Annotated in this window: 55 protein-coding genes (2 of these 55 running past the window's edge); 26 read left to right on the top strand and 29 right to left on the bottom strand. The window is 63.4% G+C overall.

From position 1 onward, the window contains the following. Together CBW66_RS08490 and CBW66_RS08485 are read left to right on the top strand one after the other, a co-directional pair. Window positions 1–175 carry the end of a hypothetical protein gene (locus CBW66_RS08490; RefSeq protein WP_086137941.1) on the top strand. Its footprint begins 179 nt before the window's first position, so the window shows 175 of its 354 coding nt (coding positions 180–354); the start codon falls outside the window, past its left edge; its stop codon occupies window positions 173–175. A gap of 66 nt (window positions 176–241) precedes the next feature. Next, on the top strand, window positions 242–3,055 hold the full coding sequence (locus CBW66_RS08485) for a pitrilysin family protein (RefSeq protein ID WP_086137940.1): 2,814 nt from the start codon (window positions 242–244) through the stop codon (window positions 3,053–3,055). 77 nt (window positions 3,056–3,132) lie between these two features. Here the strand turns inward: CBW66_RS08485 and CBW66_RS08480 are convergent, their stop codons facing one another. Together CBW66_RS08480 and CBW66_RS08475 are read right to left on the bottom strand one after the other, a co-directional pair. After that, window positions 3,133–3,534 carry a DUF2809 domain-containing protein gene (locus CBW66_RS08480; protein ID WP_086137939.1) on the bottom strand — a complete coding sequence of 134 codons (402 nt, stop codon included), beginning with the start codon at window positions 3,532–3,534 and terminating at the stop codon, window positions 3,133–3,135. A gap of 89 nt (window positions 3,535–3,623) precedes the next feature. Next, window positions 3,624–4,529 carry a LysR family transcriptional regulator gene (locus CBW66_RS08475; RefSeq protein ID WP_086137938.1) on the bottom strand — a complete coding sequence of 302 codons (906 nt, stop codon included), beginning with the start codon at window positions 4,527–4,529 and terminating at the stop codon, window positions 3,624–3,626. Window positions 4,530–4,628: 99 nt separating this feature from the next. On the opposite strand from CBW66_RS08475, the gene CBW66_RS08470 reads away from it, so the two are divergent. Continuing rightward, on the top strand, window positions 4,629–5,942 hold the full coding sequence (locus tag CBW66_RS08470) for an SGNH/GDSL hydrolase family protein (protein WP_086137937.1): 1,314 nt from the start codon (window positions 4,629–4,631) through the stop codon (window positions 5,940–5,942). On the opposite strand, the gene cysK is transcribed toward CBW66_RS08470, so the two are convergent. Together cysK and CBW66_RS08460 are read right to left on the bottom strand one after the other, a co-directional pair. Then, window positions 5,903–6,835: a cysteine synthase A gene (gene cysK / locus CBW66_RS08465; protein WP_086137936.1), complete on the bottom strand. Its 933-nt coding sequence runs from the start codon at window positions 6,833–6,835 to the stop codon at window positions 5,903–5,905. The two genes, CBW66_RS08470 and cysK, sit on opposite strands and share 40 nt — an antisense overlap. An 84-nt stretch (window positions 6,836–6,919) precedes the next feature. Continuing rightward, window positions 6,920–7,384, bottom strand: a complete 465-nt coding sequence (locus CBW66_RS08460) for an FKBP-type peptidyl-prolyl cis-trans isomerase (RefSeq protein WP_086137935.1) — start codon at window positions 7,382–7,384, stop codon at window positions 6,920–6,922. A 255-nt stretch (window positions 7,385–7,639) separates the two neighbouring features. On the opposite strand from CBW66_RS08460, the gene thpR reads away from it, so the two are divergent. Beyond that, complete coding sequence (thpR, locus tag CBW66_RS08455) at window positions 7,640–8,167, top strand: RNA 2',3'-cyclic phosphodiesterase (RefSeq protein ID WP_170932982.1); 528 nt, start codon at window positions 7,640–7,642, stop codon at window positions 8,165–8,167. A 1-nt stretch (window position 8,168) separates the two neighbouring features. Here thpR and CBW66_RS08450 read toward each other — a convergent pair whose 3' ends face one another. Further along, a complete protein-coding gene (locus CBW66_RS08450) occupies window positions 8,169–9,026 on the bottom strand; it encodes a ThiF family adenylyltransferase (RefSeq protein WP_230492088.1) in 858 nt (285 codons plus the stop codon). A gap of 113 nt (window positions 9,027–9,139) precedes the next feature. Here CBW66_RS08450 and pdxH point away from each other — a divergent pair, with 113 nt between their 5' ends. After that, window positions 9,140–10,348 carry a pyridoxamine 5'-phosphate oxidase gene (gene pdxH / locus CBW66_RS08445; protein WP_086137932.1) on the top strand — a complete coding sequence of 403 codons (1,209 nt, stop codon included), beginning with the start codon at window positions 9,140–9,142 and terminating at the stop codon, window positions 10,346–10,348. A 127-nt stretch (window positions 10,349–10,475) separates the two neighbouring features. Further along, on the top strand, window positions 10,476–11,711 hold the full coding sequence (locus CBW66_RS08440; RefSeq protein ID WP_086137931.1) for a cyclopropane-fatty-acyl-phospholipid synthase family protein: 1,236 nt from the start codon (window positions 10,476–10,478) through the stop codon (window positions 11,709–11,711). A gap of 16 nt (window positions 11,712–11,727) precedes the next feature. On the opposite strand, the gene msrA is transcribed toward CBW66_RS08440, so the two are convergent. Next, window positions 11,728–12,261, bottom strand: coding sequence for a peptide-methionine (S)-S-oxide reductase MsrA (msrA, locus tag CBW66_RS08435; RefSeq protein WP_086137930.1), 534 nt, complete (start codon window positions 12,259–12,261; stop codon window positions 11,728–11,730). Window positions 12,262–12,438: 177 nt separating this feature from the next. Between msrA and CBW66_RS08430 the strand changes: the two genes are divergently transcribed. Next, window positions 12,439–12,945, top strand: coding sequence for a flavin reductase family protein (locus tag CBW66_RS08430; protein WP_086137929.1), 507 nt, complete (start codon window positions 12,439–12,441; stop codon window positions 12,943–12,945). A gap of 53 nt (window positions 12,946–12,998) precedes the next feature. Here CBW66_RS08430 and CBW66_RS08425 read toward each other — a convergent pair whose 3' ends face one another. The 11 genes from CBW66_RS08425 to CBW66_RS08375 all read right to left on the bottom strand — a co-directional run bounded on the left by CBW66_RS08425 (window position 12,999) and on the right by CBW66_RS08375 (window position 24,246). Beyond that, the gene (locus tag CBW66_RS08425; protein ID WP_086137928.1) at window positions 12,999–13,679 is read right to left on the bottom strand and encodes an OmpW family protein; all 681 of its coding nucleotides are present in this window, start codon (window positions 13,677–13,679) and stop codon (window positions 12,999–13,001) included. Window positions 13,680–13,777: 98 nt separating this feature from the next. Next, on the bottom strand, window positions 13,778–15,169 hold the full coding sequence (locus tag CBW66_RS08420; RefSeq protein ID WP_086137927.1) for an SGNH/GDSL hydrolase family protein: 1,392 nt from the start codon (window positions 15,167–15,169) through the stop codon (window positions 13,778–13,780). Window positions 15,170–15,410: 241 nt separating this feature from the next. Then, window positions 15,411–16,430, bottom strand: coding sequence for an L-threonylcarbamoyladenylate synthase (locus CBW66_RS08415; protein ID WP_086137926.1), 1,020 nt, complete (start codon window positions 16,428–16,430; stop codon window positions 15,411–15,413). After that, the gene (locus CBW66_RS08410) at window positions 16,427–17,647 is read right to left on the bottom strand and encodes a 5-(carboxyamino)imidazole ribonucleotide synthase (RefSeq protein WP_086137925.1); all 1,221 of its coding nucleotides are present in this window, start codon (window positions 17,645–17,647) and stop codon (window positions 16,427–16,429) included. Before CBW66_RS08410 ends, CBW66_RS08415 begins: the two co-directional genes overlap by 4 nt. A gap of 15 nt (window positions 17,648–17,662) precedes the next feature. After that, a complete protein-coding gene (gene purE, locus CBW66_RS08405) occupies window positions 17,663–18,160 on the bottom strand; it encodes a 5-(carboxyamino)imidazole ribonucleotide mutase (RefSeq protein ID WP_070220354.1) in 498 nt (165 codons plus the stop codon). 1 nt (window position 18,161) lies between these two features. Then, complete coding sequence (locus tag CBW66_RS08400) at window positions 18,162–19,055, bottom strand: phosphoribosylaminoimidazolesuccinocarboxamide synthase (protein WP_086137924.1); 894 nt, start codon at window positions 19,053–19,055, stop codon at window positions 18,162–18,164. 104 nt (window positions 19,056–19,159) lie between these two features. After that, a complete protein-coding gene (fba, locus tag CBW66_RS08395; RefSeq protein ID WP_076565953.1) occupies window positions 19,160–20,224 on the bottom strand; it encodes a class II fructose-bisphosphate aldolase in 1,065 nt (354 codons plus the stop codon). A 93-nt stretch (window positions 20,225–20,317) separates the two neighbouring features. After that, a complete protein-coding gene (gene pyk, locus CBW66_RS08390) occupies window positions 20,318–21,766 on the bottom strand; it encodes a pyruvate kinase (RefSeq protein ID WP_086137923.1) in 1,449 nt (482 codons plus the stop codon). A 113-nt stretch (window positions 21,767–21,879) separates the two neighbouring features. Next, window positions 21,880–23,091 carry a phosphoglycerate kinase gene (locus tag CBW66_RS08385; protein WP_086137922.1) on the bottom strand — a complete coding sequence of 404 codons (1,212 nt, stop codon included), beginning with the start codon at window positions 23,089–23,091 and terminating at the stop codon, window positions 21,880–21,882. Window positions 23,092–23,168: 77 nt separating this feature from the next. Then, entirely contained in the window at window positions 23,169–23,519 is a 351-nt protein-coding gene (locus CBW66_RS08380; protein WP_086137921.1) for an AzlD domain-containing protein, read from the bottom strand. Continuing rightward, window positions 23,512–24,246: an AzlC family ABC transporter permease gene (locus CBW66_RS08375; RefSeq protein WP_086137963.1), complete on the bottom strand. Its 735-nt coding sequence runs from the start codon at window positions 24,244–24,246 to the stop codon at window positions 23,512–23,514. Before CBW66_RS08375 ends, CBW66_RS08380 begins: the two co-directional genes overlap by 8 nt. Before the next feature lie 258 nt (window positions 24,247–24,504). On the opposite strand from CBW66_RS08375, the gene CBW66_RS08370 reads away from it, so the two are divergent. The 4 genes from CBW66_RS08370 to CBW66_RS08355 all read left to right on the top strand — a co-directional run bounded on the left by CBW66_RS08370 (window position 24,505) and on the right by CBW66_RS08355 (window position 26,819). Further along, the gene (locus tag CBW66_RS08370) at window positions 24,505–24,699 is read left to right on the top strand and encodes a zinc-finger domain-containing protein (protein WP_086137920.1); all 195 of its coding nucleotides are present in this window, start codon (window positions 24,505–24,507) and stop codon (window positions 24,697–24,699) included. Between the two features lie 74 nt (window positions 24,700–24,773). Beyond that, the gene (locus CBW66_RS08365; protein WP_070311672.1) at window positions 24,774–25,199 is read left to right on the top strand and encodes a nuclear transport factor 2 family protein; all 426 of its coding nucleotides are present in this window, start codon (window positions 24,774–24,776) and stop codon (window positions 25,197–25,199) included. Next, window positions 25,199–26,236: a YheT family hydrolase gene (locus tag CBW66_RS08360; RefSeq protein ID WP_086137919.1), complete on the top strand. Its 1,038-nt coding sequence runs from the start codon at window positions 25,199–25,201 to the stop codon at window positions 26,234–26,236. Before CBW66_RS08365 ends, CBW66_RS08360 begins: the two co-directional genes overlap by 1 nt. Then, window positions 26,229–26,819 carry a DUF2946 family protein gene (locus CBW66_RS08355; protein ID WP_086137918.1) on the top strand — a complete coding sequence of 197 codons (591 nt, stop codon included), beginning with the start codon at window positions 26,229–26,231 and terminating at the stop codon, window positions 26,817–26,819. The genes CBW66_RS08360 and CBW66_RS08355 overlap by 8 nt, the downstream gene beginning before the upstream one ends. A gap of 3 nt (window positions 26,820–26,822) precedes the next feature. Here the strand turns inward: CBW66_RS08355 and CBW66_RS08350 are convergent, their stop codons facing one another. Next, window positions 26,823–28,412 carry a M48 family metalloprotease gene (locus tag CBW66_RS08350; RefSeq protein WP_086137962.1) on the bottom strand — a complete coding sequence of 530 codons (1,590 nt, stop codon included), beginning with the start codon at window positions 28,410–28,412 and terminating at the stop codon, window positions 26,823–26,825. Window positions 28,413–28,597: 185 nt separating this feature from the next. On the opposite strand from CBW66_RS08350, the gene moaC reads away from it, so the two are divergent. After that, window positions 28,598–29,104 (top strand): cyclic pyranopterin monophosphate synthase MoaC, encoded by a 507-nt coding sequence (gene moaC, locus CBW66_RS08345; RefSeq protein ID WP_086137917.1) that lies wholly within the window; start codon window positions 28,598–28,600, stop codon window positions 29,102–29,104. Here moaC and CBW66_RS08340 read toward each other — a convergent pair whose 3' ends face one another. After that, a complete protein-coding gene (locus CBW66_RS08340) occupies window positions 29,105–29,473 on the bottom strand; it encodes a DUF6713 family protein (RefSeq protein WP_086137916.1) in 369 nt (122 codons plus the stop codon). Window positions 29,474–29,636: 163 nt separating this feature from the next. On the opposite strand from CBW66_RS08340, the gene CBW66_RS08335 reads away from it, so the two are divergent. Continuing rightward, a complete protein-coding gene (locus tag CBW66_RS08335) occupies window positions 29,637–30,356 on the top strand; it encodes a flagellar brake protein (RefSeq protein WP_086137915.1) in 720 nt (239 codons plus the stop codon). 21 nt (window positions 30,357–30,377) lie between these two features. Here the strand turns inward: CBW66_RS08335 and CBW66_RS08330 are convergent, their stop codons facing one another. The 7 genes from CBW66_RS08330 to recA all read right to left on the bottom strand — a co-directional run bounded on the left by CBW66_RS08330 (window position 30,378) and on the right by recA (window position 37,489). Beyond that, window positions 30,378–30,842: a prepilin-type N-terminal cleavage/methylation domain-containing protein gene (locus CBW66_RS08330; RefSeq protein WP_086137914.1), complete on the bottom strand. Its 465-nt coding sequence runs from the start codon at window positions 30,840–30,842 to the stop codon at window positions 30,378–30,380. Between the two features lie 214 nt (window positions 30,843–31,056). Then, window positions 31,057–31,938, bottom strand: coding sequence for a succinate--CoA ligase subunit alpha (gene sucD / locus CBW66_RS08325; protein ID WP_034746085.1), 882 nt, complete (start codon window positions 31,936–31,938; stop codon window positions 31,057–31,059). A gap of 13 nt (window positions 31,939–31,951) precedes the next feature. Next, window positions 31,952–33,121 carry an ADP-forming succinate--CoA ligase subunit beta gene (sucC, locus tag CBW66_RS08320; RefSeq protein WP_086137913.1) on the bottom strand — a complete coding sequence of 390 codons (1,170 nt, stop codon included), beginning with the start codon at window positions 33,119–33,121 and terminating at the stop codon, window positions 31,952–31,954. Between the two features lie 75 nt (window positions 33,122–33,196). Beyond that, window positions 33,197–33,757 (bottom strand): DUF2889 domain-containing protein, encoded by a 561-nt coding sequence (locus CBW66_RS08315; protein WP_086137912.1) that lies wholly within the window; start codon window positions 33,755–33,757, stop codon window positions 33,197–33,199. A gap of 278 nt (window positions 33,758–34,035) precedes the next feature. Next, window positions 34,036–35,574, bottom strand: a complete 1,539-nt coding sequence (locus CBW66_RS08310) for a class I SAM-dependent methyltransferase (RefSeq protein WP_086137911.1) — start codon at window positions 35,572–35,574, stop codon at window positions 34,036–34,038. Between the two features lie 155 nt (window positions 35,575–35,729). Beyond that, window positions 35,730–36,185, bottom strand: a complete 456-nt coding sequence (recX, locus tag CBW66_RS08305; RefSeq protein WP_034788658.1) for a recombination regulator RecX — start codon at window positions 36,183–36,185, stop codon at window positions 35,730–35,732. 203 nt (window positions 36,186–36,388) lie between these two features. Further along, window positions 36,389–37,489: a recombinase RecA gene (recA, locus tag CBW66_RS08300; RefSeq protein ID WP_086137910.1), complete on the bottom strand. Its 1,101-nt coding sequence runs from the start codon at window positions 37,487–37,489 to the stop codon at window positions 36,389–36,391. A 254-nt stretch (window positions 37,490–37,743) separates the two neighbouring features. Between recA and CBW66_RS08295 the strand changes: the two genes are divergently transcribed. The 5 genes from CBW66_RS08295 to CBW66_RS08275 all read left to right on the top strand — a co-directional run bounded on the left by CBW66_RS08295 (window position 37,744) and on the right by CBW66_RS08275 (window position 43,648). Further along, window positions 37,744–38,478: a response regulator transcription factor gene (locus CBW66_RS08295; RefSeq protein ID WP_070220391.1), complete on the top strand. Its 735-nt coding sequence runs from the start codon at window positions 37,744–37,746 to the stop codon at window positions 38,476–38,478. Further along, the gene (locus CBW66_RS08290) at window positions 38,475–40,010 is read left to right on the top strand and encodes a sensor histidine kinase (RefSeq protein WP_230492087.1); all 1,536 of its coding nucleotides are present in this window, start codon (window positions 38,475–38,477) and stop codon (window positions 40,008–40,010) included. The genes CBW66_RS08295 and CBW66_RS08290 overlap by 4 nt, the downstream gene beginning before the upstream one ends. Next, window positions 40,003–40,317 carry a DUF4212 domain-containing protein gene (locus CBW66_RS08285; protein WP_086137909.1) on the top strand — a complete coding sequence of 105 codons (315 nt, stop codon included), beginning with the start codon at window positions 40,003–40,005 and terminating at the stop codon, window positions 40,315–40,317. The genes CBW66_RS08290 and CBW66_RS08285 overlap by 8 nt, the downstream gene beginning before the upstream one ends. Further along, on the top strand, window positions 40,314–42,362 hold the full coding sequence (locus CBW66_RS08280; protein ID WP_086137908.1) for a sodium:solute symporter family protein: 2,049 nt from the start codon (window positions 40,314–40,316) through the stop codon (window positions 42,360–42,362). Before CBW66_RS08285 ends, CBW66_RS08280 begins: the two co-directional genes overlap by 4 nt. Before the next feature lie 71 nt (window positions 42,363–42,433). Beyond that, complete coding sequence (locus CBW66_RS08275) at window positions 42,434–43,648, top strand: 6-phosphofructokinase (RefSeq protein WP_086137907.1); 1,215 nt, start codon at window positions 42,434–42,436, stop codon at window positions 43,646–43,648. Here the strand turns inward: CBW66_RS08275 and CBW66_RS08270 are convergent. Further along, on the bottom strand, window positions 43,645–44,493 hold the full coding sequence (locus CBW66_RS08270) for an IclR family transcriptional regulator (RefSeq protein ID WP_086137906.1): 849 nt from the start codon (window positions 44,491–44,493) through the stop codon (window positions 43,645–43,647). The genes CBW66_RS08275 and CBW66_RS08270 overlap by 4 nt on opposite strands. A 164-nt stretch (window positions 44,494–44,657) precedes the next feature. Between CBW66_RS08270 and CBW66_RS08265 the strand changes: the two genes are divergently transcribed. After that, on the top strand, window positions 44,658–46,274 hold the full coding sequence (locus CBW66_RS08265) for a GMC family oxidoreductase (RefSeq protein WP_086137905.1): 1,617 nt from the start codon (window positions 44,658–44,660) through the stop codon (window positions 46,272–46,274). Between the two features lie 123 nt (window positions 46,275–46,397). Continuing rightward, a complete protein-coding gene (locus tag CBW66_RS08260) occupies window positions 46,398–47,729 on the top strand; it encodes an MFS transporter (RefSeq protein WP_086137904.1) in 1,332 nt (443 codons plus the stop codon). A 64-nt stretch (window positions 47,730–47,793) separates the two neighbouring features. On the opposite strand, the gene purM is transcribed toward CBW66_RS08260, so the two are convergent. Further along, window positions 47,794–48,837, bottom strand: coding sequence for a phosphoribosylformylglycinamidine cyclo-ligase (gene purM / locus CBW66_RS08255; RefSeq protein WP_086137903.1), 1,044 nt, complete (start codon window positions 48,835–48,837; stop codon window positions 47,794–47,796). 188 nt (window positions 48,838–49,025) lie between these two features. Here purM and CBW66_RS08250 point away from each other — a divergent pair, with 188 nt between their 5' ends. The 6 genes from CBW66_RS08250 to panB all read left to right on the top strand — a co-directional run bounded on the left by CBW66_RS08250 (window position 49,026) and on the right by panB (window position 54,347). After that, window positions 49,026–50,108, top strand: coding sequence for an AI-2E family transporter (locus CBW66_RS08250; RefSeq protein WP_086137902.1), 1,083 nt, complete (start codon window positions 49,026–49,028; stop codon window positions 50,106–50,108). 76 nt (window positions 50,109–50,184) lie between these two features. Then, entirely contained in the window at window positions 50,185–50,853 is a 669-nt protein-coding gene (hda, locus tag CBW66_RS08245; protein WP_058048421.1) for a DnaA regulatory inactivator Hda, read from the top strand. Further along, complete coding sequence (locus CBW66_RS08240) at window positions 50,853–51,524, top strand: HAD family phosphatase (protein WP_086137960.1); 672 nt, start codon at window positions 50,853–50,855, stop codon at window positions 51,522–51,524. The genes hda and CBW66_RS08240 overlap by 1 nt, the downstream gene beginning before the upstream one ends. Beyond that, the gene (pcnB, locus tag CBW66_RS08235; protein ID WP_086137901.1) at window positions 51,517–52,887 is read left to right on the top strand and encodes a polynucleotide adenylyltransferase PcnB; all 1,371 of its coding nucleotides are present in this window, start codon (window positions 51,517–51,519) and stop codon (window positions 52,885–52,887) included. Before CBW66_RS08240 ends, pcnB begins: the two co-directional genes overlap by 8 nt. After that, window positions 52,887–53,363, top strand: a complete 477-nt coding sequence (gene folK, locus CBW66_RS08230; protein ID WP_086137900.1) for a 2-amino-4-hydroxy-6-hydroxymethyldihydropteridine diphosphokinase — start codon at window positions 52,887–52,889, stop codon at window positions 53,361–53,363. Before pcnB ends, folK begins: the two co-directional genes overlap by 1 nt. Before the next feature lie 108 nt (window positions 53,364–53,471). Continuing rightward, complete coding sequence (gene panB / locus CBW66_RS08225; protein ID WP_170932981.1) at window positions 53,472–54,347, top strand: 3-methyl-2-oxobutanoate hydroxymethyltransferase; 876 nt, start codon at window positions 53,472–53,474, stop codon at window positions 54,345–54,347. Window positions 54,348–54,545: 198 nt separating this feature from the next. Here panB and CBW66_RS08220 read toward each other — a convergent pair whose 3' ends face one another. Then, window positions 54,546–55,729 carry the 3' portion of an aldehyde dehydrogenase gene (locus tag CBW66_RS08220; RefSeq protein ID WP_086137899.1) on the bottom strand. It continues 304 nt past the right edge of the window, so 1,184 of the gene's 1,488 nt are visible here — the last part of the coding sequence; the start codon falls outside the window, past its right edge; the stop codon is at window positions 54,546–54,548.

Raw genomic sequence — 55,729 nt, 5'->3', positions numbered from 1 at the left:
GGGCGGCTTGCCGCCCGAACCAGCCGCCGCCATGCCCCAGCCCGTGCCGCAAGCGCCCGCGCCTGCTCCCCTTTTTACGCCGCGCGAATGGCGTTTGCTGGGCGCGGCGGCCATCGTCTCGCTCGCCTGCGCACTGCTGGTGCTGGGCGGCGCGGCCCTGCTGTATCAACCGTAGTAACGTCCCGCTGCGCCAGCCACGAGCGGGCCGCGGCGTCTTCCCCACCCTAGCCTGGAAGCATGCATGAAACCGATCAAACTGCTGGCCATTCCCGCCCTGCTGCTGTCGCTGTACGGCGCCCCGCTCACCCTCGCCCACGCCGCCGGCGCCGCTGCCGCGACGGCAGCCACGGCCGTGCCCAATGTCGCCTACGAAAAATACACCTTGCCGAACGGCCTGGACGTGATCCTCGTGGAAGACCATAAATTACCCGTCACGGCCGTCAACATCTGGTACCACGTGGGACCGGCCAATGAAGCGCCGGGCTTGACGGGCTTTGCGCATCTGTTCGAGCACATGATGTTTGCCGCCACCAAGCACGTGCCGCGCGGCATGGCCGACCAGTTGCTCGAGGGCGCGGGCGCCACCGATTCGAACGGCAGCACGGATTTCGACCGCACCAATTATTTCGACACGGTGCCGTCGAACCAGCTGGAACTGGCCCTGTGGGCCCATTCCGACCGCATGGGCTATCTGCTGGATGTGCTCGACCAGACGGCGCTGACGAACCAGCAGGACGTGGTGCGCAACGAGCGCCGCCAGAGCGTGGAAAACGCGCCCTACGGCATCGTGCAGGAAGCGCTGTACCACCAGCTGTTTCCGAAGACCCACCCATATTACGCCAGCGTCATCGGTTCGCACGCGGACATCCAGAACGCGAAACTGGCCGACATCAAGGAATTCTTCACCAGATACTATGGTCCCAACAATGCCAGCCTGGTGATCGCGGGCGATATCGACAAGGCCAAGACCAAGGAACTGGTCAACAAGTATTTTGGCAGCTTCAAGAGCGGCCCCGCCGTGGCCAAGCCCGATGTGGTGACGCCACCCATCACGCAGGAGCGCCGCATCGTGGTGCAGGACCGGGTCGAGCTGCCGCGCGTCTTCATGGCCTGGCTCACGCCGTCCGCCTACGCCAAGGATGATGCGGAACTGTCGATGGCCGCACAAATCCTGGCCGGCGGCAAGTCCAGCCGGTTGTATAAATCGCTGGTGTACGACAAGCAGATCGCGCAGGACGTGGGCGCCAACCAGAGCTCGAACGCCCTCGCTTCCGTGTTTACCCTCGACGTGACGGCCCGCCCCGGCCACCAGCCCGAGGAAATCGAGCAGGCCATGCAGGCGGAGCTGGAGCAATTGCGCGCCAAGGGGCCCAGCGAGAAGGAAATAGAGCGGGCCCGCAACAGCATCGAAACAGCCATGCTGAGCCAGGTGGAAAAAGTGGGCGGCAACGCCAACATGATGAACCAGTACAACCAGTACCTGGGCGACCCCGGCTACCTGGGCAAGGATATCGAACGCTACCGCCAGGTGACGGCGGCCGGCGTGCAGCGCGCCGTCGACACGTACCTGAAAAACCAGGCGCGCGTGGTCGTGTATGGCGTGCCGGGCAAGCCGGACCTGGGTCCGGAAGTGGCGACGCCGGCGCCGGGCAAGGTCAAGCCGGCGCCAGGCACGGCCATCAATGCGGACGAGCCGTGGCGCAATGCCGTGCCGAAGGCCGGTCCCGCACCGAAGATCGTGCTGCCACAAGCGACATCCTTCACCTTGAGCAATGGCTTGACCGTGATCCACAATTACAACCCGGCCGTGCCGCTCGTCTCCAGCCAGCTGGTCATCAAAAGCGGTTCGGGCGCCAATCCGCTGGCGCAGCCAGGCTTGTCGGGTTTCACGGCGCAATTGCTGCAGGAAGGAACCAGTACGCGCAGTGCCCCGCAGATCGCCGATGACGTGGCGCAACTCGGTGCTTTCCTGGGCACGGGTTCCGGCGCGGATGCCTCGTTCGCCCAGCTGACGTCGCTGAAAACCACCTTCCCGCAAGCGCTCGACGTGCTGGCCGACGTGGTGCAGCACCCGCAATTCCCGCAAGATGAAGTGGAACGCCAGCGCGCCAGCCGCATCGGCGAACTGGCGCAGCAGCGCGAAAACGCGGGGGCCGTGGCGGCCCGCGTGGAAGCGGCGGCCCTGTACGGCCCGCAACATCCGTACGGCACTATCCAGCTGGGCACGGAAGCGGCCCTGAAAGCCACCAGCCGCGCCGACCTGCAGGCGTTCTGGCAGCAGCATTATGTGCCCAACAATGCAGCGCTGATCGTCTCGGGCGACATTGATGCGGCGCAATTGCAGGCGCTGGCGGAAGCCAAGTTCGGCAGCTGGAAGGCGGGCACGGTGGCACCGTCCGTGACGGCGGCGCCGGCCACGACGAAAGCCAGGCTGATCCTCGTCGACAAGCCGGGCGCGCCGCAGACGGCCGTGCGCCTGTCGACCATCGCTGTGGCCCGCGCGACGCCCGACTACGCGCCGCTGCAAGTGATGAACGCGGCGCTGGGTGGCTTGTTCACGAGTCGGCTGAGCAATAATCTGCGCGAAGAGAAGGGCTACACGTATGGCGTGCGCTCGCAATTCCAGTACCGCAGCCAGCCGGGACCATTCTCGATCGCGGCAGGCGTGCGCACCGATGTGACGGGCGCGGCCGTGTCAGAAACCTTCAAGGAAATCCGCGCCATGATCGCCAAACCCTTGACGGCCAAGGAATTGTCGAATGCGCGCAATTCGCAGGTGCTGTCCTTGCCGGGCCAGTTCGAGACGAATGCCAGCATCAGCGCCAGCATGGCCAACACCTATATCTACGGCCTGGGCCTCGATTACTACGCGACCCTGCCGCAGCGCTTTGCCAGCGTGACGGACAAGCAGGTGCAGCAGGTGGCAAAAAAATACCTGCAGCCGGAAAAGCTGATCGTCATCGGCGTGGGCGACCAGGCGAAGATCGCGCCGCAATTGTCCAAGCTGAAGCTGGCGCCCGTGGAACTGCGCGATGCCGAGGGTAACGTGAAGTGATACTTAGGGGGCGAGTCCTGTCAGGGGCATGCGTCCCAATCGGACGCATGCCGATTCCGCAGGAACTGCCCCCATGGCTAGCGGCGCCTGAACAGCGCCGCTTTATCCACCAGCGCCGCGATCGCCACGCCCGCCGTGTAGGCGATCAAATCGCCCCAACCGAAGGCGGAGCCGAGCACCAGGTGCCCCAGCGGATGTGCACGCAGCGCGACCAGCCAGGGCGTCTGGACCAGCTGGCCGAATTCCACGGCAAAGCAGATCAGCAAGGACCACGCTGCCAGCTGCCAGGTGCGCATGCGCGTGGCGAGGGCGCCCAGCGCAAAGACGATCATCATGGCCCACAGGGCGTCGCCCGGATACTTGCCCAGCGCTGCGGGGAGGAATTGGGGATAGGCGCGCGAGGCCAGGCCCAGCGCGATGACAGCCACGGTTGCGCCCACCTGCAGCAGGCGGCGGCGTTCAGGTTTTACCAGGAACATATTTCCATTCAAAGGCACAATACGGGCCGAACCATTGCGGCCCGTCCGATATTGTACTGCGCGGCCGTGCCCGCCTGCAGCCTATCGCATCAAGCCAGGTCGACATGCTGCGCCAGAAAGTCGAGAAAAACGCGCACGCGCAGCGGCACATGCCCGCCCTGCCCCACGAAGACGGCATGCACGTCTTCGCTGTCGCCCGGATTGAACGCTTCCAGCACGGCCTGCAAACGGCCGGCCGCGATATCGGCGCGCACCTGGAAGGCCGCCAGGCGCGCCAGTCCCAACCCCGCCAGCGCCAGTTGCCGCAAGGCTTCCCCATCGCTGGCCTGCGCATTGCCAACGACTGGCACGACGACATCGCCGTCGGGCAGGCGCAGCGGCCAGCCCGAGCGGGCGCGCGCATAATTGGCGTCAAGCAAGTTGTGCGAGGCCAGCTCGGCCGCTGCCCGCGGCGTGCCGCGCCGCGCCAGGTAGCTTGGCGCCGCGACGATCGCCATGCGCGTCTGGCCCAGCTTGCGCGCCAGTAAATTCGAACTTTTCAGGGGACCGGCCCGCACGGCCACGTCCGTGCGCTGCTCGAGGATATCGACCACGGCATCGGTGAGCACGATGTCGAGCGTCACCTCGGGATAGCGCTCCAGGAACAGCGGCGCCAGCGGCAACAAAAAATGCTGGCCGAACGGCACGTTCGCATTGATCCTGATCTTGCCGCGCGGCACATCCTGCACGCCCGCGCAGCGCTCCGCCTCGTCCAGCGCCGCCAGCACCTGCCTGCCCCGTTCGTACAGGCCGCAGCCTTCGGCCGTCAATTGTAGCTGGCGCGTGGAGCGGTTCAGCAGACGCGCGCCCAGGCGCTCTTCCAGCCGAGACACGAGCTTGCTGACGGCCGACGGCGTCATGCCGCAGGCGCGCGCGGCGGCGGAAAAGCCGCCCAGCTCAACCACGCGCACAAACACTTCCAGCTCGCCGGAACGGTTTACTTCCAGTCTGGCCATTGTGAATTCAACTCATAAATGTTCTTCGGTAGGATAGTCTAGTACATAAATGTCTTTGCTTGCATCATGCACACATTCCTCTAGATAAAGCGAGCCGCCATGCAACGATATTCCGTCCTCCCCGCCGCCCTGCTGAGCTTGGCATTCAGCGCCAGCCCTGCCCAGGCCGCCAACGCCGAACCTGCACCAGCCCCCGCCTCCACCTGGCTGGCCAGCTGGACAGCCAGCCCGCAAGCCGTGTGGGGCAGCGACTTTGTGCTTCCCGCCAACGTGCCCGCCGTGCTGCACGGGCACACCGTGCGCCAGGTGGCGCGCATCAGCGTGGGCGGCCCGCGCGTGCGCATCGTGCTGTCGAATGCATATGGCAAGGTGCCGCTGCGCATCGGCGCGGCCACCGTGGCGCTGGCCGCTTCCGGTTCGGCCATCGAAGCGGGCAGCCTGCGCACGCTGACGTTTTCCGGCCAGCCCTCGGCCACCATGGCGCCGGGTGCGCCGCTCGTCAGCGACCCCGTCGCGCTGTCCGTGCCGGACCTGGCCCGGCTGACGGTGAGCGTCCACCTGCCGCGGCCCAGCGCGACTGCCACGTTTCACTGGGATGGCCGCGAGACGGCGTGGATCGCGCCGCTGGACCAGACGCGCTCCCTCCGCATCGATGACGCGCCCGGCGCGCAGACCACCACGGCGCGCCTTTTACTCAGTGCCATCGAGGTGGAGGCGCCGGCGGGGGCACAAGCCGTGGCCATCCTCGGGGACTCGATCACCGATGGCGCCAGCGCCAGCCTGGGGATCGATGCGCGCTGGCCCGATTTCCTGGCCAAGCGCCTGGCGCCGCAGGGCGTGGCCGTGATCAATGCGGGCATTTCCGGTGGACGGCTGTTGTCTGACGGCATGGGCGAGAATGCCCTGGCCCGTTTCGAGCGCGACGTGCTGGTGCAACCGGGCGTGCGCACGGTGGTCGTCTTGTTGGGGATCAATGACATCAGCTGGCCCGGCACGGCGTTCGCGCCACGGGAACAGCGTCCCACCCTGGAGGAATTCAGCAGCGGCTACGCGCAGCTGGTGGCGCAGGCGCGCAGCCGCGGCGTGCGCGTGGTCGGCGCCACCCTGACGCCATTCGCTGGCGCCCTGCCCGGCACGCCACTCAGTGACTACTACCAGCTTGATAAAGATGCGCTGCGCCAGCAACTCAATGCGTGGATACGCGCCAGCGGCCTGTTTGACGCCGTGCTCGACTTCGACGCATTGACGCGCGACCCGGCGAACCCGCAGCGCCTGCTGCCCGCCTACGACTCGGGCGACCACTTGCACCCGGGCGACGCGGGCAACCGGGCGCTGGCGGAAGGGATAGACCTGCCGCTGCTATTTAATAAAAATCAGTCGCCCAGTCCCGCGTACAAGGCCGTGCTCAGGTAGCGTTCGCCGAACGACGGGATGATGGTGACGATGGTCTTGCCCGCGTTTTCCGGACGGCGCGCCACTTGCAGCGCGGCCCACAGGGCGGCGCCCGACGAGATGCCGACCAACAAGCCTTCATCGCTGGCGGCCAGGCGCGCCGTGGCGAACGCATCGTCGTTCTTCACGCAGATGATTTCATCGTAGATGGCCGTGTTGAGAATCTGCGGCACGAAACCGGCGCCGATGCCCTGGATCGGGTGCGGTCCCTTCGTGCCTTTCGACAGCATTGGCGACGCTTCCGGTTCCACGGCAATCATTTGCAGGCTGGGCTTGCGTTCCTTCAGCACTTCGCCGATGCCGGTAATGGTGCCGCCCGTGCCCACGCCGGCGACGACGATGTCCACTTGTCCATCCGTGTCGCGCCAGATTTCCTCGGCCGTCGTGGCGCGGTGGATGGCGGGATTGGCGGGATTATTAAATTGCTGCAGCATCAAATAGCGCGGGTCGGCCGCCACCAGTTCCTCGGCCTTGCGGATGGCGCCCAGCATGCCTTCGCTGCCGGGCGTGAGCACCAGCTCGGCGCCATAGGCGCGCAGCAGGATGCGCCGTTCGCGGCTCATGGTGTCGGGCATGACGAGGGTGCAGCGGTAGCCGCGCGCGGCGCACACCATGGCCAGCGCGATGCCCGTGTTGCCGCTGGTGGGCTCGACGATGACGGTATCGGGATGGATCTTGCCTGCGGCTTCCGCGGCGACGATCATGGACAGGCCGATGCGGTCCTTGACGCTGTGCGCGGGATTGTAGAATTCGAGTTTGGCCAGGATGGTGGCCACACTGCCGGCGGCGATGCGGTTGATGCGCACCAGCGGGGTGTTGCCGATCAGTTCAGTGACGTCGTTGGCGATGTTCATGGGAGTCTCCACAGCAATATCAGAAAATCCCAGTCTACCGCTTTTTCACGGCAGCGCACGTGGTGCGCTGCCGAAACTGGACAATTACTTCACGTCCAGCAGTTCCACGTCGAAGATCAGTGCCGAGTTCGGCGGAATGTCGCCATTGCCGGCGCCGCGCGGGCCGTAGGCCAGTTCGCCTGGAATGATCAGGGTGCGCTTGCCGCCCACTTTCATGCCGGCCACGCCCTGGTCCCAGCCCTTGATGACCATGCCCTTGCCCAGCGGGAAGTCGAACGGACCACGGCCCACGGAGCTGTCGAATTTCTTGCCGCGCGAATCTTTCGCCAGGGGACGGTACAGCCAGCCCGTATAGTGCACGGTGACGTTGCTGCCGGCGGACGCTTCCTTGCCCGTGCCGACCTTGTTGTCGATCAGAATCAATTTATCGGCGACAGGGCCTGGGCTCAGCGAGACGGCGGAGGCGGAAACAGGCGCTGGCGCCTGTGCCTGCGCCAGCGACGCGGCGACGGAGCAGATCAGGGCAAACAAAACGGAGCTACGCGTCATGATGTATTCTTTCAGTGAGTTTCGGTGAGATCCCGGCCAAGTAGGTCGTGGGAAATTATTGTGAAGTTATGACGAACAGAACCGGATGCTCTGCAAGGCGCCCGCTGCGACGCAGTGCGAGCACTGTCAGCAGCGGGCAACACCGCAGAGCGCCGGGTATGGAAGTCAGAAATCACAATAATTTATTACGCCCTACTTAATGCAAGTCGGCAGGGAACGCCAATAATAGCAAACCGCCGCAACGATAGGAAAAACTTGTCGCCCGATATACACGCTCCCCGCCTGTTTTACGCGCTGTGGCCCGATGCGGCCACGCGCGCGGCTCTGGCCGCCTGGCAGGCGCGCCTGCAAGGCAAACCCGTGCGCCCGGAAAAACTGCACCTGACCCTGGCCTTCCTGGGCCAGCGCCCGGCCAGCGACTTGCCGGCCCTGCGCGATATCCTGCAACAATTGCCGGCGCGCCCCATGCCCTTGCTGTTCGACCACGCCAGCCATTTTACGCAGCTGGCGCTGGCCTGGGCCGCCCTGGCGCAGCCGTCGCCCGCCCTGCTGGCCTTGCGCGCGGCCTGCATGCGCGCCCTGGCGGAACAGGGGCTGGCGCCCCGCTTCGAGCACGACCGCTTTACGCCGCACGTGACCCTGGCGCGCCAGGCACCGCCGCCGGCAAGCCAGGACTTCGCGCCCATCGCCTGGCAGGCGGACGAGCTGGTGCTGGTGGAATCGCTGAAAAGCAGCGGCGACTACCGCATCCTGGCCAGCCGGAAATTGGTTGAAGCGGCGTGACCTAGGCGGCGTCCGGCACTGTCACTGGCACGGCGGCAAGTTTGTCCTGGCGCAAGCTTTTCAGCGCATGGGCGGCCGCCACCATGCCGAAGCTGGCCGTCACCACCACGCTGGAACCGAAGCCGGCGCAATTCAAGCCCGTCACGCCGGCGGGCGTGCTGCCATCGATGGCACACGCTTCCGCGCTCTCGGGCGTGCTCAACGGCTCCATGGAAAACACGGCATCGACATTGAATTTGTTTTTCACGCCACGCGGAAAGCCATATTCGGTGCGCAACAGTTTGCGCACGCGCTTGAGCAGCGGCTCCTGCTCCGTCTTCGACAAATCGCGCACGGCGATCAGGGTCGGGTCCGTCTGCCCGCCCGCGCTGCCGATGGTCAGCATGGGCAGATTGCGCGCGCGGCAATACGCGATCACGGCCGCTTTCGCCTTGGCATTGTCGATGGCGTCGACCAGGTAGTCGAAATCGCGCCCGCCCAGCAACTGGTCCAGATTATCGGGCGTGATGAAATCCTCGATCTGCGTGACCTGGCAAAACGGGTTGATCAGTTCGATGCGTTCGGCCAGGGCCGTGATCTTGGCCTTGCCGATGGTGTCGCTCATGGCCTGGATCTGGCGGTTGATGTTCGATTCGGCAACATTGTCGAGGTCGATCAGGGTCAGGCGGCCGACGGCGCTGCGCGCCAGCGCTTCGACAATCCAGGAACCGACGCCGCCCACGCCGATCACACACACGTGGGCCGCGCGAAAACGTTCCAGCGCGGCGGCGCCGTACAGGCGGGCTATGCCGCCGAAACGCCGTTCAAAATCGATCTCGGTCAAGTCCATGGAAATTAGTTCATTGGTGGAGGTATGCATGGCGCCATTTTAACGGACACTGCGCTGGCGGATATTCTAAAATAGCCGGATTGACACAGCGACAAGCTCCGTTTGTCGCCGCGCCCCCACACCGTTCACCACGAGAACTCGCCATGACCTCTCCCCTGTTCGACTCCGTTCCCGGCTTTGACCAGCCCATCGCCGTGCTCAAGCATTGCCACGACAAGATCCGCAAGCAACTGACGACTCTGCAAAACCTGCTGGCCCATCTGGTGCAGCACGGCAACACGGCGGATGCGCAGCAGGCGGCCAAGGCAGTGTTGCAATATTTCAATCAAGCCGCCCATCTGCACCATGACGATGAAGAGCAGGACCTGATGCCCATGCTGCAGGCGACGGCCACGGGCGACGATGCGGCCCTGCTGGTGACCCTGGTTCCGGACATCCTGGCCGACCACCAGCGCATGGACCAGGCCTGGCTGACCCTGCGCCCGGAACTCGATGCCATCGCCGCCGGCACGGGCGTGCAACTGTCCGCCCATGGCGTGCGCGACTATGTGGCTGCCTACCAGGCCCACATGGCCAAGGAAGAGGGCCAGCTGGCGCCGATGGCCAAGCGCCTGTTCAGCGCGCAGCAGATGGAGCAGCTGGGCACGGCGATGCAGCGCCGCCGCGGCATCGCGCCCGATGCACCGGAAGACCCCGTGCAGGCAGACCCGGCCGCCGTGCTGGCCGCCATGCGCACCGATTACGTGCAATCGCGCCTGAGCGAGACGGACCTGCTGGCCGATCCCATCGCCCAGTTCCAGAAATGGTTTGCCGAGGCCGTTCACGCGCAGGTGATGGAGCCAAATGCCATGGACTTGTGCACCGTCAGTGCCGACGGCAAGCCCAGCTCGCGTATCGTGCTGATCAAGCAGTTCGACGAGCGCGGCTTTACCTGGTACACGAATTACCACAGCGACAAGGGCCAACAGCTTGCGCATAACCCGCACGCCGCCCTGCTGTTCTTCTGGCGCGAGCTGGAGCGGCAAGTGCGCATCGAAGGCACGGTGGTGAAAACCACGGCGGCCGAGAGCGACGAGTATTTCAATGTGCGCCCCGTGCAAAGCCGGCTGTCCGCCATTGCCTCGCAGCAAAGCGCCCCTATCGCCGACCGTGACGCGCTGGAACGCAATTACGAGGCCGTGGCCGCCGCCGTCGGCGATGCGCAACCGCCGCGCCCGGCCCACTGGGGCGGCTACCGTTTGCAGCCGGAACGCATCGAATTCTGGCAGGGACGCCGTTCACGCTTCCACGACCGCATCGTGTTTACACGCGGTGCTGACGGGCAATGGAGCATGCAACGCTTGCAACCATAAGCAGGATAGCCAAGGCGGCGCAAAGCAAGCTGGTCAATATAAGTGTAGGCTATGAGGGTAGAAGTTACTAAATGACATTGTTTCTCAATTTGCCGCCCCAGCTGGGGCGGCTTCATTGGAGGCTATTTTGTTTGTACAAAACCAACTCAAGTCCTGGATCGCCAGCATCCGCAGCAAGACCGCATTGCCGCTGCGCATAGAATTGTGGAACGGCCAGCATGTCGACCTGTCCAGTGAAGCGCCGCGTGTCACCATCCGCCTGCCGACCGTCGCCTCGGCCCGCTATCTGCTGAACCCCTCGCTGGCCAACCTGGGTTCAGCCTATGTGGAAGGCAATATCGAAGTCAAGGGCACGGCCCAGGACATGATTTCCATCTGCAATGCCCTGGCGCGCAGCACCTTGAAACCGGAAGGCAAGCTGGCCCGCATCGTGCGCAGCTTTACGCACGACAAGAGCAAGGATGCCGAAGCCATCCGCTACCACTACGACGTGTCGAACGCGTTTTATGAACAATTTCTCGATCCCGCCCTCGTGTATTCCTGCGCCTATTTCGAACACGGCGATGAAACGCTGGCGCAGGCACAAGTCAAGAAAATCGACCATATCCTGAAGAAAATCCAGCTGCAGCCAGGCCAGACCCTGCTCGACATCGGCTGCGGCTGGGGCGCGCTCGTCATGCGTGCCGCGCAACAATATGGCGCCCGCTGCGTGGGCGTGACCCTGTCGGAAAACCAGTACGCGCTGGCGCGCGAGCGCGTGGCGGCGGCCGGCCTGGCCCACCTGATCGACATCCGCCTGCAAGACTACCGCGACGTCACGGGCCAGTTCGACCGCATCACCAGCGTGGGCATGTTCGAGCACGTGGGCTTGAAACATTTGCCCGATTATTTTTCCATCATCAACAAGCTGCTGGCGCCGGACGGTATGGCGATGAACCATGGCATCACCTCGACCGACCCGGAGAATGGCGAGACGCCATATGGCGGCGGCGAATTCATCGAAAAATATGTGTTTCCCCACGGCGAACTGGCCCATATCGGCAATGTCCTGAAAACCATGCAGCAAGGGGGGCTGGAAGTGCTCGACGTGGAAAACCTGCGGCGCCACTATGCGCGCACCTGCGCCCTGTGGACGGAAAATTTCGAAGCCCATGCCGAGCAGATCCGTCCACTGGCGGGCGAACGGCGCTTCCGCATCTGGCACGTCTACCTGGCGGGCTGCGCCTATGCCTTCGAGCAAGATTTGATCAGCCTGTACCAGATCGTCTGCGTGAAGGCGGGCCGGCGTTCCTCCACCCTGCCCTGGTCGCGCAACTACATGTATGCGCACGATGCCAGGCCGGCGGCCCAGCTCGCGACCTGACGGACGCGCGCGGCCCTTACTTCAGGCGCTTCGCGTACATGGCGCGGAATTTTTCCACCTTGGGTGCGACAACGAGGGCGCAATAGCCCTGCAAGGGATGCTGCTCGACATAATTCTGGTGGTAATCCTCGGCCGGATAAAAGACCGATGCCGGCGCCAGCTGCGTGACGATGGGCGCATCCCACACACCGGCCATCTCGGCGAGCACCTTGCGCGCCACCTGTTCCTGCGCGGCCGACTGGTAGTGGATGACGGAGCGAAATTGCGTGCCGACATCGTTGCCCTGCCGGTTCAGGGTGGTAGGATCGTGCAAGGTAAAAAAGATTTCCAGCAAGTCGTGATAGCCGATAATGGCTGGATCGAATTCCAGCCGCACCACTTCCGCGTGGCCCGTCTCGCCCGTGCATACCTGTTCATACGTGGGGTTGGGCACGCTGCCGCCCGTGTAGCCGGACTCGACGCGCGTCACGCCGCGCACTTCCCCGTACACGGCAGCGAGGCACCAGAAACAGCCACCGCCGAATACCGCCACTTCCGTCTGTTGGTTCATGATGTCCTCCCGCAACGCCTGTGCGACGTATCATTTCATTACTGTAACGCAAAGCGCCATGGCCTGCAGTGCCGCTTGAAACGGCGCGTGATGCACCGCACATAAGGGGCATGCCGGCCACGATTGCGCTGGCGTGGCCGATTTTTGGCATAATGTCAGCAAATAGACAGGTCACCCATGAACACACGCTCTCCCCGCGCGCCAGCGCAAGAATTCGATACGATACATTTCCGCCAGGCATTGTCGCAGTTTGCCACTGGCGTGACGGTCATCACGACGCGCCTGGCCGACGGCAGTTTCCGCGGTCTGACGGCCAGTTCCTTCAATTCCGTCTCGCTGTCGCCGCCCCTGGTGCTGTGGAGCCTCGGTTCCGTGGCAAACAGCATGCCGATTTTCAGCGGCAACTCGCATTACGTCATCAATGTGCTGGGCGCCGAGCAGGCGGAACTGGCGCAGCGCTTTGCGCGCCGTACGCCGAATCCTTTCGACGACGTCGAATACGAGCTGTCGCGCACGGGTCAGCCTATCCTGAAAGGCGCGTCGGCCTGGTTCGAATGCCACAACCGCAGCCGCTATCCGGAAGGCGACCACGTCATTTTCGTGGGCGAAGTGGAACAATGCGCGTTTACGGCGCAGCCGCCCTTGATCTTCCACAATGGACAGTTCAATACACCGCCAGCCTGAGCAGCGGGACAAAAAAAAATCCGCCGAGGCGGATTTTTTTATGGCCGAAAAAATCAGAACTTGTAGCCGATGCCGATGCTGACGGCAATCGGGTCGAGCGTGATGTCCTGCGTCTGGCCGGTCGAAAATTTCGCCTTGGTTTTCAGGAACGTCTTGACGACGGCCACGTCGGCAAACCAGCGCTCGTTGAAGGCCAGGGTGCTGCCGATCTGCAAGCTGCCGGCCAGCTTGTTATCGAGGCGATACTTGACCGGCTGTCCGCCCGGATCCAGCAGGGCCGTCATCTGGCCCGAACCTTTTTCCTTCTGAAAATAGGCATACGTCAGGCCAGCGCCCACGTAGGGACGGATCATCGCGTTCGGCTGGAAGAAGCGGTACTGGATGAAGGCCGTCGGCGGCAGCACTTCCGCCGTGCCCAGCTTGCCCGTGCCCTTGATGGCACCATCGCCGATCAGGTCATGCTTGTACGGCACGCCCAAGTCGAGTTCGGCAGAAATATTGTCCGTGACCATGTAGGCAAAGGTCAGGATGGGCTTGGTATCCGCCTTGACGTCGGCTTTCGTGCCAGGCAGTGCCGGCGCGGAAATGTCGCCACTGTCCACGTGCGGCGTGATCTTGTTGATGCCGACCTTGGCCGTCCAGGTGCCGGCGCTTTGTGCCGAAGCGCCCGTCGCCATGGCCATCGCGGCGGCGGCGGCCAGCACGCGTGCAGCGGTATTCAAACGATTTTTCATCTTGTCTCCTGATCATTATGTGCGGATAGCCGGGCTATCCAGTCTTGTCGCTGCCAGCGCCATCCACGTCCCCGGGACGCGGCCGGCGCGGCGATTCCTTACAGCCAGCCCCGCACGACCATGTCCTTGGCCACATAACGGGCCAGCAACAGGTTGTTGAACGGCGTAGGGTGCACATCGTCGGCATACGAATAGTGGCTGACGTCGCCCGCTTTCAGGTTCGCGCCGGTGCAGACCAGCGAGCTGCCCAGGAAGTTCTTCGCTGACGTCAGGTCGCACGCCGTCTCGCTGACGTTGGTCAAGCCATACGGGCCAGGATTGGTGCCCTGGTCATGGCTGACGGCAAATACGTCGACCAGCAAGACTTTCGCATTGCCCGTCAAGCCCGCGCTCAGTTCGCCATTGAAGGCGCTGACCATGGCGTTGATGAGCGCCTTGGTATTGGCATCCTTGCTCAAGCCCGATGGCGTCCCGGCCACGTCCGGCAAGTTGTTGACGATGACATAGTTGGCGCCCTTGGCGATGATCTGGTCCTTGACCAGCGCCACCAGTTCGGTGCCGGCCTGTTTCATGGAGGCAACCAGCAACGGCCCCTGGGCCGCAGCGTAATCGGCACCGGCCTTGGCGCCGGCGGCGTTGCCTGTCGCGGTCGCATCGGCTTGCGCTTTGGTCACCAGCGGGCCATATACCGTGGGCGAACTGATGGAGTCAGTGCGCGGCTGGCTGGCGGCTGCGAAGACGCCAGCCTGTACTATCGATGTCGACGTGGCGCCAGGCGCGGCGCTGGCCGTCTTGATGGCGGCGCCGATGGCAGCGGCCGCCGTCGTGGGATCGTTGGCGCCGGCGGCCAGAGCCAGGGTCAGGTTGGTCGCGAAGGCCTGCGCGGCAGCGGTCGCGCCGGCAGCCTTGCCGGCCGCCGTCGCACCGGCCTGCAATGCGCCGAGCTGGAACAGTACGTCATTGCCGCCCGCCATCACGAAGACGGCTTCCGTGCCGCTGAACTTGCCGCCGGAAGCGGCCAGGTGGTTCGCGATCTGCGTCACCACCGGCACGGTCAGAGCGCCGAGCTCGCTGCCCGTCAACTTGTTGTTCGGACCGACGGGGTTGGTCACGCGCGAACCGCCCATGGCGTAGCCGTAGCAGCCCGGATGCTTGATGCGCGGCGCCTGCAGGGTCGGTACACTGCCTTCCAGGCCCGTTTCGGCAGCGCAAGGCGCCGGCAAGCCGAATTGCGCGGCCAGGTGCTCGGTCCAGTTCTTGCCCGTCAGTTCAGGATTGATCTTGGTATTGTCGCCATTGATGGTGAACTTGCCGCCACCGGCGGCAGCCACGCCGGCCACAGCATACGAACCGACATCGGACAGGCTGTCGCCGAAGGACACCTGCGCCGTGTATTTGACTTTCAAGGTTTGATCACCGCCACTGGCGCCGCCGCAACCTGCAAGGACAGCCGCAGCCAGCACGGCCAGCGCAAATTTTGTTTGATGCATTTTGTCTCCTCGGTCTTTTTTATGGTTTCTAAACGAACGGGCGTGCTATTCGTTACCCAACTAATATGCCATCGTTCCTCAGGCTTGCATAGAAAATATGCTTTAAAAATCAACGAAATAACAACACCGCCTGCGCCCCGTGATGGCCGGGCGATCTGCTGAATTATGGAGGATTTAATATGTTTCGTGGCAAGCATTGCTATTGCGCTGCATCAAGAAAAAGCCCCTTGCGGGGCTTTTTTCAGACGGACAGGAATTGCTGCAAGATACCACTTGAGCCGAACGCGGCACGCCGCAAACGGTCGTTGACGCCGAGCCACGCGGGGCCGGTCGGTGGCGCTTCGACGAGGATCAGCTCAGCGCCGACCTGGTCCATCCTGCGCAGCGAGGCATACAGCGCATGTGCGTAGTTTTCCGGGCTGGCCGCCAGGCGCACGCTGGCGCTGGCCGGCGGCAGATCCGAGTAGTGGATCAGCGCCACGCGGCGCCCGTCGTTGAGCAGGCGGTTCAAGGTGGCGCGCACGTCGTCGCTGTGCTGCATCGCAACAGGCGTATGTGGCGCATAGTGCGATTCCAGGGTGCCCGAGGCACGCGGTGCGGCCGCGTCGGCCACGGCCGGTGCGCGGCCAATGACGGCGGCGATCTGCTCGCTGCTGATATGGCCGGGACGCAACAACACGGGACCATGCGTGGCCAGGCGCGACAAGTCGACGATGGTCGACTCGATGCCCACGTCGCTCTGCCCGCCGTCGAGTACCAGGCCCAGCAAGCCGCTGTCGAGTTCCGCCGCGAATTCATCGCGCACGTGCTGCGCCGTGGTGGGGCTGACATTGCCGAACTTGTTCGCCGACGGCGCCGCCAGGCCACCGCTGCCGCCCTTGAAAGTGCGTAGCAATTCGATAGCCACCGGGTGCGACGGGCAGCGCAAGCCCACCGTATCCTGGCCGCCGGAAACGGCGTCGGGAATATGCGCGGCGCGCTTGACGATCAGGGTCAGCGGACCGGGCCAGAAGGCGGCCACCAGTTGCTGCGCTTCCACGGGAATATCATCGGACCAGTGCGCCAGGTCGGCGCCCGGCGCCACGTGCACGATCACCGGGTGGTCCGAGGGACGGCCCTTGGCTTCATAGATGCGCGCCACCGCGGCCGGGTTTTCCGCATCGGCACCGAGGCCATACACCGTTTCCGTCGGGAAAGCGACGAGACCGCCCGCTTCCAGCACGGCGGCGGCGGCCGCCAAGTCGTGTGCGGGCACGCTCACGGCGCGATTCCCAGGATCAGGCAAGCGTCGCGCAGGCGTTGCTGCGCCTCCGGCAAGGTGGCCGCGATGAAGGTCAGGTGACCCATCTTGCGGCCACGGCGCGGATCGTCCTTGCCGTACAGATGCAAACACGCGCCCGGCAAGGCCAGGATGCGGTCCCAGGCCGGCTCATTGGCCACATCGCAGGCGCTATCGCTGCCGTCGGCAAACCAGGCGTCGCCGAGGAGGTTGAGCATCACGGCCGGCGAATGCTGGCGCACGTCGCCCAGCGGCAGCCGCGCCATGGCCCGCACCTGCTGCGCGAACTGGCTGGTGACGCAGGCATCCATCGTGTAGTGGCCGCTGTTGTGCGGACGCGGCGCCATTTCATTGACCACCAGGCTGCCGTCGGTGAGCACGAAAAATTCGATGCACAGCACGCCGACATAGCCGAGTTCGGCAACCATCGCTTGCGCCGCCCGCTGCGCCCTGGCGGCGCAGTCGTCCGACACGTTCGGGCCCGGCACCGTGGTGGTAAACAGCACGCCGTCGCGGTGCACGTTTTCGGCGATCGGATACACGACGGATGCGCCGTCCGCGCCGCGCGCCGTCAGCACGGACACTTCGTACGCCAGCGGCAGCATCTTTTCCAGCAGGCAAGTTACCTCGCCCATTTCCGCGAACGCGGCGCGCACCTCGTCGCGCGTGCGCACACGGAACTGGCCCTTGCCGTCATAGCCCATGCGCACGGTTTTCAAAATACCTGGCAGCAAGTCGTCGGCGATGTTGTCGATGTCAAGCTGCGTGGCGATCACCGTATGCGGCGCCGGCAGCACGCCGGACCTGGCCGCGCAGTCGACAAAGAAACGCTTTTCCGCGATGCGGTCTTGCGCCACCGACACGCCATGGGCATTGGGCGCCACGAACACGCGTTCGGCCAGGCGCGACAGGCTGTCGGCCGGCACGTTCTCAAATTCGGTGGTGACGGCCAGGCATTGCGCCGCCAGGGCGTCGAGCCCGTCAAGGTCGCTGTAGCCGGCATTGACCAGGCGCTGCGCCACCTGCCCCGCAGGGCAGGTGGCGGCCGGTTCCAGCACAGGTTCAAGAACTGCAACCTGATAGCCCATGCTCTGGGCGGCCTGGGCAAACATGCGGCCGAGCTGGCCGCCGCCCATCACGCCCAGCCATGCCGTTGGGTTGGCGGCGGGCAGCAATGGGGAAGTCGATTTACTATTCATTATTTTTCAAGCACATTATTCAGGCAAGACCATGGCCTTGGCGGCGGCCGTTTGCGTGGCACGGAAGGCTTCCAGTTGCTCGGCCAGGGCATCGTCGTTGGCGGCAAGCATCGCCACGGCCGTCAGCGCCGCATTCGCCGCGCCCGCTTCGCCGATGGCGAAGGTGGCCACCGGCACGCCCTTGGGCATTTGCAGGATCGACAGCATGGAATCCTCGCCGCGCAGGTATTTCGACGGCACGGGCACACCCAGCACGGGCACGATGGTCATGGCGGCCACCATGCCAGGCAGGTGGGCGGCGCCGCCGGCGCCGGCGATGATGGCGCGCAAGCCGCGCGCGCGCGCGCTCTTGGCATACGCATACATCTCGTCGGGCATGCGGTGCGCGGATATGACTTGCGCTTCGTAGGGCACGCCAAACTGCTTCAGGATGGCGACCGCGTTCTGCATCACGTCCCAGTCCGAAGACGAGCCCATGATGACGCCGACCAGCGGCTTATTCTGCTCGCTCATGTCAGGCCTTCAGCTTCTCGCCCGTCAGGCGTTCGATGGCTTCGAAATACTTGGCCTGGGTTTTTTCGATGACGTCGGCCGGCAGCGCGGGCGCCGGTGCGGTCTTGCCCCAGGTCAACGTTTCCAGGTAGTCGCGCACAAATTGCTTGTCGAACGACGGTGGCGAAATGCCAGGCTGGTAGGAATCGGCGGGCCAGAAGCGCGACGAGTCGGCCGTCAGCACTTCATCCATCAGATGCATGACGCCGTTGTCGTCCAGGCCGAATTCGAATTTGGTGTCGGCGATGATGATGCCGCGCGTGGCCGCATATTCGGCGGCCGTCTTGTACAGGGCAATGGCGACGTCGCGCATCTTGGCGGCCAGGTCGGCACCGATACGCTGTTCCATTTCCGCAAAGCTGATGTTTTCGTCATGCTCGCCCAGCTCGGCCTTGGCTGCCGGAGTGAAGATCGGCTGCGGCAGCTTTTCCGCCTGTTGCAGGCCGGCTGGCAGCGCGATGCCGCAGATGCTGCCCGTGTCCTGGTAATCTTTCCAGCCCGAACCGATGATGTAGCCGCGCACGACCGCCTCGACCATGATCGGCTTCAAACGCTTGGCCACGACGGCGCGGCCCTTGACTTGTTCCACTTCCTCCGGCGCCACCACCGATTCCGGCGCCACGCCGGTCAGGTGGTTCGGCACGATATGGCCGAGTTTCTCGAACCAGAAATCGCTCATCTGGTTGAGGACCTTGCCCTTGCCGGGGATAGGCTCGTTCATGACGACATCGAAGGCCGACAGGCGGTCCGTGGTGACGATCAGGATCTTGTCGTCGCCAACGGCGTAGTTGTCGCGGACCTTGCCGTGGCCCAGCAATGGCAGGGAATGGATGGAAGTCTGATAGAGGCTGTTCATAGCGGGGGAGTAGTTGGATGAAACGAAACCGGCAGGCAGGGGGCGCTTGCCGGTCGAGAAAATCGGGCACGGAGGGGAGCCTCCGGCCCGTTCCAGACAGAATTTTACTTCACAATTTGCGCCAGCTCGCCGGCCTTGTAGCGCTCGGCCATTTTTTCCATCGTGATCGGCTTGATCTTCGACGCCTGGCCTTCGCAGCCGAACGCCTGCATGCGGGCGCGCACGATTTGCTCTGCAGCAAGACGGGCTGGCTTCAGGTAGTCGCGCGGGTCGAATTTCGACGGATTTTCAAACAGGTATTTGCGGATCGCGGCCGTCATCGCCAGGCGGATGTCGGTGTCGATGTTGATCTTGCGCACGCCGTGACGGATGCCTTCCTGGATTTCCTCGACAGGCACGCCGTAGGTTTCCTTCATGTCGCCGCCGAATTCGCGGATGATGGCCAGCAATTCCTGCGGCACCGACGAAGAGCCGTGCATCACCAGGTGGGTGTTCGGGATGCGCGCGTGGATTTCCTTGATGCGGTCGATGGCCAGGATGTCGCCCGTCGGCTTGCGCGTGAATTTGTAGGCGCCGTGCGAGGTGCCGATGGCGATCGCCAGGGCGTCGCACTGGGTGCGCTGCACGAAGTCGGCCGCTTGCGCCACGTCCGTCAGCAGTTGCTCGCGGGTCATGGTGCCGTCGGCGCCGTGGCCGTCTTCCTTGTCGCCCTTCATGGTTTCCAGCGAACCGAGCACGCCCAGTTCCGCTTCCACCGTCACGCCGATGGCGTGCGAGAATTTCACCACTTCGCGCGACACTTCCACGTTGTATTCATACGAAGCGACGGACTTGCCGTCCGCTTCCAGCGAACCGTCCATCATCACGGACGTAAAACCCGAGCGGATGGCGGCCATGCAGACGGCCGGCGACTGGCCGTGATCCTGGTGCATGACGACGGGGATGTGCGGATACGCTTCGACGGCCGCGTCGATCAGGTGGCGCAGAAACGCTTCACCGGCGTACTTGCGCGCGCCAGCGGACGCTTGCATGATCACCGGGCTGTTGAGCGCATCGGCGGCGGCCATGATGGCTTGCACTTGCTCCAGGTTGTTGACGTTGAAAGCAGGAATGCCATAACCGTTTTCGGCGGCATGGTCCAGCAGTTGACGCATGGATACGAGAGACATGGTAATACTCCAGATAACAATAGAAACCGTTGCGGCGCTTCGCGGTGGTCAATAACCGCGGCGGCGCCTGAATTCTTTCAACTAAACTAGAACTTACTCGAACTCGCCGACTGTGACAATCTTCAGGGCGTTAGTACCACCCACCTGGCCCATCGGTTCACCCCAGGTGACGACGATCATGTCGCCCTTTTTGACGATGCCCTGCGCCACCAGCAGCTCTTCCGCCTGCTTCAGCACTTGCGCGCTCGGCGCATTCTGCATCAGATGATACGCCCGAACATTGCGGTACAGCGCGGCTTTGCGCAAAGTGGTCACGCTGGGCGTGAGCGCGTAGATCGGTGTGTCGATGCTGTGGCGGCTCATCCACAAGGCGGTGGAACCGGATTCCGTCAGGGCCACGATGGCTTTGACGCGCAAATGGTGGGCCGTGAACAGGGCGCCATATGCGATCGACTGGTCGATGCGCGTAAACGTGACGTTGAGGAAATCGGCATCGAGCTTGTTGTATTCGGACTGTTCCGCTTCCACGCAGATGGCGGCCATCATTTCCACCGTCTCGATCGGGTACTTGCCCGAGGCCGTCTCGGCCGACGTCATGACGGCATCCGTGCCGTCGAGCACGGCATTCGCCACGTCGGACACTTCGGCGCGCGTCGGCACGGCGTTGACGATCATCGATTCCATCATCTGCGTGGCCGTGATCGCCAGCTTGTTCGAGGCGCGCGCCATCTTGATCATGCGTTTCTGCAGGGCCGGCACGGCCGCGTTGCCCACTTCCACGGCCAGGTCGCCGCGCGCCACCATGATGCCGTCGGACGCGTCCAGAATTTCCTGCAGGGCAGGGATCGCTTCCGCGCGTTCGATCTTGGCGATCATCATCGGCTTGTGGTGGTACGGTTCGCCAGCGATATTGGCCAGCTGGCGCGCCATTTCCATATCGGTCGCGCATTTCGGGAAGGAAATGGCCAGATAGTCGGCCTGGAAACTCATGGCCGTCTTGATATCTTCCATATCCTTGGCCGTCAGCGCGGGCGCGGACAGGCCGCCGCCCTGGCGATTGATGCCCTTGTTGTTCGACAACTCGCCGCCGATCTTGACGGTGGTGTGGATTTCGCTGCCGTGAATGCGCTCGACGATCAGCACGATGAGGCCGTCGTTCAGCAGCAGCACGTCGCCCTTGTGCAGGTCGCGCGGCAAGGCCTTGTAGTCGAGGCCGACCCGCTCCTGGTTGCCCAGTTCGCCGTTTTCGCCCCACTTCGCGTCGAGGATGAAGCGCTCGCCCGCTTCGAGCTGAATGCGCGTGTTTTCAAACTTGCCGACGCGAATCTTCGGCCCCTGCATGTCGGCCATGATGGCCACTTCGCGGCCGCATTCAAGCGCCGCCAGGCGCACCAGCGCCGCGCGGTCGATATGGTCCTGCGCCTTGCCGTGGGAAAAATTCAAGCGCACCACGTCGACGCCCGCACGTATCATTTTCACCAGGATATCGAAGTCGGTGGAGGCGGGGCCGATTGTTGCTACGATTTTTGTACCGCGTGGCATAGGAATCCTTGTGCGCGAGCGAAGGTGAGCAAGACCTGGCGGCTGGGCCGCCCGGCAAGGTAAAAGCGCAGCGGTCAGGCTGCGCTTGGTACTGAACGGCTAACTGCAGCGCCTTACGCGGCGCGCTGCATCAGGATCTCGACCGCTGGGAGCGTCTTGCCTTCCAGGAACTCCAGGAAAGCGCCGCCGCCCGTCGAGATATAGCTGATTTTATCGGTAATGTCGTATTTGGCAATCGCCGCCAGGGTGTCGCCACCGCCGGCGATCGAGAATGCTTTCGACTCGGCAATGGCCAGGGCCAGGGTCTTGGTGCCGTTGCCGAACTGGTCGAATTCGAACACGCCGACGGGGCCGTTCCACACGATGGTGCCGGCGGCGGCGATCTGCTGCGCCAGCAAGGCCGCCGTTTTCGGGCCGATATCGAGGATCATGTCGTCGTCCGCCACGTCGGCCACGTCCTTGACGGTGGCGGAGGCTGTCGGCGAAAACTCCTTGGCGCACACGACGTCGACGGGAATCGGCACTTGCGCGCCGCGCTTGGCCATGATGTCGATGATGGCGCGGGCTTCGTCGACCAGTTCCGCTTCCACCAGGGACTTGCCGACGTTCAAGCCGACGGCCTTCATGAAGGTGTTGGCGATGCCGCCGCCGACGATCAGGTTATCGACCTTGTCGGACAGGGCTTTCAAAATGGTCAGCTTGCTCGATACTTTCGAACCGGCAACGATGGCCAGCAGCGGGCGGGCGGGCGCGTGCAGCGCTTTGCCCAGCGCATCGAGTTCGGCGGCCAGCAGCGGGCCGGCGCAGGCGACGGGCGCGAACTTGGCGATGCCGTGCGTGGATGCTTCCGCGCGATGGGCCGTGCCGAACGCGTCATTGACGTAGATATCGCACAATTTCGCCATTTTTTGCGCCAGCTCATCGCTGTTTTTCTTTTCGCCCTTGTTGACGCGCACGTTTTCCAGCAGAACCACCTGGCCGGCGGCCAGATTGTCCAGGCCGGCGCCATCGATCCAATTTTGTTTCAGTGCAACTTCCTGGCCCAGCAGCTCGGACAAGCGGGCCGCCACGGGCGCCAGGCTGTCGGCCGGCTTGAACTCGCCTTCCGTCGGACGGCCCAGGTGCGACGTCACCATCACGGCAGCGCCAGCGTCGAGGGCGGCACGGATGGCCGGCACCGAAGCGCGGATGCGCGTATCTTCGGTGATCTTGCCACTGTCATCTTGCGGGACGTTCAGGTCGGCGCGGATGAACACGCGCTTGCCTTGCAGTGCATTTTGGGCGATCAAATCTTGCAGACGGATGAAGTTGAGAACAGCTGACATGGCGATCCAGATGACGAGTGGAAGGAAGTGCGCTATTTTACCGCAATGCCCAGCGCAAATCGCCGATTTGTCCTGCTTTACTGAAAAACGTGCAACAGTCGCAAGCCCGTGAAAACCAGCATGCCGAACACGATGGTTTGCAGCATATTGCGGCGAATCACGAAAAAGAGCGTGGCGGCAATACCCGACAAGAGTTTCAAATTCGATAACTCCAAGTGGATTTGCTGCCCTTCCATCAGCATGTCGGGCGCGATGATGGCCGCCAGCGCGCAGGCCGGCGCATAGCGCAGCATCTCGCCCACGCGGCGCGGAATCGTGATGTGATGGCCGATCAGCCAGAAGGTGCTGCGCGTGGCAGCCGTTGCCACCACCAGCACGGCGATGGCGATCCACACGTCGGCCCTGCCCAAGTCGATGCCGTCAAACATGGCGTTTGGTCCATTTTTCTGTCAACTCTTCCACGGCCATGGCGCTGACCATGCCCACCACGACGGCCACCAGCAGGCCCAGCTTATACGGCAGGCTGAACGCCAGCACGGCCACCGTGCCCGCCACCAGCACGCCGCACAGGGCGGCGCGGCTGAGGATCAGCGGTACCGTCACGCACAGGATCGCCAGGGTGCCCGCAAAGCCCAGGCCCCACTCGGCCGGCACGACGGCGCCCAGCACGATGCCGATGCAGGAACCGATCTGCCAGGCCAGCCAGTTGGGGTAGATCAAGCCTTTCAGGAAAGGCAGCTTGGCCGGGTCCGGCGTTTCGTGCGGGTAACGCTGCAGGAACAGGCCCACGGTGATATCGCCCGCCACATAGCCGAGCGCAAAGCGCTGGCGCCACGGCAGATGGGAAAAATGCGGGGCCAGCAGCACGGAAAAGATGACAAAACGCAAATTGACGACGAGGGCCGTGGCGAAGATCACCCACACGGGCGCCTGGGCCGCCAGCAGGGGCAGAGACGCGAGCTGGGCCGAGCCGGCAAAGACAAACAGGGTCATGGCCCCCGCCTGCGCCACCGTCAGGCCGCTTTTCACCATGGCCACGCCCACCACCATGCCCCAGGCGGCAATGCCCAGCAGGGTGGGCGCGCCCAGGCTCAGGCCGGCGCGCCAGGCATCTTTCAGCAGGGCGTCGTCCTTGGTGGCCGGGACGGCGTTCACGCGGCGCTCCGGCGGGCGCACTGTGGTAACTGCACAACAATGGTGCGCGGAGGTCGGCTCCGCAACGGTGATACCGGCAAGGCAAATCCAGTCAGTGTGGCGCTGCAGCCGCCATATTTCCGCGAAAACCCGCGCCGCAGCCGAAGATGATCAAGCCGCCATTTTAGCCATGATTTTTGCTGTCTGCCTGAATCCGTTAAAATCGTGCTTTTGGCAGCAGCCGACTTCCATCCATACAGCCTCACGGAGCATGACAAGATGACAAAAACCACCCAGCCAGCGGTCGAACTCGACGGTAAAGACTTGCCAGCCCACTGCCCTAACCCGGCCATGCCGCTGTGGTCGTCGCATCCGCGCGTGTTCCTGGAATTTAACAAGGACGGCGTCGCCAAGTGCCCGTACTGCGGCACGGCCTACACCCTGAAGGAAGGCGCCAGCGCCGGCCATCATTAAACTGCCCAGCGGCGCGCCCCCAGCGCGCCGTTTTCATTTGCACACCTAGCTGTACCGCTCACGCCGGAGTCGTCATGAAACGTCTGAAAGAACTCAATGGCAGCGCCGCCGAAGTCGAGGCGGCGTTCTACGATGCCTTGCACCGCGCCGACCTCGAAGCGCTGATGGCGCTATGGGCCGACGATGAAGAGATCGTCTGCATCCACCCGGGCGGCGCGCGCCTGATCGGTCATGCCGCCATCCGTGCCTCGTGGGAAACCATCCTGGCAGGCGGCGGCCTGCACATCGTGCCGGCGCAGCTGCATGAAACGCACAATCTGATGAGTTCGGTGCACACGGTGATCGAAGGCGTCACCCAGGAAGAAGGCGGTCCGGCGCATCTGCTGGCGACGAATGTGTACGTGAAAACGCCGCGCGGCTGGCGCATCGTGCTGCACCACGCCTCCATCGCCCCCGGTGGCGCGCCGGCCGACGTTGCGGGAACGCAGATCCTGCACTGATGTCTTTGCCTCTTATTTACAACGCCTCCTACACCGCCCCGCTCTGGCTGCCAGGCGGCCACGCGCAGACGATTTATCCGGCCGTGTGCCTCGCCAAGCCTGCCGTGCCCTTCCGCCGCGAACGCTGGCAAGCGCCCGATGGCGACTTCGTCGACGTCGACCTGGTCGACGGCCAGCCTGGCCAGCCTTTCGTGGTGCTGTTCCACGGCCTGGAAGGCTCGTCGGACAGCCATTACGCGCGCGCCCTGATGGCCGAGGTGGCCGCGCGCGGCTGGTCGGGCGCCGTGCCGCATTTTCGCGGCTGCTCGGGCGAAGCGAACCTGGCGCCCCGCTTCTACCATTCGGGCGATGCGCAGGAAGTGGACTGGATCGTGCGGCGCCTGCGCCCGCGCGCCACGGGAAAATTCTACGCGGCCGGCGTCTCGCTGGGCGGCAACGCCCTGCTGTGCTGGCTGGGCCAGTCGCAGCACCAGGCCGATTTCATCGATGCGGCCACGGCCGTATCGGCCCCGCTGGACCTGGCGCAAGGGGGCAAGGCCTTGTCTTCCGGCGCCAACCGGTTCTATACGCGCATGTTTTTGAACACGCTCAAACCGAAATGCCTGGCCAAGCTGGAGCAATTCCCCGGCCTGTTTGCGCGCGACGCCATGCTGGCCGCGCGCGACTTGCACGCCTTCGACAATGTCGTCACGGCGCCCCTGCACGGCTACCGCGACGCCGACGATTACTGGCACCGCGCCAGCGCCAAGCACGTCTTGCCGGACATCACCGTGCCGACCTTGGTGCTGAATGCGCAAAATGATCCCTTCCTGCCCGGGCGCTTCCTGCCGCGCAGCGCCGCGCCGACGGTCACGCTCGAGTATCCGCGCCACGGCGGCCACGTCGGCTTTGCGGCAGGCAAGTTGCCGGGCAGAACACGCTGGCTGCCGCAGCGCCTGATCCATTTTTTTGAAGGCGGCAACATGGCGCCACCGGCGCCGCAAAGCTGTCACGCTGGCAGTTCGCAAACGCACATGGAAAACGCTACACATGGATGAACTCGTCAAACAGGCCCTGGCCAAATGGCCGAACGTACCGCACTGCTACGGCTGGCTGGGCCTGGACGCGCGCGGCCACTGGCGCATGCGCGACCAGCAGGCGCAACAGCAACAACTGCCTGGCGACAAGATCGCCCATGACGCACTGCTGGGATTTATCAACCGCAATTACGACCATGACGCACGCGGTTGCTGGTTTTTCCAGAATGGCCCGCAGCGCGTTTACCTGAACCTGGAAGCGACGCCCTACATCGCCCGCAGCGATCCGCGACACGGTTTTGTCGTGCAGACGGGCGCGCCGCTGGCGCAGATCGAGCAAGCGTACCTGTGCGACAACGGTGCGCTGATCCTGCGCCAGGACGAGGTCGTGGCGCAGGTCGATGACCGCGACATGGCGCAGGTACTGCCCGCATTGCGCCTCGATGGGCAGGCGGTGAGCGACGAGGCCTTGCTGGCCTGGCTGGAAGGGGGACAAGGAAGCTTGACCTTATTGCATAACGGCAAGGCGATCGCCGTGCAGCCGTTGCGCTACGATGCCGTGCCGCAAACCTTCGGCTTCCAGCGCGCGCCGCAAGCCGAATAAGACTTATCCCTTCTGGTCCTTGATCTGTTCGCGGCGCTTTTCCTGCAATTCGCGCTCGCGCGCATCGATCACGGCCTGGTCATAAAAGGTCGCGTCCGTCGATTTGCGGGCGATCGTCAGCTGGTCCAGCGCGGCCATGGTGGCGCCCTGCAGCACATACGATTCGGCCAGCGCCATGTGCTGCAAGGTCATCTTGCCCTGGTCCGCATAGGCTTTCGCCAGTAAATCGTACAATTCCGGCTCTTCCTTGTAGAGCTGCACCTGTTCGCGCAGGTACAAGGTGGCTTGCTCCAGCTTGCCGGCAGCCATCAGCGCTTCCGCATATTGGTGGGCTATGCCGCGCGAGAGGGGAAACTGCTGGCGCGCCGCATCGGCCGCCTTCAAAGCCTGTTGCGCCACTTCCTTCTTTTGCGCCGGCATCAACAGCACTTCCAGTCCCATCGCCGCCAGCAGCGAGTTGGGCCCCTGGGTGCCGCCCGAGGTGAACACATTCGGCCCGGCCGGCTGGCGCAGGGCGGCATTGGCCGCATCGAGTTCCTTTTGCGCCTCCGCCGGCTTGCCCTGCTTGACGGCGACAAAGGACAAGCCGTAATGGGCGGCCGTCACCTGGAAGCGGCTTTGCTGTTCCAGCTGCGTCTTGAAGACGGCCTTGGCGTTCAGCAAGCCTTGCACGCTTTCATCCTGCAGCACGCGGGCGCGGGCCCGGGCCAGGTGGAAACTCAGGCTGTCCGCGCGCTGCTTGTACGGCTGCTCGCGGATGCGCGCCTGGATGTCGGCGATGCGTTCCGTCGTCAGCGGGTGGGTCTGCAGATAGGCGGGCATCAGGTCGCTGTACGAGCGGCTGGCCGCCTGCATGCGGCCGAAAAAGGCCACCATGCCGGTGGTATCGAAACCGGCTTCGCCCATGATCTGGAAACCGATGCGGTCCGCCTCGCGTTCGGCGTCGCGGCCGAAATTGAGCTGGCGCTGGATGGCCAGGCCCTGGCCGGCGGCAAACACGCCCATGGCCACGTCGCCGCCCGCACGCGACGCGAGCGCCGCCAGCAGCATGGCGGCCAGCGGCATCAGGGCATCCTGGCGCTGCTGGCCCAGCATGCGCGCGATATGGCGCTGCGCCACGTGGCCGATCTCGTGCGACAGCACGGAAGCCAGTTCCGCCTCCGTTTGCGCCGCCAGCACCAGGGCCGAGTGCACACCGATGAAACCGCCCGGCAAGGCAAACGCGTTCAACTGGGGATCGCGCACGGCAAAGAAGAAATAGTCGTAATTCGTTTCGCCGCGCACGCTGGGGCGCGCCGACACGAGGGCGTTGCCGAAGGTATTCAGGTATTCGAGCAAGGGGGCGTCGTCGAGATAGTCGCGGTCGCCGCGGATGCCGCGCATGATTTCCTCGCCGATCTTGCGCTCCATCGCCGGCGACAGGTCTTCGCGCGAGGTATCGCCCAGGTTCGGCAGGTTCGGCGCCGGCGGCACGGCCAGCGGCGTCCAGTTGCCGGCAGGCTTGGCCGCCGCGCTGGCGGCCGGCGCCGCTGGCGCGGACGTATAGGTTTGCGCCAGCGCACACGGCGCGGCGCAGCAGAAGGCGGCCAGCACCGAAGCGCGCCGCGCGCCGCGCAGCCATGCCGCAGCGGCGTTTTCAACGAGGATCGGAAGGGAAGTTTTTGAATTCACGGGTGCTATCATACCTTGTTAGCGGCGCCCATTCCCACGCGCCATGCCAGTGGCATGGCGTCGTGATTCGGCCTGCCGCGTCCCCGTTCCTCACCTATTTTGACGCCATGACAACAGCACACAAGCAAGCCCCCGCCGGAGAACTGACCCATTTCGATGCCACGGGCCAGGCCCATATGGTCGATGTGGGCGGCAAGGAAGATACGCGCCGCAGCGCCGTGGCCGCCGGCACCATCCGCATGCAGCCGGCCACCCTGGCCTTGATCATTTCCGGCAATGCGAAAAAGGGCGATGTGCTGGGCATCGCCCGCATCGCCGCCATCATGGGCGCCAAGCGCACCAGCGACCTGATTCCCCTGTGCCACCCGCTGGCCCTCACGCGCGTCACCGTCGATTTCGAAGTGGATGCAGCGGCCAACAGCGTGCATTGCCGCGCCCAGGTCGACACGACGGGCAAGACGGGCGTGGAAATGGAAGCGCTGACGTCCGTGCAGATCGGCTTGCTGACGATCTACGACATGTGCAAGGCCGTCGACCGCGGCATGGTCATGACGAACGTGCGCGTGCTGGAAAAGCATGGCGGCAAGTCGGGCGACTGGCACGCCGAGGTGTAACTAGGCCGCCTGGCGCTGGACGCGGCGCAAGTCGCGCAGCAGCCAGACGGCGCAGCCCAGGCACAGCGCGATGATGGCGATCGACAAGGGCAAGTGGAACTGTTCCAGCCCTGCCAGCGCAAAGCCGGCGTGGATCAGGCAAGTGCCCGCTCCCAGCGCGGCGCAGATGCCTGCATACAGGGTCGCCTGCGGCGTGGCCAGCAGCACGTGCCGGTAACCGGCCAGCACCACGGCAATCGCCGCCAGGTTAAACACGAGAAAACCCTGCACGCCGCCCGGCACGTGAAACATCTCCCACTCTTTCCAGTAGGCAGCGTCGATTTGATGCAGGATCAGGAACAACATGGTCCAGAAGTAGCTGCGTGGCATAAGATTTACATTCGTCAATATTGACGCAATTGTAAAGCCTGCACCGCGCAGCGGCACGTGCCCATGGTATTTTTCGATGCGAAAGTGAATTTCATTGATAGGAATGCTTTTTCATCAAGAAATCATGCATACTGCGAGTCGACCATATCCAGATGAGCATCGCATGACTAGCAACAAGCCCGCCGCGGAAAGCAAGCTCCAGGACTTCGAATTCGAGGCCATGAATCTGCAGGTGGGGGGACGCATCCAGTTCATCACGCACCGCACCATCAAACCCATCCAGCATTTCTCGACCGTGATCGGCTACGTGAAAGATGAGTACCTGATCGTCAAGATTCCCATCGAAAACGGCGCCTCCATCGTGCTCAACGAGGGTGACAAGCTGACCATCCGCGTGTTTTCCGGCGTCACCGTCTGTTCGTTTGCGTGCAGCGTGCTGCGCATCTTCGGCCGTCCGCTCAACTATGTGCACCTGAGCTTTCCCGACGCCATCCAGGGCACCAGCCTGCGCACGGCCATGCGCGTGAAAGTGGACATTCCCGCGCAGCTGAGCTACCGCGATGTGGCGGCCGTGCCCGTGTTCATCGTCAACCTCAGCGTCTCGGGCGCGCTGATCGAGGCGCCCAACATGCTCACGCCCGATGACGAGGGCGTGGCACTGAGCTTTACCCTGCTGGTGCAGCCGAACAAGCATCAGATGCGCGTCAACACGCGCGCCCGCATCCAGAACGTCGGAGTGGGCAAGCCGTCCAATGGCCACGCCGGAGTGGCCGAAATCTATACGTATGGCGTGCAATTCATCGACCTGGAACCGACCCACTACACCCTGCTGCAAAACCTCACCTATGAAGCGCTGATCGCGGACCGGCAAAAAATCGTCTGATACGGGCGCTGCAGGCGCCGCTCACTGCGTCGCCACCACCTTGGGAATGTTGTTTTTGGTAATCGCTTCCTTCGCCGCCGGATTCGTCACGCTGGTGCTGTTAAACCAGCTCAGGCTGCTGGTGCCGAGTTGCAACTCCATGTTCACCTTCTGACCGCCCAAGCCGCTGCCCAGGTCGCCCGCCAGGCTCAGCTCGATATTGCCCTTGTCGACCTTGGCGCTCGCCACTTCGCGCGTGGCGCTGAAGACGGGAATGGAACTTGGCACGGCCGGGGTGGGCGTGCTGCAGGCAGCCGCGTCGCCGCCATTTTCCTGCACGCACAAGGCCACGGCCGTCTTCAGGGGCGCCGCGGCCGCCAGCACGTTGCTGACCTTGGCCCGCATCGTATAGTCGCCGTACTGGGGAATGGCCACGGCCGCCAGGATGCCGGCGATGGCCACCACGATCATCAGTTCTATCAGGGTAAATCCGCTTTGCGCGCGCATCGCATCCTCCCGGGGTGCAGTTGGTCACGCCGTGCATGGTGCAAGCGCCATGCCAGCGGCGTCCCGGGGCGGCGTTGGTACGCATGGAAAGAAAAGCGACGCATTTGGGCGGATTCGGACCAGCGCCGTCGCTCCAAGGCGGGAATCGACCTGACTTGCGGACAAAAAAAAGGAGCCGAAGCTCCTTTTTTATACTGCATGAATCAGGCTGAAATTACAGCATGGCTTTCAGCAGACGCGCCATTTCCGACGGGTTTTTGGTCACGGTGATGCCGCAAGCTTCCATGATTTCCAGCTTGGCTTGCGCCGTATCGGCACCGCCCGAGATCAGCGCGCCGGCGTGGCCCATGCGCTTGCCTGGAGGAGCCGTGACGCCGGCGATGAAGCCGACGACTGGTTTTTTCATGTTGTCTTTGATCCAGTAAGCCGCGTTGGCTTCGTCCGGACCGCCGATTTCGCCGATCATGATGACCGCGTCGGTATCTGGATCGTCATTGAACATCTTCATGATGTCGATGTGCTTCAGACCGTTGATCGGGTCGCCGCCGATGCCGACTGCCGACGATTGGCCCAGGCCCAGTGCGGTCAGCTGACCCACTGCTTCGTACGTCAGGGTACCCGAACGCGAAACCACGCCGATACGGCCCTTCTTGTGGATGTGACCTGGCATGATGCCGATCTTGATTTCGTCTGGCGTAATCAGGCCTGGGCAGTTAGGGCCCAGCAGCAAGGTTTTGCTGTTGGCTTTAGCCATGCGGTCTTTCAGGGCCATCATGTCGCGCACAGGAATGCCTTCGGTGATGCAAATGGCCAGATCCATTTCAGCTTCGACAGCTTCCCAGATCGCCGCTGCGGCGCCTGCTGGCGGCACGTAAATCACGGAAACGTTGGCGCCGGTTTCTTTTTTCGCTTCGGTAACGTTAGCGAAAATAGGAATGCCTTCGAAATCTTCGCCGGCTTTCTTCGGGTTCACGCCTGCCACGAAGGCAGCTTTGCCGTTCGCGTAGTCGCGGCAACCGCGGGTATGGAACTGGCCGGTCTTGCCGGTGATCCCTTGGGTAACGACTTTGGTATCTTTATTGATCAGAATGGACATGTTGATTCCTTAATTAAGCTTGACCGGCAGCAGCGGCAACGACGCTCTTGGCTGCATCTTCCATGGTGTCGGCTGCGATGATAGGCAGACCAGAATCGGCCAGCATCTTTTTGCCCAGGTCTTCGTTGGTGCCCTTCATGCGCACGACCAGCGGTACGTTCAGCGAGACGGCTTTCACTGCGGCGATCACGCCTTCAGCGATCACGTCGCAACGCATGATGCCGCCGAAAATGTTCACCAGGATGGCTTTCAGGCCTGGGTTTTTCAGCATGATCTTGAACGCTTCGGTCACTTTTTCCGCCGTGGCGCCGCCGCCGACGTCCAGGAAGTTGGCTGGCTCGCCGCCGAACAGCTTGATGGTGTCCATGGTGGCCATGGCCAGGCCGGCACCGTTCACCAGGCAACCGATGTTGCCGTCGAGCGAGATGTAGGCCAGGTCGAATTTCGACGCTTCGATTTCAGCTGGATCTTCTTCGTCCAGGTCGCGCAGGGCGACGATTTCCGGATGACGGAACAGGGCGTTCGGGTCAAAGTTGAACTTGGCGTCCAGAGCGATGACTTTGCCGCTGCCGGTGACGATCAGCGGGTTGATCTCGGCCAGCGAGCAATCGGTTTCCCAGTAGGCTTTGTACAGGCCTTGCAGGTTGACGCGGGCGTCGACGATGGAACCGGCAGGCACGCCGATTTTGGTCGCGATGTCGTCAGCCTGGGCATCGGTCAGGCCAACGCTTGGCTCGATGGTGACGTGGTGGATTTTCTCAGGGTGGCTCTCGGCCACTTCTTCGATGTCCATGCCGCCTTCGGACGACGCCATCAGGACGATTTTCTGGGTAACGCGGTCGGTGACCAGCGAAACGTACAATTCTTGCTTGATGTCGGCGCCTTCTTCCACCAGCAGGCGGTTGACTTTCTGGCCCTCAGCGCTGGTCTGGTGCGTGACCAGCTGCATGCCCATGATCTGATCAGCGTATTCCTTGACCTGTTCCATCGATTTTGCCACTTTCACGCCGCCGCCCTTGCCGCGACCACCTGCGTGGATCTGCGCCTTGACGACCCATACCGGACCGCCCAGGGTTTCCGCAGCCTTGACGGCTTCTTCGACGGACATGCACGGAATACCGCGTGGTACCGTCACTCCGTGCTGCCGGAGGATTTCTTTGGCTTGATACTCATGGATTTTCATGCTGGCTTCCCTTCTGATACTGATGTGTAAAAATACGGTTAGTGGTGCAAAAAAACAGGAAATACAGCGCCGGGGTCACACCTTGGCTACCCAGCGCGGGTAATACTGTGCAACCGCCCCGCCATCGGTGCGCAGGGCGTGGCATTTGTCGAGTTGAAACGGCTTTTCATGCGACACGTCAGCATTCGCACCGTCACGGGTCGACCAGACATCGCCGGCAAATGCCTGAACCGTCGCAGTCGGCAAGACTTGCGCCAGTTCGGTCAAATGGGTACAGCCGGCGATTCCCGCCAGGCGCTGTTTCAAGTCGCGGCGGAAATTCTTCAATAAATTCAATCCGATCAGCGCCCTGTAAGCGGGGCCGATGGTATCGCAAAAACCGGGATAGGGCACGGCATCGGAGGCAGCTTCGGCCTCGACAATGGTCAGTTCGTGATCGACGGTAATGCGTAAATGGAGGTCATGCAGAGGGGCGCCGGCGGGACGGGGGCCGGAGGCCAGGGTCGCGTCATAGCTTTTGATATCGGTGATATGGGCGTCAATATCCCACAGGCCGTCGTCGCGCATATACGCTTGGACGTCGATAACGCGGGAGTGCCGTAGGGCGCGCCGGGATACGGGAGTTGACAGGGGCATAAGACCGATGCCGCTTGCGCGGCCATAATTAGTAAGCAGCCATGTGCCTAAAGCACTCTGTTCGCAGCTTCTACGAACAGCAACCGCACCTGCGGCGCCGCAAAAACCCTAAAAGTGTAGCACACAGGGCGCTAGTTGCGCCGCAACATAATTTTTTATTGCTTGTGCCGCCCACCGCAAATCATTAACGAAAATCGCAAAATCAATAACGATCATTCGCAATTCAAATAACTTGGCAGCAGGCTTGCCGGCACCGGCAGGCTGGCCAGCGCCGTGCCTCAGTCAGTCACACCCAGTGCGCGTAAAACAGGCAAGATGCGCGCGGAAAAATACTGTGCCTGCGCCAACAATTCGGCCAGGTTTTCCTCTTCCGTCAACAAGGGCTGCCCATCCTTCGTCATCAGCTGCTTCAGGCGCAACAGCACGGGCCACGTCGTGCGCACCCAGTCTTGCGGCGTTGGACAACCTTGCAGTTTCGCCCACAGGAAGAGCTGTTGTAAATGCGACACAACCACGCCGCCGCCCGTCAGGGGGCTGGCGAGGATGTGCAAATCGGTTCTTGCCAGCGCCTGCTCCAGCAAGTGTGCATTCAGGCGCGCCGTCTGCGGCCGCGCCGCGGCGATGCCGGCCTCGTCCTGGACGGCAGACACGCTGCCCTTGCTGGCCAGTACCAGCATGATCTGCAGCAAGGCCGCCAGACTGGCTTCGCTGCCAGCCAGTTGCTGCTCCAGTTCGCCTATCGTGTACACGCGATGGTCAGCCATGGCGTCCAGCACGGGCGCATAGACGCGCTCGTCCATATCGGCGTCACCCAGCACGCCGTGTACGCTCAACACCACTTCGCCGCGGGGTACGGCCAGCATCACGCGCACGGCCCGCAAGGCACTGGCCTGGGCGAACGGCGTCAGCCTGCGTGCGCCCTTGACCCAGTAATCCCTGCGAAATTGCTCGTTGACGAGGAAGGCGCGCGTCGTCTCGCGAAAAATGGGATCGGGTATCTCGGCCAGGAACTGCTGGTGCTCGGCCGTCAGGTTCAGCATATCGACCAGAGCAGTATAGTTGGCGGACGCGGCGAACTCGAGCTTGGCCTCGCCCAGCATGGCCGCGACGCTGGAGAAAGCCATAGGCTGCCAATCGGCATTGAAATACTCATGGGCAAGATAATGTCCATCCATCGCCTTGAGTTTTTCGAAGCGGTCCGCCAGTTGCGGGTTGGCGTCCAGGTAGCGCGGTTGCGTGGCGATCATCCTGTCGACGAAATCGATGGCGCCAGCGACTCTGGCCAGCACGCCCTGGCCCGGGGCGCTCATGACGCGGCTATGTTCGGCCAACAAGTCGCGCATCGGCATCATTGCGGCCCAGCCTGGCTGCGTGTTGTAGCTGATGAAGACGACACCGCCAACTTTCAGCTTGCGCCGCAGGAAGTCGACGATGAGCGCGCGATTTTCCGCCGAAACCCAGCTCCATATCCCATGCAGGCAGATAAAGTCGAAATCGGGCAAGTCGTCGCGGCAACAAAACTGCGCGAACGATTCATCCGTGAACTGCGCGCCAGCGTCGGCCGCGTTGGCCAGCTCCTGCGCAAAGGCGGCCTGGGACGGATTGAAATCATTGCCATACCAGCGCGTGGCGGACGCCGCCGCATGGATGTTGGCGCTGACGCCCTGGCCAAAGCCCAGCTCGCAAGCCGTGCCGCTGGCCGGCAAGGACAGGCCGGCGGCCAGCAAGGGCAGGCGCAGGCGCAGAGGGTTCAATTCTTCGTAATAGCCATAGGTATAGGCGATTTCGGCCACATAGCCGGCATTCCAGTTGCTCATCTTGCATCCTGTCACGATCAGTGGTGCTGCACGCATCGCACAGCGTTCGAGCGCCAGCATACCCGATCGCGCGGCGTGACCATACTGGAATCAGACGACGTTTGAAAGCGCAGTTCTTGGCGGCACAGCGTGGCGGCCGGACAACCCTGGATGCGCTATTCCTCGTCGGGATCCAGTCCCTTCAAGGCCACCTGCACGGCGCGCTGCGAAAAGCCGCGCTGCATCAAAAAACGCATCTGCTTGTTGCGCTGCTCCGCATCCTGCGCCACTTGCCCGAATTTTCGGCGCCACACTTCGCAGGCGCGCGCAACCTCCCCTTCGGCCAGGCCCGCCTTGAGTTCCTGCAACGCTTCTCCGCCGATGCCATGGCTTTGCAGCTCCGCCATGATGCGGCTGTTGCCGAAACGGGCCGAGCGGCGGTGAATCAGCGACTCGGAAAAGCGCTCCTGCGACAGCCAGTTGGCTTGCTCCAGGCTGTCGAGCAAGGCTTCCACGTCGTCGCCTTCCTGCGCATGGCGCTGCAGCTTGCGTCGCAATTCCATGCGGCTGTGTTCGCGCATCGACAAAAAGCGTAGCGCCCTGCCCTTCAGGCTTAGTTGTACTGCGGCCATACACCCACCTTGTCTTTCATTCCACGATTCCATCACCCAAACACAATCGCCGCCCGGCGCAACAGCGCGGGACGGCGATCATGGTCACACCTTGCAGCAAGCCATGCGTGGGTCGGATTAGGCCCCTTGGGCCGTAATCCGACAACATTGTTGACGTCTGTGGTGTTGTCGGATTACGCGCGGTTTTGCCGCGCTAATCCGACCTACTCTGCCTTGGCTTCCGCCTTGGCAGCCTTGTCGGCGGCCTTATCCGCTTTTTCCGGCTTTTCAGCAGCCAGTGGCGGCAGTTCGCGCACGCCCAGCGAAGCGCGGACCTTGTTTTCGATTTCGCGGGCCAGCGCCGGACGCTCTTGCAGGAAGGCGCGGGCGTTGTCCTTGCCCTGGCCGATGCGTTCGCCGTTGTAGCTGTACCACGAACCGGATTTTTCCACGATCTTGGCATCCGAGCCCAGGTCCAGGATTTCGCCTTCGCGCGAGGTGCCGGCGCCGTACAGAATGTCGAAGTGCGCTTCCTTGAACGGTGGCGCGATCTTGTTCTTGACGACCTTGACCTTGGTTTCGTTGCCGATCACTTCATCGCCGGACTTGATCGAGCCGGTACGGCGGATGTCCAGGCGCACGGAGGCGTAGAATTTCAGCGCATTGCCGCCCGTGGTCGTTTCCGGGCTGCCGAACATCACGCCGATCTTCATGCGGATCTGGTTGATGAAGATGACCAGGGTGTTCGTGCGGTTGATGGAGCCGGTCAGCTTGCGCAGCGCTTGCGACATCAGGCGCGCTTGCAAACCTGGCAGGGAATCGCCCATATCGCCTTCGATCTCGGCGCGTGGCGTCAGTGCGGCCACGGAGTCGATGACGACCAGGTCGACGCTGCCCGAACGCACGAGGGCGTCGCAGATTTCCAGTGCCTGCTCGCCCGTGTCCGGTTGCGAGATCAGCAATTCATGCAGGTTCACGCCCAGCTTTTGCGCGTAGCCGACGTCCAGCGCGTGCTCGGCATCGATAAAGGCGCAGGTGCCGCCCAGTTTTTGCATTTCGGCGATGGTTTGCAGGGTCAGCGTGGTTTTACCCGACGATTCCGGACCGTAGATTTCCACCACGCGGCCGCGCGGCAAGCCGCCCACGCCCAGCGCGATATCGAGGCCGAGCGAACCGGTCGACACGACTTGCACTTCTTCGATCGGTGCGCTGGAGTCCATGCGCATGACCGAACCTTTGCCAAACTGCTTCTCGATCTGCGCCAGTGCGGCGGCGAGCGCCTTGGCTTTTTCCGATGCGGGTACTACAGCTTTTTTATCGTCCATATGTTCTTTCAGCCGTTCTACAGGTGCGGATTCACGTGACGCATCTACGTGAACCGTGCAGCCTGCGATAGCGCCAGTGGGTTAAATTCTTTACACAGACAGTACTGTATAAAAAAACAGTGATCAATGCAAGCGGAACGTGGATTTGTTTTGAAACAGATCAATACAACCCTGGTTTTTCACAAAAACTCGCCACCTTGCGGGAAATGAAACACAATACAAGCTTCTATGCCGCAAGCCGAGGAAGTCTCACCATGCGTATTTTACTTGCCGAAGATGACAGCGTGCTGGCCGATGGCCTGACCCGTTCGCTGCGCCAGTCGGGCTATGCCATCGACTGCGTCAAAAATGGGCAGGAAGCCGATACGGCCCTGTCCACCCAGGAATTCGACTTGCTGATCCTCGACCTGGGCCTGCCGAAGATGTCCGGGCTGGAAGTGCTGCGCCGCCTGCGCGCGCGCGCCTCGCTGCTGCCCGTGCTGATCCTGACGGCCGCCGATTCCATCGAACAACGCGTGAATGGCCTCGACCTCGGTGCCGACGATTATATGGCCAAGCCGTTCGCCTTGTCGGAACTGGAGGCAAGAGTGCGCGCCCTGACGCGCCGCGGCGCCGGCGGCGGCGCCACCATCATCAAGCATGGCCCCCTCAGCTACGACCAGGTGGGGCGCAGCGCCTACATCAACGACCAGATGCTCGACCTGTCGGCGCGTGAACTGGGCTTGCTGGAAATCCTGCTGGGCCGCACCGGCCGCCTCGTTTCGAAAGAACAGCTGGTCGACCACCTGTGCGAATGGGGCGAGGAAGTGTCGAACAACGCCATCGAAGTGTATGTGCACCGCCTGCGCAAGAAGATCGAGGTGGGCGGCGTGCGCATCGCCACCGTGCGCGGCCTCGGCTATTGCCTGGAAAAATACTCGGAAGCGGCGCGCCTGAACGCCGAAGCGGGCGAGTCGGCAGCCCCGGCCAGCGGGTCCGCCAGCAAGTGAAAGCGCGCGAGGCGCCAGCGGACGAGCCGGACGACGACTGGTTCGAGCCGCCCACGACGGAACAGGACGACACCATCGAGCATTCGCTGTTCGGTGAAATCCTCGACTGGATGCTGGCGCCCCTGCTGCTGCTGTGGCCGATGAGCATCGCCATCACCTATCTGGTGGCCAAGGGCATCGCCAATCAGCCGTTCGATCATGCGCTGGAAGACAGCGTCACCGTGCTGACGCAACAGGTCAAGCAGGCCGACGGCGCGCTGCTGCGCCGCGTGCCGGACAAGAACAGCAATAACAAGGGCCGCGACTTCCTGCGCGGCGACGACGTCGACACCCTGTATTACCTGGTGGTGGGTCCGCGCGGCGAATACCTCGACGGCGACCGCGACTTGCCGCCGCCGCAGGACCCCGACAAATACCGCAGCGGCATGGTGCTGTTTCGCAACGACAACATCCACGGCACGCCCGTGCGCGTGGCGTTCAGCTATCTCGACATTCCTTCCGGCAACGACGATGAAGCGCAGCGCGCGCTGGTGCAGGTGGCCGAGACGCTGGAAAAGCGCGCCCAGCTGGCCAATGAGATCATCAAGGGCGTGATTTTGCCGCAGTTCATCATCCTGCCCGTGATCCTGGCCCTGGTCTGGTTTGCCCTGGCGCGCGGCCTGTCGCCGCTGGCGCAATTGCAGGAACGCATACGCGCCCGCCCGCCCGACGATTTATCTCCCATCGAATCGGGCCAGGTGCCCGAGGAAATCACGCCGCTGGTCGGTTCGCTCAACGAGATGCTGGCACGCCTGTCGCTGTCGATCGACATGCAGAAACGCTTCATCGCCGATGCCGCGCACCAGATGAAAACGCCGCTGGCCGGCATGCGCATGCAATCGGAGCTGGCCCTGCGCCAGACCGACCACGACGAGATCCACCGCTCGCTGCTGCAACTGGCGAAAAGTTCGGAAGCGGCCACGCGCCTGGTCAACCAGCTGCTGGCCCTGGCGCGTGCGGAAAACCAGCCGCAAGCGGGCACGGCGTTCGAGCCGATCGAGTTGAGCGAGCTGGCGCGCGGCGTGGTGCAAGACTGGGTGCAAGCTTCGTTTGCCCAGCATATCGACCTGGGCTTCGAACAGCCCGCGTATTCGATCATGATTTCCGGCAATGCCATGATGCTGCGCGAGCTGCTGAGCAATCTGATCGACAATGCCCTGCGCTACACGCCGGCCGGCGGCAGCGTCACGGTGCGCGTGCGCAGCACCCTGGAACTGGCCATCCTGGAAGTGGAAGATACGGGGCCCGGCATTGCGCCGGCAGAACGGGCGCACGTGTTCGAGCGCTTTTACCGCATTCTTGGCAGCAATGTCGACGGTAGCGGCCTGGGCCTTGCCATCGTGCGTGAGATTGCGCAGCAGCATGGCGCCGAAGTCGATATTTTTAACAATCCGCGCGCCACTTCGCCGAAGTTGCCAGGCACTCTGCTGCGCCTGAGCATCGCCCTGCTGTTGCCGGAAGCGCCAGAAGAGGACAACATCACGTATGGATAAGCCCAGCCTTCCCGCGGCGCCGCTGCAGCCGGCGCGCGCGCCCAGCCCCGAACTGCAGGCGCGCCGCGACGTGCACTGGCGCAAGACGCGGCGCCTGACGGCCATCCTGCTGCTGGTCTGGCTGCTGACGGGCTTTTTGACCGTGTTTTATGCGCGCGAACTGCTGCACCTGAACCTGTTCGGCTGGCCGCTGCCCTTCTATATGGCGGCCCAGGGTGCCTCGCTGGTCTACCTGGCCATCATCGCCTTCTATGCCTGGCGCATGCGCCGCCTGGACCGCGCCTTCCATGCCGAGGAGCAAGCATGAACGGCCAGCGCAGCTTCTTTGCGCGCCTGTGCCGCTACTACCTGCTGTTTACCGCCGGTTTCGCCGCATTCCTGCTGGCCCTGTCGGTCCTGGAACAGGAAGGCATGCCGCGCGCGTGGATCGGCTACCTGTTCATGCTCGTCACCATCACCCTGTACGCCACCATCGGCGTCATCAGCCGCACCTCGAACGTCACCGAATACTATGTGGCGGGGCGCCGGGTGCCGGCCATGTTCAACGGCATGGCCACGGCCGCCGACTGGATTTCGGCCGCCAGCTTCATCAGCCTGGCGGGCGGCCTGTACCTGAACGGCTTCGACGGCCTGGCCTTCATCATGGGCTGGACGGGCGGCTACTGCCTGGTGGCGCTATTGATCGCGCCCTACCTGCGCAAGTTCAGCCAATACACGATTCCCGACTTCCTCGCCGCGCGCTACGGCAGCGGCAGCGACAAGCGGGGCGCCAGCGTGCGCGTGGTGGCCGTGGCCGCCACCATCATCGTGTCGTTTACCTATGTCGTGGCGCAGATCTACGCCGTCGGCCTGATCGCCTCGCGCTTCACAGGTGTGGATTTTTCCGTCGGCATTTTCCTGGGGCTGGCCAGCATCCTCGTCTGCTCCTTTCTGGGCGGCATGCGCGCCATCACCTGGACGCAGGTGGCGCAGTACATCATCATCCTCGTCGCCTTCTTGATTCCCGCCATGTGGCTGTCGGTCAAGCATGCGGACAATCCCGTGCCGCAGCTCGCCTATGGCAAGGTGCTGCCGCAACTGAGCGCGCGCGAACACGTGCTGGAAACGGACCCGAAAGAAAACGAAGTGCGCGCCATCTTCCGCCAGCGCGCGCAAAGCTACCAGGCGCGCATCGACGGCTTGCCCGGCTCCTGGGAGCAAGGCCGCCTGGCGGCCCAGCGCCAGCTCGATAGTTTGCGCCAACGCAATACCTCGCTGTTTGACATCCGCAACGCGGAGCGCTACCTGATCGCCTATCCCAAAAGCCCCGACGAGGCACGCGCGCTGTGGCAGGCGGCGCAGGCGCAAAACCAGAAACGCGCCGAACCGATCATTCCGCACGCGCAACCGTTTCCCGCCGCCGACCGCGAGCAATCCGATATCAAGCGCAACAATTTCCTGGCCATCGTGTTTTGCATGATGCTGGGCACGGCCGCCCTGCCGCATATCCTCATGCGATCGTACACCACGCCGTCCGTGCACGAAACGCGCGTGTCCGTGTTCTGGACCCTGTTTTTCATCCTGTTGATCTATCTCACGATTCCCGCGCTGGCCGTGCTGGTCAAGTACGATATTTACTCGGCACTGGTGGGCACGCAATACGCGAACCTGCCCACCTGGGTGTCGTACTGGGCCAATGTGGACAAGCTCAGTCCCCTGATCAGCATCGTCGACGTCAACCGCGACGGCATCGTGCAACTGGCGGAAATTTCCATCGACGCCGACGTGCTGGTGCTGGCAACGCCCGAGATCGCCGGCCTGCCCTACGTGATTTCCGGCCTGGTGGCGGCCGGCGGCCTGGCCGCCGCCCTGTCGACGGCCGATGGCTTGCTGCTGGCCATCTCGAACGCCCTGTCGCACGACGTGTATTACAAGGTGGTCGATCCCAGCGCCTCGACGCAAAAGCGCGTGACGATTTCCAAACTGCTGCTGCTGGCCGTGGCCTTCATCGCCGCCTATGCGGCCTCGCAAAAGCCGGCGGACATCCTGTCGCTGGTGGGCGTGGCGTTTTCCCTGGCCGCCTCGACCCTGTTCCCGCCGCTGGTGCTGGGGGTCTTCTGGCAACGCGCCAACCACCAGGGCGCGCTGGCCGGCATGCTGACGGGCTTTGGCGTCTGCCTGTACTACATGCTGCATACGAGCACCATGCTGGGAGGCAATGCCAGCGGTCAATGGTTCCATATCGCCCCCATTTCCGCCGGCATCTTCGGCGTGCCGGCCGGCCTGGCCGCGGCCGTGCTGGTCAGCTGGCTGACACCAAAGCCGGGACGCCGCAGCACGGGACTGGTCGAGCATATACGCGCGCCGGAATGAATACCGAAAAAAACAGCGCCGCCGCAAAAAAGGAGTAGGCTGGAGGGCCGCTTTACTTACGAGGACATCCCATGCCGTCTGGAAAAATTCTTGTCGCCCAGGGAGGCGGCCCGACCGCCGTCATCAACCAGTCGCTGGTGGGCGTGGTGCTCGAATCGCGGCGTTTTCAGCACGTCACGCGCGTGTACGGCGCGCTGCACGGCGTGCGCGGCATCGTCAACGAGGAATTTGTCGATCTGACGCAGGAAACCAGCCACAACCTGGAACTGGTGGCGGCCACGCCGTCCTCGGCGCTCGGCTCCACGCGCGACAAGCCCGATATCGCCTACTGCCAGCAAATCTTCGAAGTGCTGCGCGCGCACGAGATCGAGCACTTCTTTTACATCGGCGGCAACGACTCGTCCGACACGGTGCGCATCGTCAGCGAGGAAGCGCACAAGGCCGGCTATCCGCTGCGCTGCATCCACATCCCGAAAACCATCGACAACGACCTGGTGGGCAGCGACCACACGCCCGGTTTTCCCTCGGCCGCGCGCTTCGTCGCGCAAGCGTTCGCCGGCGCCAACCTCGACAACGCGGCCTTGCCCGGCGTCTACGTGGGCGTGGTGATGGGCCGCCACGCGGGCTTCCTGACGGCCGCCTCGGCGCTGGGCAAGAAGTTCCCCGACGATGGACCGCACCTGATCTACCTCCCCGAGCGCGTCTTCGTGCTGGAAAACTTCCTTGCCGACGTGAAGGCCGCCTATGAACAGTATGGCCGCTGCGTGATCGCCGTCTCGGAAGGCATCCACGACGCGTCGGGCGAACCGATCGCCAGCTTGCTGGCGAAGGAGGTGGAACGCGATGCGCACGGCAATGTGCAATTGTCGGGCACGGGCGCGCTGGCCGACCTGCTGTGCGACGAGATCAAGGCCAAGCTCGGCATCAAGCGCGTGCGCGGCGATACCTTCGGCTATCTGCAGCGCTCCTTCATCGGCTGCGTCTCCGACGTCGACCAGCGCGAGGCGCGCGAAGTGGGCGAGAAGGCGGTGCAGTTCGCCATGTGGGGCGAGCGCGACGGCTCTGTTGCCATCAAGCGCACGGGCTTTTATTCCGTCGATTACGAATTGCTGCCGCTGTCCGACGTGGCGGGCAAGACGCGCACCATGGAAGACGAGTTCATCAGCGCAAGCGGCACCGATGTGACCGATGCCTTCCGCCTGTATCTGCGCCCGCTGCTGGGCTCCGGCATGCCCGACGCGTTCCGATTGCGGGCGGCCAAGGTGGCGAAGGTGCTCAAGCCTTAACTGTTTTCCGCCAGCAATAGCGGCCGCAGCTTGACGGCCGCCTCCTTGAGCTGCGGCACGTGCTGCAGCAGCTGCTCCACGGACTTTCTTGCCACGGGCGCGTGGCAGGCGACGGCCGCCACGATGCGCCCGTCGGCCGCGCAGATGGGCACGGCTACGGCCACCATGCCGTGCACGAATTCCTCGTCGTCGATGCCGATGCCGAGCCGGGCGATGCGCACGATCTCGCGTTCGAGCAAGACGGGATCCGTGACGCTTTTCGGCGTGCGCGCTTCCAGCGTCAGCATGGCCAGCAGCTCGCGCCGCTCCAGCAAGGTCATGTGCGCCAAAAACAGCTTGCCGCTGGCCGTGCAATGCATGGGTGCGCGCGTGCCCAGCACCAGGTGCAGGCGCAGCGGTTCCTGCGTTTCCACCCTGTCCACATACACGATGGCATTGCCTTCGGGAATCGCCAGATTGCAGGTCTCGCCCGTGGCCGCCACCAGGCTGCCCAGGATACTGCGGCTGACGCGGATCAGGGCATTGTTGCGCAAGGTCGCCAGCGCCAGGTTGGTGGACGCCGCACCGGGCACATAGCCGCGCCCCACGGGCGTGCGCAGCACATAGCCATATTGCTCCAGGGTATCGAGCAGGCGCATCATGCTGGCCTTGGGCACCTGCATGCGCGCGGCCAGCTGCGACAAGGTCAAGGGCTGGCTGGCACTGGCCAGGTGCTCGATCAGGCGCAGCACGCGCAAGCCGCGCGCCTCGTCGCCATGGCTGGCCGCCACGCTGGTACCCGCAGGGCTGCCCGCTTGATCTCCCTCCGCGGCCTCGGCCGGCCGTTTTTGAAACGCATCATGCATGTTCTGTTTCACCTCTCGCGTATGCGGCGGTTTCCGCTTGTCCCCGTGCTGCACGTCTTTTATAAATGGAACCAGACGTTCCAAAAAATAATCAATAAAGACCAGTGTATCGCAAAAAACGCCCGCCGAGGCAAGCTGATACCGCAACGCAGGAGACAAGCACCATGTTGCAAACACACTACGATTACATCGTTGTCGGCGCCGGTTCGGCCGGCTGCGTGCTGGCCAACCGCCTGTCGCACGACAGCAATCATCAGGTCCTGCTGCTGGAAGCGGGCGGCAAGGACAACAATCCCTGGATCCACGTGCCGGTCGGTTATTTCAAGACCATGCACGACCCGAAGCTGGACTGGTGCTACCGCACGGAGGCCGACGCCGGCATCGCCGGGCGCCAGTTGCAATGGCCGCGCGGCAAGGTGCTGGGCGGCTCCAGCTCGCTCAACGGCCTGCTGTACGTGCGCGGGCAAAAAGAGGACTATGACCGCTGGGCCGAACTGGGCAACGCCGGCTGGAGCTATGCCGAGGTGCTGCCCTATTTCAAGAAATCGGAAGACCAGGAACGCGGCGCCAGCGATTACCACGGCGTGGGCGGCCCGTTAAAAGTGTCGGACCTGCGGCTGCGCCGCCCCATCGCCGAACATTTTATTGCCGGCGCCACGGAAAGCGGCATCCCCTTCAATGCCGATTACAACGGCGCCACGCAGGAAGGCGTCGGCTACTTCCAGCAGACGGCCAGCAAGGGGCTGCGCTGGAGCACGGCCAAGGCCTTTTTGCGCCCCGCCCGCAAGCGCGCCAACCTGCGCGTGGAAGTGCGCGCGCAAATCACACGCGTGCTGTTCGAGGGCAAGCGCGCCGTCGGCATCGAGTTCCGCCAGGATGGCCAGCTGCGCCAGGCGCGCGCCAGCGGCGAAGTGATTTTATGCGCGGGCGCCATCGGCTCGCCGCAGATCCTGCAATGCTCGGGCGTAGGGCCGCGCTCCCTGCTTGAGGAAGTGGGCGTGCCGCTGGTGCACGACTTGCCCGGCGTGGGACAGAACCTGCAAGACCATCTGCAAATCCGCCTCGTCTTCAAGACGCGATTAAAAACCCTGAACGATGAAGTCAACAGCCTGTGGGGCAAGCTGTGGGTGGGCATGCAATATGTGTTTTCCCGCTCGGGCCCACTCACCCTGGCGGCCAGCCAGGTGACGGTGTTTACCAAATCCTCGCCCGAGGTGGAGCGGCCCGACATCCAGTTCCACATGCAGCCGCTGAGCGCCGACAAGCCGGGCGAAGGCGCGCATCCGTTTTCCGCGTTCACGTCGTCCGTGTGCCAGCTGCGCCCGCACAGCCGCGGCCACGTGTCGATCAAGTCCGCCGATCCCCTCGCCTATCCGGGCATTTACCCGAACTATCTGTCCGACCCGCGCGACCAGCAGACGGCGATCGCCGCCCTGCGCGTGGCCCGCAAGATCGCCGCCGCGCCGTCGCTGGCGCAGCACATCATCGAGGAATTCGTGCCCGGCCCGCAGTTCGAGACGGACGCGGAATTGCTGGACGCGGCGCGCCGCTTCAGCCAGTCGATCTACCACCCGAGCGGCACCTGCAAGATGGGCCACGACGCCATGGCCGTCGTCGACGACCGCTTGCGCGTGCACGGCATGCAGAACCTGCGCGTCGTCGATGCGTCGATCATGCCGGAAATCGTCTCGGGCAATACGAATGCGCCCACCATCATGATCGCCGAAAAAGCGGCCGACATGATCCTGGCGGACGCCGTGCGGCTGCCGCAGGCGGCCTGACCCACCCATTCCATTCCCGGCAAGGAGGATGTCAGCGGCGGGCAGACGGCCCCGCCTCCAATGACCCGGCGACAAGCCTGGCATCAGAAAAAACACATAATCGATATCGATTGGAGACTAGATATGGACAACAATCCCAGCAATCCGAAAAAAGCCCAAGAGCTGCGGAAAGTGGTGATGGCCAGCGTGATCGGCGCCACCATCGAGTGGTACGACTTCTTTTTATACGGCGTCGTCGCCGGCATCGTGTTCAGCAAACTGTATTTCCCGGGCGGCGATCCGCTCGTCTCGACCATGCTGGCCTACGGCACCTTTGCCGTGGGCTTTCTGTCGCGCCCCATCGGCGGCGTGATCTTCGGCCACTTCGGCGACAAGATCGGCCGCAAGAGCATGCTGGTCATGACCCTGATGATCATGGGGATTTCCACTTTCCTGATCGGCGTGCTGCCCACCTATGAGCACATCGGCTACTGGGCGCCGGGCCTGCTGCTGTTCCTGCGCGTGCTGCAAGGCATCGGTCTCGGTGGCGAATGGGGCGGCGCCGTGCTGATGGCGTATGAATATGCGCCGCCAAAGGAGCGCGGCTTCTATGCCAGCCTGCCGCAGATCGGCCTGGCCATCGGCCTGTGCCTCGCGTCCGGCGTGGTGGCGATTTTGTCCTACAGCCTGACGGATGCGCAGTTTTTATCCTGGGGCTGGCGCGTGGCCTTCATCCTGTCGGCGGCCCTCGTCTTCATCGGCATGTGGATACGCCTGAACGTGATGGAAACGCCCGAGTTCCAGGCCGTCAAGGAAAAGAATGCGGAGACGCAGATCCCGTTTGTCGACCTCTTGAAACGCTATCCGGGCAATGTCTTGAAGGGCATGGGCGCGCGCTATATCGATGGCGTGTTCTTCAATATCTTCGGCGTGTTTTCCATCACCTATCTGACCAACACCATCAAGATCGACCGCACGGAAGCGCTGATGGGCGTGATGGCGTCGGCCGTCGTGATGTGCTTTTGCATCCCCTTCTTCGGCCGCCTGTCGGACCGCATCGGCCGCAGCAAGGTGTTTTTCTGGGGTTCCTTGATCACGGGCGTGTCGGCCATTCCCGCCTTCTGGATCATGCTCAACCACGCCGGCAATCCGCTGCTGCTGTGGTGTTCCGTGATCATTCCGCTGGGCGTGCTGTATTCGGCCGTGTACGGCCCGGAAGCGGCCCTGTTCTGCGACCTGTTCGACGCCAGGGTGCGCTACACGGGCATCTCCTTCGTGTACCAGTTCTCCGGCATCTTCGCCAGCGGCCTGACGCCCATCATCGCCACCTACCTGCTCAAGACGGGCAACGGCGAGCCATGGCATATCGTCGGCTACATCCTGTTCGCCTCCCTCGTCTCGGCCGTCAGCGTGGCCATGATCGGCAGGGGTGGTTCGCAACCGGAAGGGGGCATGAAGACGGCGCACGCGCGGTAGACATCCGGGCGTAAAAAAAGGCAGGCCTCTCGCGAGTGCCTGCCTTTCTTGTTCAAGCTACAGCTTAGATAACAATCGTCTGGTGCTCGTCGCCCATGCGGGCGCGGATGGTGCCGATGCGCGAGACGGTTTCGCCGGCCGCCTGCAATTGCGCGATGGCGGCATCGGCATTTTCCTGCGCGACGATGACGGTCATGCCGATGCCGCAGTTGAAGACGCGGTGCATCTCGGCGTCAGCCACGCCGCCGTGCTGTTGCAGCCACGTGAACAGCGGCGGCATGGTCCATGCCTTCGAGTCCAGTTCGGCCACCAGGCCAGGCTGCAGCACGCGCGGGATGTTTTCCACCAGGCCGCCGCCGGTGATGTGCACCATGCCCTTGACTTCCATGGCGTCCATCAGCGCCAGCAGCGGCTTGACGTAGATGCGCGTTGGCTGCATCAGCACGTCGGCCAGTTTGCGGCCATGGAAGTCGCCTTCCAGGTCCGGCTTCGCCACTTCGATGATCTTGCGCACCAGCGAGTAACCGTTCGAGTGCACGCCCGACGAGGCCAGGCCCAGCACCACGTCGCCCGGGGCGATCTTGGTGCCGTCGATGATTTTCGATTTTTCCACGGCGCCGACGGCAAAACCTGCCAGGTCGTATTCGCCGGCCGGGTACATGCTCGGCATTTCCGCCGTTTCGCCGCCGATCAGCGCGCAGCCCGCTTGTTCGCAACCCTGGGCGATGCCCTTGATGACGTCGGTGGCGATGGCCACGTCCAGCTTGCCGCAAGCGAAGTAATCGAGGAAGAACAGCGGTTCGGCGCCTTGCACCAGGATATCGTTGACGCTCATGGCGACCAGGTCGATGCCGACCGTGTCGTGGCGGTTCAGTTCGAACGCCAGGCGCAATTTCGTGCCCACGCCGTCGGTGCCCGATACCAGCACCGGCTCCTTGTACTTCTTGCTGATTTCAAACATGGCGCCAAAACCGCCCAGGCCGCCCATCACGCCTTCGCGCAGGGTGCGCTTGGCAAACGGCTTGATTGCTTCGACTAAAGCGTCGCCCGCGTCGATATCGACGCCAGCGTCACGGTAGGAAAGGGAAACATTAGAAGTCTGGTTCATGGTGTGGTGGCAGCGGAGGCGGTAAAATAGAAGGCGGATACCCGCCGGCACGCGCGCGCAAGCATGTTTTTCAACATCGTGCGGCAGGGCGCCAGCGGGTGAATTCGGTCGATCAAGACGCTATTTTATCAAACTGCCCCGCCATTTCGTAATTAACTGCCTTTTTTTAACGCAACAGCACAAACTACATGCCATTCGCCATCACCGCCGAACAGAAGCAAACAGCATTTTGGATCGCGGTCTGGCTGGCATTTTTGCTGCTGCTCGTCAGCCTGGGCCCCATCCTGACACCCTTCCTGGCCGCCGCCATCCTCGCCTACGTGCTCAATCCCGGCGTGGACCGCTTGCAGCGCCTGCATTACCGGCGCTTTTACGTGCCCCGTCCGCTGGCCGTGCTGGTCGTCGTAGTGTTGTTTTTCCTCGCCATTACGGCGCTCGTGCTGATCGTCGTGCCTGTGCTGCAAAAGGAAATCCCGCTGCTGCAGGCGCAAATCCCCCAGTTTCTCAGCAAGGCGAACGAGTTGCTGGCGCCGAAACTGCGCGACCTGGGCATCCGCGTGCGCCTCGACGGCACGGGCATCAAGCGCATGCTGAGCCAGCAGATGGCCACCAGCGGCGATGAAATCTGGAGCACGGTACTCGCCTCGGCGCGCATCGGCGGCACGGCCGTGCTGGGCTGGCTGGCCACCGTGGTCTTGATTCCCGTGGTGCTGTTCTATCTGTTGCTGGACTGGCATCCGATGCTGGCGCGCATCGCCGGTGCCGTGCCGCGCCGCTGGGTCGGCCGCACGGTGGGCATGGCGCAGGAAGTCGACACCTTGCTGGCGCAATACCTGCGCGGGCAGTTGCTCGTCATGCTGGTGCTGGCCACGTATTACTCGGTGGCGCTGGCCATCGCCGGTTTTGAAGTCGCATTGCCTGTGGGCATCATTACGGGCTTGCTGGTGTTCATCCCCTATCTGGGCTTCGGCCTGGGCCTGATGCTGGCGCTGATCGCCGCCCTGCTGCAATTTGCCGACTGGAGCGGCGTCATCGCCGTGGCCGTCATCTATGGCTGCGGCCAGGTCATCGAAGGCTTTTTCCTCACGCCGCGCCTGGTCGGCGAGCGCATCGGCCTGAACCCGCTGGCTGTGATCTTTGCCTTGCTGGCGTTCGGACAATTGTTCGGTTTCGTCGGCGTTTTGCTCGCATTACCCGCTTCTGCCGTCCTGATGGTCGCTTTTAAGCATCTAAGACGCCACTACCTCTCCAGCAGCTTCTATAATACCTAGTAAAAGCGGATATCATATCAACCTAGCAATACCACGATGCACATGCAGTAATGAAAAACAGGACAAGGCGTACGCCATGAAACAACTGGTGCTCGATTTAGGCACAGACCAGGCGCACAGCCTCGATACCTTCGAGGTGGGACAGAATGCCGAAGTGGCGCAGCTGATGCGCCAGTTCGCCGCGCGCACGTCGCGCGAACATTTTGCCTACCTGTGGGGCGAACTGGCCGCCGGCAAGAGCCACCTGCTCAAGGCCCTGGCCAGCACCGAGCGCGCGCGCTACATTTCGCCATTCTCGATCGAGTCCGAATTCGTGTATTCGCCCGACGTCGACCTGTACCTGCTCGACGACTGCGAAAAGCTCTCGCCGCTGGCGCAGATCGATGCCTTTGCCCTGTTCAATGAAATCCGCGCCAACAAGGCGTTCATGGTGTGCAGCGGCGCCGTGCCGCCTGCCGTGCTGCCCGTGCGCGAAGACTTGCGCACGCGCATGGGCTGGGGCCTGATCTACCAGATCCACGGCTTGACCGACGATGAAAAAATCGCCGCCCTGACCCAGGCAGCCACCACCCGCGGCTTGACCTTGTCGCCGGGCGTGTTACCCTATCTACTGTCCCATTTCCGGCGCGACATGCGTTCGTTGTCGACGATGCTGGACTCTCTCGACCTCTACTCCCTTGAAACCCAACGCCCGATCACCTTGCCATTGTTGCGCGAGTTGCTGCAGGCGGAAGCGAAAGAATGATGAATCTGGCCCTGTTTGACCTCGACCACACCCTGCTGCCCATCGACTCGGACAATGAGTGGGGTAATTTCATGGTACGCACCGGCCTGATCGACGGCACGTCGTATACCCGCCGTAACGCTGACTTTTACGAACAGTACAAAGCCGGCACGCTCGACGCCGTCGAATACCTGGAGTTCGTGCTCGGCACGCTGTCGAAATTTCCACGCCAGCAGCTGGATCAGCTGCACCTGCAATACATGGATGAAGTGATCAAGCCGGCCATCCTGCCGTCGGTGCTGGCGCTACTGCAGCAACACCGCGATGCGGGCGACCTGGTGGCCATCGTCACGGCCACCAACCATTTCATCGCCAAGCCCATCGCCGATGCGCTGGGCGTCGAGCATCTGATCGCGGCCATGCCGGAACTGGACGGCGAAGGCAATTTCACGGGCCGAATTGACGGCACCCCCACCCTGGGCGCGGGCAAGCTGACCCACACCCATGCCTGGCTGGAAAAGCTGGGCAAGACCATGGGTGACTTCGAGCGCACGTACTTCTACAGCGATTCCCACAATGACATTCCGCTGATGTCCGTCGTGACCCACCCGGTCGCGACCAACCCCAACACCGCTTTGAGCGCACACGCATCCCTCCACGGCTGGCCATCACTCCACTTATTCAATGATTAAAAAATTCATCCGCAAGATCCTCGGCGTTAAAAAAGAGGCAGCGCGCGACACCACGGCACCCATCGTGCTCGGTCCTGCGCAACACGGAATCGACCCGAAACTGGTATCGTCGAATGCCATCCGCGTCACCAGCAGCCTGCAGGAAGCGGGCTTCGAGGCCTTTGTCGTCGGCGGCGCCGTGCGCGACCTGCTGCTGGGCGTCAAACCCAAGGACTTCGACATCGCCACCAACGCCACGCCGGAACAGGTCAAGCGATTGTTCCGCCGCGCCTTCATCATCGGCAAGCGCTTCCAGATCGTGCACGTGATGTTCGGCCAGGATTTGCTGGAAGTGACGACTTTCCGCGGCGCCGGCGCCGATTCCGCACCCAAGGATGAACATGGCCGCGTCCTGCGCGACAACACCTTCGGTCTGCAGCACGAAGATGCGCTGCGCCGCGACTTCACCATCAACGCCATGTACTACAACCCGGCCACGCAGGAAGTGCTCGATTACCACGGCGGCGTGGAAGACATCCGCGCCAAGACCCTGCGCATGATCGGCAAGCCGGAAGAGCGCTACCGCGAAGACCCCGTGCGCATGCTGCGCGTGGTGCGCTTCGCCGCCAAGCTGAAATTCACCATCGAGCCGCATACGGCCGCGCCGATTCCCGTCATGGCGCCGCTGATCAACAACGTGCCGGCGCCGCGCGTATTCGACGAAATGCTCAAACTCCTGATGAGCGGCCATGCGCTGGCCTGCCTGCAGCAGCTGCGCAAGGAAGGCTTGCATCACGGTCTGCTGCCGCTGCTCGACGTAGTGCTGGAGCAGCCGCTGGGCGCGAAATTCGTCACCCTGGCGCTGGACGCCACGGACGCCCGCATCGCCGCCGGCAAGACCGTCTCGCCGGGTTTTTTGTTTGCCTCGCTGCTGTGGCACCAGGTGCTGGAAAAATGGACGGCCTACCGCGCCGCCGGCGAATCGACGATTCCCGCGCTGCACCTGGCGGCCGACGACGTGCTCGACTCGCAGACGGAAAAACTGGCCTTGCAGCGCAAGATCGGCTCCGACATGCGCGACATCTGGTCGATGCAGCCCCGCTTCGAACGCCGCGTCGGCAAGGCGCCGTACAAACTGCTCGAGCACCTGCGCTTCCGCGCCGGCTACGACTTCCTGCTGCTGCGCTGCGCCTCGGGCGAGATCGACGCGGACATCGGTGTATGGTGGACGGCCTTTTATGAAGGCGACGAGGAAACGCGCGAAGCGCTGCTCGTCAGCGCCAATGCCGCGCCGGGCGCCGTCAAGAAGAAGCGCCCGCCGCGCCGCAGCACGCGCAGCAAGACGGGTGGCGGCAGCACCACCGGCAGCACCAGCGGCGAATAATGACGGTCACCGCTTACATCGGCATCGGCGCCAACCTGGGCGACGCGCGCGCGAATGTGCAGGATGCGCTCGCGCGCCTGGCGCGCCTGCCCGGCGCCAGCTTGCTGGACGCCTCGGCCAGCTACCGCACGGCGCCCATCGACTCCAGCGGCGACGACTACATCAACGCCGTGGCGCGCATCGCGACCACCTTGCCGGCGGAGGAACTGCTGCAGGCCCTGCACGCCATCGAGGCGGCGCATGGGCGCGAGCGCCCTTACCGCAACGCCCCGCGCACCCTGGACCTGGATTTGCTGCTGTACGGCGATGAACAGATCGCCAGCGCCACCCTGACGGTACCGCATCCGCGCCTCACCGAGCGCGCCTTCGTGCTGGTGCCGCTGCTGGCCCTGGCGCCAGCCATCGTCGTGCCCGGCCTCGGCCCGGCGCAAGCCTACCTGGCGGGCGTGGCCGACCAGGCCATCAGCCAGCTCTGAGCGCCGCGCGGCATTGCTCTACAATGCCGCCCCTGCACGCCGCCATATAAAGTACTACACTAGCGGCGTCGCAATAGCATCACCCCCCTTTCACTTTAGAGAATACCTATGTCCGCTTATTTGCAAGGAACAGATCTGGCCGCAAAAGACAAGGCCACCACACCGGCACCGGCGCCATCCAAGCCTGTCGCCAACAAGGCCGTGACCATCCATACCCTGGCCACGTTGCGCGCCGCCGGCGAAAAGATCTCCATGCTGACCTGCTATGACGCCAGCTTCGCGTCGCTGATGGACCGCTGCGGCGTGGAGATCCTGCTGATCGGCGATTCGCTCGGCATGGTCTGCAACGGCCTGAACTCCACCCTGCCCGTCACCGTGGCCGAACTGGCTTACCACACGGCGTCCGTCGCGCGCGGCAGCAAGTCGGCCATGATCATGTCCGACTTGCCGTTCGGCGCCTACGGCACGCCTGAAACGGCGTACGCCAACGCCGTCATCCTGATGCAGGCGGGTGCGCACATGATCAAGATCGAAGGCGGCGCCTGGCTGGCCGAGACCGTCCGTTTTCTCACCGAGCGTGGCATCCCCATCTGCGCCCACATCGGGCTGACGCCGCAATCCGTGCACCAGCTGGGCGGCTATAAAGTGCAGGGCAAGAGCACGGAAAGCGCCGCGGAACTGAAAAACGACGCGCTGGTGCTGCAAAACGCGGGCGCCGCCATCGTGCTGATGGAAGCCATGCCGTCGCAGCTGGGCAAGGAAGTCACCGAGATGCTGACGATCCCCACCATCGGCATCGGCGCCGGTCCCGACTGCTCGGGCCAGGTATTGGTCATGCACGACATGCTGGGCGTCTTCCCAGGTCGCAAGGCGCGCTTCGTGCGCAACTTCATGGAAGGCGCGGCCAGCATCGACGACGCCGTCACCGGCTATGTCAAAGCCGTCAAGGATGGCAGCTTCCCGGCGCTGGAACACTGCTTCTGATGTCATGTGCCGCATGCCGGCTGGTTTATGTCGGCTTACGCGCTGCGCGCTAAGCCGACCTACGCTCTATTTGTTGCCGTGGGTCTCTGTTTGATGCCGTAGGTCGGGTTAGCGCAGCGTAACCCGACAGCCGGGTAGGTCGGATTAGGCGGGGCCGCCGAGGCCGCAGGCCGTAATCCGACAACACCACAGCAAACCCTACCCCACCTGTATCCAGGTCGTCTTCAGCTCCGTATATTTATCCAGCGCATGGAGCGACTTGTCGCGCCCGTTGCCCGACTGCTTGTAGCCGCCGAACGGCACGGTGATATCGTCGCCGTCGTACTGGTTGACGTGCACGGTGCCCGCGCGCAGGGCGCGCGACGTCTGGATCGCCTTGGTGATATCCGAGGTCCACACGGCCGCCTGCAAGCCGTAGGGCGTGGCGTTGGCCTGCTTTACCGCCTCGGCGATATCCGTAAAGCCCAGCACGGACAGCACAGGTCCGAAAATCTCTTCGCGCGCGATCGTCATGCCCGCATCCACGCCGAAGATGGTGGGCTGCACGTAGTAGCCGCCAGTCTCCGCGCGCACGGCCTCGCCGCCGCCGAGCAGCTGCGCGCCTTCGCTCTTGCCGGACGCGATATAGCCCATCACCGTTTGCATCTGCGTGGCGTCGACGATGGCGCCCATGACGGTGGCTTCATCGAGCGGATCGCCGGGCTGGAAGCGGGGCAGCATGGCCAGCGCCTTGGCGATGAATTCTTCCCTGATCGATTCTTCCACGAACAGCCGCGATGGCGCATTGCAGCTTTCGCCCTGGTTGAAAAAGATGGAGCCGACGGCGGCGGCCACGGCCTTGTCCAGGTCCGGGCAATCGGCGCACACGATGTTGGCGGACTTGCCGCCCAGTTCCGTCCACGCCCGTTTCAAATTCGACTGGCCCGCCATCTGCACGATCAATTTTCCCGTGCGCGTGGAACCCGTAAAGCCGATGCAATCGACGTCCATGTGCAGCGCCAGCGCGGCGCCGGCCTCGTTGCCGTAGCCGGGCAGCACGTTAAAGACGCCCGCCGGCACGCCCGCTTCCAGCGCGATGTCGGCCAGGCGCAGCGCCGTCAACGGCGATTTTTCAGACGGTTTCAGTATCACGCTGTTGCCGGCCGCCAGGGCGGGCGCGATCTTCCAGGCGGCCATGATCATCGGGTAGTTCCACGGCACGATGGCGGCGACGACGCCCACCGGCTCGCGCGTGATCAGGGCCAGGCTGTTGGCGGGCGTCGGTGCGATTTCATCGTAGACCTTGTCGATCGCCTCGCCATACCAGCGCAGGCAGTTGGCCGTGGCGCCCACGTCCACGCTCTGGCTGTATTTGATCGGTTTGCCCATGTCCAGGGTTTCCA

The organism is Janthinobacterium sp. GW456P (assembly GCF_002127655.1).
GTDB lineage: Bacteria > Pseudomonadota > Gammaproteobacteria > Burkholderiales > Burkholderiaceae_D > Janthinobacterium.
The sequence above is the reverse complement of the archived record's forward strand: the minus strand, read 5'-3'. Positions and strand labels throughout refer to the sequence as shown.

What these genes read in the sequence shown, in the direction of transcription:
- CBW66_RS08485 (WP_086137940.1), top strand. Translation starts at nt 242, where the DNA reads ATGAAACCGATCAAACTGCTGGCCATTCCCGCCCTGCTGCTGTCGCTG.
- CBW66_RS08380 (WP_086137921.1), bottom strand. Translation starts at nt 23,519, where the DNA reads ATGTTTGACGGCATCGACTTGGGCAGGGCCGACGTGTGGATCGCCATC.
- CBW66_RS08340 (WP_086137916.1), bottom strand. Translation starts at nt 29,473, where the DNA reads ATGCCACGCAGCTACTTCTGGACCATGTTGTTCCTGATCCTGCATCAA.
- CBW66_RS08315 (WP_086137912.1), bottom strand. Translation starts at nt 33,757, where the DNA reads ATGCCCCTGTCAACTCCCGTATCCCGGCGCGCCCTACGGCACTCCCGC.
- pdxH (WP_086137932.1), top strand. Translation starts at nt 9,140, where the DNA reads ATGACCTCTCCCCTGTTCGACTCCGTTCCCGGCTTTGACCAGCCCATC.
- CBW66_RS08410 (WP_086137925.1), bottom strand. Translation starts at nt 17,647, where the DNA reads ATGAATAGTAAATCGACTTCCCCATTGCTGCCCGCCGCCAACCCAACG.
- CBW66_RS08430 (WP_086137929.1), top strand. Translation starts at nt 12,439, where the DNA reads ATGAACACACGCTCTCCCCGCGCGCCAGCGCAAGAATTCGATACGATA.
- purM (WP_086137903.1), bottom strand. Translation starts at nt 48,837, where the DNA reads ATGAACCAGACTTCTAATGTTTCCCTTTCCTACCGTGACGCTGGCGTC.
- CBW66_RS08280 (WP_086137908.1), top strand. Translation starts at nt 40,314, where the DNA reads ATGAACGGCCAGCGCAGCTTCTTTGCGCGCCTGTGCCGCTACTACCTG.
- CBW66_RS08260 (WP_086137904.1), top strand. Translation starts at nt 46,398, where the DNA reads ATGGACAACAATCCCAGCAATCCGAAAAAAGCCCAAGAGCTGCGGAAA.
- panB (WP_170932981.1), top strand. Translation starts at nt 53,472, where the DNA reads ATGTCCGCTTATTTGCAAGGAACAGATCTGGCCGCAAAAGACAAGGCC.
- recX (WP_034788658.1), bottom strand. Translation starts at nt 36,185, where the DNA reads ATGGCCGCAGTACAACTAAGCCTGAAGGGCAGGGCGCTACGCTTTTTG.
- CBW66_RS08355 (WP_086137918.1), top strand. Translation starts at nt 26,229, where the DNA reads ATGGATGAACTCGTCAAACAGGCCCTGGCCAAATGGCCGAACGTACCG.
- CBW66_RS08450 (WP_230492088.1), bottom strand. Translation starts at nt 9,026, where the DNA reads ATGCATACCTCCACCAATGAACTAATTTCCATGGACTTGACCGAGATC.
- CBW66_RS08400 (WP_086137924.1), bottom strand. Translation starts at nt 19,055, where the DNA reads ATGAACAGCCTCTATCAGACTTCCATCCATTCCCTGCCATTGCTGGGC.
- CBW66_RS08250 (WP_086137902.1), top strand. Translation starts at nt 49,026, where the DNA reads ATGCCATTCGCCATCACCGCCGAACAGAAGCAAACAGCATTTTGGATC.
- CBW66_RS08480 (WP_086137939.1), bottom strand. Translation starts at nt 3,534, where the DNA reads ATGTTCCTGGTAAAACCTGAACGCCGCCGCCTGCTGCAGGTGGGCGCA.
- CBW66_RS08270 (WP_086137906.1), bottom strand. Translation starts at nt 44,493, where the DNA reads ATGCATGATGCGTTTCAAAAACGGCCGGCCGAGGCCGCGGAGGGAGAT.
- folK (WP_086137900.1), top strand. Translation starts at nt 52,887, where the DNA reads ATGACGGTCACCGCTTACATCGGCATCGGCGCCAACCTGGGCGACGCG.
- CBW66_RS08310 (WP_086137911.1), bottom strand. Translation starts at nt 35,574, where the DNA reads ATGAGCAACTGGAATGCCGGCTATGTGGCCGAAATCGCCTATACCTAT.
- CBW66_RS08240 (WP_086137960.1), top strand. Translation starts at nt 50,853, where the DNA reads ATGAATCTGGCCCTGTTTGACCTCGACCACACCCTGCTGCCCATCGAC.
- CBW66_RS08365 (WP_070311672.1), top strand. Translation starts at nt 24,774, where the DNA reads ATGAAACGTCTGAAAGAACTCAATGGCAGCGCCGCCGAAGTCGAGGCG.
- purE (WP_070220354.1), bottom strand. Translation starts at nt 18,160, where the DNA reads ATGAGCGAGCAGAATAAGCCGCTGGTCGGCGTCATCATGGGCTCGTCT.
- CBW66_RS08420 (WP_086137927.1), bottom strand. Translation starts at nt 15,169, where the DNA reads ATGCATCAAACAAAATTTGCGCTGGCCGTGCTGGCTGCGGCTGTCCTT.
- CBW66_RS08330 (WP_086137914.1), bottom strand. Translation starts at nt 30,842, where the DNA reads ATGCGCGCGCAAAGCGGATTTACCCTGATAGAACTGATGATCGTGGTG.
- sucC (WP_086137913.1), bottom strand. Translation starts at nt 33,121, where the DNA reads ATGAAAATCCATGAGTATCAAGCCAAAGAAATCCTCCGGCAGCACGGA.
- CBW66_RS08335 (WP_086137915.1), top strand. Translation starts at nt 29,637, where the DNA reads ATGACTAGCAACAAGCCCGCCGCGGAAAGCAAGCTCCAGGACTTCGAA.
- recA (WP_086137910.1), bottom strand. Translation starts at nt 37,489, where the DNA reads ATGGACGATAAAAAAGCTGTAGTACCCGCATCGGAAAAAGCCAAGGCG.
- CBW66_RS08425 (WP_086137928.1), bottom strand. Translation starts at nt 13,679, where the DNA reads ATGAAAAATCGTTTGAATACCGCTGCACGCGTGCTGGCCGCCGCCGCC.
- hda (WP_058048421.1), top strand. Translation starts at nt 50,185, where the DNA reads ATGAAACAACTGGTGCTCGATTTAGGCACAGACCAGGCGCACAGCCTC.
- pyk (WP_086137923.1), bottom strand. Translation starts at nt 21,766, where the DNA reads ATGCCACGCGGTACAAAAATCGTAGCAACAATCGGCCCCGCCTCCACC.
- fba (WP_076565953.1), bottom strand. Translation starts at nt 20,224, where the DNA reads ATGTCTCTCGTATCCATGCGTCAACTGCTGGACCATGCCGCCGAAAAC.
- sucD (WP_034746085.1), bottom strand. Translation starts at nt 31,938, where the DNA reads ATGTCCATTCTGATCAATAAAGATACCAAAGTCGTTACCCAAGGGATC.
- CBW66_RS08460 (WP_086137935.1), bottom strand. Translation starts at nt 7,384, where the DNA reads ATGACGCGTAGCTCCGTTTTGTTTGCCCTGATCTGCTCCGTCGCCGCG.
- CBW66_RS08470 (WP_086137937.1), top strand. Translation starts at nt 4,629, where the DNA reads ATGCAACGATATTCCGTCCTCCCCGCCGCCCTGCTGAGCTTGGCATTC.
- CBW66_RS08385 (WP_086137922.1), bottom strand. Translation starts at nt 23,091, where the DNA reads ATGTCAGCTGTTCTCAACTTCATCCGTCTGCAAGATTTGATCGCCCAA.
- CBW66_RS08360 (WP_086137919.1), top strand. Translation starts at nt 25,199, where the DNA reads ATGTCTTTGCCTCTTATTTACAACGCCTCCTACACCGCCCCGCTCTGG.
- CBW66_RS08265 (WP_086137905.1), top strand. Translation starts at nt 44,658, where the DNA reads ATGTTGCAAACACACTACGATTACATCGTTGTCGGCGCCGGTTCGGCC.
- CBW66_RS08285 (WP_086137909.1), top strand. Translation starts at nt 40,003, where the DNA reads ATGGATAAGCCCAGCCTTCCCGCGGCGCCGCTGCAGCCGGCGCGCGCG.
- CBW66_RS08275 (WP_086137907.1), top strand. Translation starts at nt 42,434, where the DNA reads ATGCCGTCTGGAAAAATTCTTGTCGCCCAGGGAGGCGGCCCGACCGCC.
- msrA (WP_086137930.1), bottom strand. Translation starts at nt 12,261, where the DNA reads ATGAACCAACAGACGGAAGTGGCGGTATTCGGCGGTGGCTGTTTCTGG.
- pcnB (WP_086137901.1), top strand. Translation starts at nt 51,517, where the DNA reads ATGATTAAAAAATTCATCCGCAAGATCCTCGGCGTTAAAAAAGAGGCA.
- CBW66_RS08475 (WP_086137938.1), bottom strand. Translation starts at nt 4,529, where the DNA reads ATGGCCAGACTGGAAGTAAACCGTTCCGGCGAGCTGGAAGTGTTTGTG.
- CBW66_RS08370 (WP_086137920.1), top strand. Translation starts at nt 24,505, where the DNA reads ATGACAAAAACCACCCAGCCAGCGGTCGAACTCGACGGTAAAGACTTG.
- moaC (WP_086137917.1), top strand. Translation starts at nt 28,598, where the DNA reads ATGACAACAGCACACAAGCAAGCCCCCGCCGGAGAACTGACCCATTTC.
- cysK (WP_086137936.1), bottom strand. Translation starts at nt 6,835, where the DNA reads ATGAACATCGCCAACGACGTCACTGAACTGATCGGCAACACCCCGCTG.
- CBW66_RS08295 (WP_070220391.1), top strand. Translation starts at nt 37,744, where the DNA reads ATGCGTATTTTACTTGCCGAAGATGACAGCGTGCTGGCCGATGGCCTG.